This is a genomic window from Nonomuraea muscovyensis (assembly GCF_014207745.1).
In the GTDB taxonomy this organism is placed as follows: Bacteria; Actinomycetota; Actinomycetes; order Streptosporangiales; family Streptosporangiaceae; genus Nonomuraea; species Nonomuraea muscovyensis.
Genome location: NZ_JACHJB010000003.1, coordinates 1,130,570 through 1,187,669, shown reverse-complemented (window position 1 = coordinate 1,187,669; position 57,100 = coordinate 1,130,570). Strand labels below are relative to the sequence as shown.

48 protein-coding genes (2 of these 48 cut by a window edge) are annotated in these 57,100 nt (G+C 73.6%); 28 read left to right on the top strand and 20 right to left on the bottom strand.

What is annotated here, in order from left to right:
• Window positions 1–351 carry the start of a prolyl aminopeptidase gene (gene pip / locus FHU36_RS37190; protein ID WP_185088712.1) on the bottom strand. It extends 585 nt beyond the left edge of the window, so 351 of the gene's 936 nt are visible here — the first part of the coding sequence; it begins with the start codon at window positions 349–351; the stop codon falls past the left edge of the window.
• A gap of 720 nt (window positions 352–1,071) precedes the next feature.
• On the opposite strand from pip, the gene FHU36_RS37185 reads away from it, so the two are divergent.
• Entirely contained in the window at window positions 1,072–1,323 is a 252-nt protein-coding gene (locus FHU36_RS37185) for a hypothetical protein (protein WP_185088711.1), read from the top strand.
• A gap of 337 nt (window positions 1,324–1,660) precedes the next feature.
• On the opposite strand, the gene FHU36_RS37180 is transcribed toward FHU36_RS37185, so the two are convergent.
• Together FHU36_RS37180 and FHU36_RS37175 are read right to left on the bottom strand one after the other, a co-directional pair.
• Window positions 1,661–2,440, bottom strand: coding sequence for a maleylpyruvate isomerase N-terminal domain-containing protein (locus FHU36_RS37180; RefSeq protein WP_185088710.1), 780 nt, complete (start codon window positions 2,438–2,440; stop codon window positions 1,661–1,663).
• Between the two features lie 67 nt (window positions 2,441–2,507).
• A complete protein-coding gene (locus FHU36_RS37175) occupies window positions 2,508–2,750 on the bottom strand; it encodes an alpha/beta hydrolase (protein ID WP_221497114.1) in 243 nt (80 codons plus the stop codon).
• A 458-nt stretch (window positions 2,751–3,208) separates the two neighbouring features.
• On the opposite strand from FHU36_RS37175, the gene FHU36_RS37170 reads away from it, so the two are divergent.
• Window positions 3,209–3,646: a hypothetical protein gene (locus tag FHU36_RS37170; protein ID WP_185088709.1), complete on the top strand. Its 438-nt coding sequence runs from the start codon at window positions 3,209–3,211 to the stop codon at window positions 3,644–3,646.
• A gap of 97 nt (window positions 3,647–3,743) precedes the next feature.
• Here the strand turns inward: FHU36_RS37170 and FHU36_RS37165 are convergent, their stop codons facing one another.
• Window positions 3,744–6,587: a hypothetical protein gene (locus FHU36_RS37165; protein WP_185088708.1), complete on the bottom strand. Its 2,844-nt coding sequence runs from the start codon at window positions 6,585–6,587 to the stop codon at window positions 3,744–3,746.
• A gap of 104 nt (window positions 6,588–6,691) precedes the next feature.
• On the opposite strand from FHU36_RS37165, the gene FHU36_RS37160 reads away from it, so the two are divergent.
• Window positions 6,692–7,168 carry an SRPBCC family protein gene (locus tag FHU36_RS37160; RefSeq protein ID WP_221497113.1) on the top strand — a complete coding sequence of 159 codons (477 nt, stop codon included), beginning with the start codon at window positions 6,692–6,694 and terminating at the stop codon, window positions 7,166–7,168.
• 28 nt (window positions 7,169–7,196) lie between these two features.
• On the opposite strand, the gene FHU36_RS37155 is transcribed toward FHU36_RS37160, so the two are convergent.
• The gene (locus tag FHU36_RS37155; RefSeq protein ID WP_185088707.1) at window positions 7,197–10,412 is read right to left on the bottom strand and encodes an AfsR/SARP family transcriptional regulator; all 3,216 of its coding nucleotides are present in this window, start codon (window positions 10,410–10,412) and stop codon (window positions 7,197–7,199) included.
• A gap of 10 nt (window positions 10,413–10,422) precedes the next feature.
• Complete coding sequence (locus FHU36_RS37150; RefSeq protein WP_221497112.1) at window positions 10,423–11,013, bottom strand: TetR/AcrR family transcriptional regulator; 591 nt, start codon at window positions 11,011–11,013, stop codon at window positions 10,423–10,425.
• Window positions 11,014–11,100: 87 nt separating this feature from the next.
• Between FHU36_RS37150 and FHU36_RS37145 the strand changes: the two genes are divergently transcribed.
• On the top strand, window positions 11,101–11,568 hold the full coding sequence (locus FHU36_RS37145; RefSeq protein ID WP_185088705.1) for a hypothetical protein: 468 nt from the start codon (window positions 11,101–11,103) through the stop codon (window positions 11,566–11,568).
• Here FHU36_RS37145 and FHU36_RS37140 read toward each other — a convergent pair.
• From FHU36_RS37140 to FHU36_RS37130, 3 genes are read right to left on the bottom strand one after another with little or no spacing between them, the layout of a single operon-like run.
• On the bottom strand, window positions 11,526–11,882 hold the full coding sequence (locus FHU36_RS37140) for a nucleotide pyrophosphohydrolase (RefSeq protein WP_185088704.1): 357 nt from the start codon (window positions 11,880–11,882) through the stop codon (window positions 11,526–11,528). The two genes, FHU36_RS37145 and FHU36_RS37140, sit on opposite strands and share 43 nt — an antisense overlap.
• 41 nt (window positions 11,883–11,923) lie before the next feature.
• Window positions 11,924–12,568: a response regulator gene (locus tag FHU36_RS37135; RefSeq protein ID WP_185088703.1), complete on the bottom strand. Its 645-nt coding sequence runs from the start codon at window positions 12,566–12,568 to the stop codon at window positions 11,924–11,926.
• Complete coding sequence (locus tag FHU36_RS37130; RefSeq protein WP_312892092.1) at window positions 12,565–13,701, bottom strand: sensor histidine kinase; 1,137 nt, start codon at window positions 13,699–13,701, stop codon at window positions 12,565–12,567. Before FHU36_RS37130 ends, FHU36_RS37135 begins: the two co-directional genes overlap by 4 nt.
• A gap of 133 nt (window positions 13,702–13,834) precedes the next feature.
• Between FHU36_RS37130 and FHU36_RS37125 the strand changes: the two genes are divergently transcribed.
• On the top strand, window positions 13,835–14,959 hold the full coding sequence (locus FHU36_RS37125) for an alpha/beta hydrolase family protein (RefSeq protein WP_185088702.1): 1,125 nt from the start codon (window positions 13,835–13,837) through the stop codon (window positions 14,957–14,959).
• A gap of 3 nt (window positions 14,960–14,962) precedes the next feature.
• On the opposite strand, the gene FHU36_RS37120 is transcribed toward FHU36_RS37125, so the two are convergent.
• Both FHU36_RS37120 and FHU36_RS37115 read right to left on the bottom strand, forming a co-directional pair.
• Complete coding sequence (locus FHU36_RS37120; protein WP_185088701.1) at window positions 14,963–15,418, bottom strand: DUF6789 family protein; 456 nt, start codon at window positions 15,416–15,418, stop codon at window positions 14,963–14,965.
• Between the two features lie 73 nt (window positions 15,419–15,491).
• A complete protein-coding gene (locus FHU36_RS37115; RefSeq protein ID WP_185088700.1) occupies window positions 15,492–16,505 on the bottom strand; it encodes a LacI family DNA-binding transcriptional regulator in 1,014 nt (337 codons plus the stop codon).
• A gap of 141 nt (window positions 16,506–16,646) precedes the next feature.
• On the opposite strand from FHU36_RS37115, the gene FHU36_RS37110 reads away from it, so the two are divergent.
• The 4 genes from FHU36_RS37110 to FHU36_RS37095 are packed head-to-tail and all read left to right on the top strand — an operon-like array spanning window position 16,647 to window position 21,068.
• Entirely contained in the window at window positions 16,647–17,927 is a 1,281-nt protein-coding gene (locus tag FHU36_RS37110) for an extracellular solute-binding protein (RefSeq protein WP_185088699.1), read from the top strand.
• Complete coding sequence (locus FHU36_RS37105; protein WP_185088698.1) at window positions 17,924–18,886, top strand: carbohydrate ABC transporter permease; 963 nt, start codon at window positions 17,924–17,926, stop codon at window positions 18,884–18,886. Before FHU36_RS37110 ends, FHU36_RS37105 begins: the two co-directional genes overlap by 4 nt.
• Entirely contained in the window at window positions 18,883–19,698 is an 816-nt protein-coding gene (locus tag FHU36_RS37100) for a carbohydrate ABC transporter permease (protein ID WP_185088697.1), read from the top strand. Before FHU36_RS37105 ends, FHU36_RS37100 begins: the two co-directional genes overlap by 4 nt.
• On the top strand, window positions 19,695–21,068 hold the full coding sequence (locus tag FHU36_RS37095; RefSeq protein WP_185088696.1) for a glycoside hydrolase family 5 protein: 1,374 nt from the start codon (window positions 19,695–19,697) through the stop codon (window positions 21,066–21,068). Before FHU36_RS37100 ends, FHU36_RS37095 begins: the two co-directional genes overlap by 4 nt.
• Before the next feature lie 56 nt (window positions 21,069–21,124).
• Here FHU36_RS37095 and FHU36_RS37090 read toward each other — a convergent pair whose 3' ends face one another.
• Window positions 21,125–21,868 carry a GntR family transcriptional regulator gene (locus tag FHU36_RS37090; protein ID WP_312892091.1) on the bottom strand — a complete coding sequence of 248 codons (744 nt, stop codon included), beginning with the start codon at window positions 21,866–21,868 and terminating at the stop codon, window positions 21,125–21,127.
• Window positions 21,869–22,078: 210 nt separating this feature from the next.
• On the opposite strand from FHU36_RS37090, the gene FHU36_RS37085 reads away from it, so the two are divergent.
• The 7 genes from FHU36_RS37085 (at window position 22,079) to FHU36_RS37055 (ending at window position 30,981) form a co-directional block, all read left to right on the top strand.
• The gene (locus tag FHU36_RS37085; RefSeq protein WP_185088694.1) at window positions 22,079–23,188 is read left to right on the top strand and encodes an ABC transporter substrate-binding protein; all 1,110 of its coding nucleotides are present in this window, start codon (window positions 22,079–22,081) and stop codon (window positions 23,186–23,188) included.
• 54 nt (window positions 23,189–23,242) lie between these two features.
• Window positions 23,243–24,838 carry a sugar ABC transporter ATP-binding protein gene (locus FHU36_RS37080; protein WP_185088693.1) on the top strand — a complete coding sequence of 532 codons (1,596 nt, stop codon included), beginning with the start codon at window positions 23,243–23,245 and terminating at the stop codon, window positions 24,836–24,838.
• Window positions 24,831–25,790 (top strand): ABC transporter permease, encoded by a 960-nt coding sequence (locus FHU36_RS37075; RefSeq protein WP_185088692.1) that lies wholly within the window; start codon window positions 24,831–24,833, stop codon window positions 25,788–25,790. Before FHU36_RS37080 ends, FHU36_RS37075 begins: the two co-directional genes overlap by 8 nt.
• Complete coding sequence (locus FHU36_RS37070) at window positions 25,787–26,800, top strand: ABC transporter permease (RefSeq protein ID WP_185088691.1); 1,014 nt, start codon at window positions 25,787–25,789, stop codon at window positions 26,798–26,800. The genes FHU36_RS37075 and FHU36_RS37070 overlap by 4 nt, the downstream gene beginning before the upstream one ends.
• Window positions 26,793–27,701, top strand: coding sequence for a 3-hydroxy-5-phosphonooxypentane-2,4-dione thiolase (gene lsrF, locus FHU36_RS37065; protein ID WP_185088690.1), 909 nt, complete (start codon window positions 26,793–26,795; stop codon window positions 27,699–27,701). The genes FHU36_RS37070 and lsrF overlap by 8 nt, the downstream gene beginning before the upstream one ends.
• A 74-nt stretch (window positions 27,702–27,775) precedes the next feature.
• Window positions 27,776–29,425, top strand: coding sequence for a glycerol-3-phosphate dehydrogenase/oxidase (locus FHU36_RS37060; RefSeq protein WP_185088689.1), 1,650 nt, complete (start codon window positions 27,776–27,778; stop codon window positions 29,423–29,425).
• On the top strand, window positions 29,422–30,981 hold the full coding sequence (locus FHU36_RS37055) for an FGGY-family carbohydrate kinase (protein ID WP_185088688.1): 1,560 nt from the start codon (window positions 29,422–29,424) through the stop codon (window positions 30,979–30,981). Before FHU36_RS37060 ends, FHU36_RS37055 begins: the two co-directional genes overlap by 4 nt.
• A 5-nt stretch (window positions 30,982–30,986) precedes the next feature.
• Here the strand turns inward: FHU36_RS37055 and FHU36_RS46635 are convergent, their stop codons facing one another.
• From FHU36_RS46635 to FHU36_RS37040, 3 genes are all read right to left on the bottom strand, one after another.
• A complete protein-coding gene (locus FHU36_RS46635; RefSeq protein WP_185088687.1) occupies window positions 30,987–32,204 on the bottom strand; it encodes a tetratricopeptide repeat protein in 1,218 nt (405 codons plus the stop codon).
• Window positions 32,180–33,652, bottom strand: a complete 1,473-nt coding sequence (locus FHU36_RS46630; protein WP_185088686.1) for an AAA family ATPase — start codon at window positions 33,650–33,652, stop codon at window positions 32,180–32,182. The genes FHU36_RS46635 and FHU36_RS46630 overlap by 25 nt, the downstream gene beginning before the upstream one ends.
• An 88-nt stretch (window positions 33,653–33,740) precedes the next feature.
• The gene (locus FHU36_RS37040; protein WP_185088685.1) at window positions 33,741–36,077 is read right to left on the bottom strand and encodes a lantibiotic dehydratase; all 2,337 of its coding nucleotides are present in this window, start codon (window positions 36,075–36,077) and stop codon (window positions 33,741–33,743) included.
• Window positions 36,078–36,330: 253 nt separating this feature from the next.
• On the opposite strand from FHU36_RS37040, the gene efeU reads away from it, so the two are divergent.
• From efeU to efeB, 3 genes are read left to right on the top strand one after another with little or no spacing between them, the layout of a single operon-like run.
• Complete coding sequence (gene efeU / locus FHU36_RS37035) at window positions 36,331–37,182, top strand: iron uptake transporter permease EfeU (protein WP_185088684.1); 852 nt, start codon at window positions 36,331–36,333, stop codon at window positions 37,180–37,182.
• 50 nt (window positions 37,183–37,232) lie between these two features.
• A complete protein-coding gene (gene efeO / locus FHU36_RS37030) occupies window positions 37,233–38,381 on the top strand; it encodes an iron uptake system protein EfeO (RefSeq protein WP_185088683.1) in 1,149 nt (382 codons plus the stop codon).
• Window positions 38,382–38,394: 13 nt separating this feature from the next.
• Complete coding sequence (efeB, locus tag FHU36_RS37025) at window positions 38,395–39,687, top strand: iron uptake transporter deferrochelatase/peroxidase subunit (protein ID WP_312892090.1); 1,293 nt, start codon at window positions 38,395–38,397, stop codon at window positions 39,685–39,687.
• A 31-nt stretch (window positions 39,688–39,718) separates the two neighbouring features.
• On the opposite strand, the gene FHU36_RS37020 is transcribed toward efeB, so the two are convergent.
• Entirely contained in the window at window positions 39,719–40,258 is a 540-nt protein-coding gene (locus FHU36_RS37020) for a CGNR zinc finger domain-containing protein (protein WP_185088682.1), read from the bottom strand.
• Window positions 40,259–40,287: 29 nt separating this feature from the next.
• Between FHU36_RS37020 and FHU36_RS37015 the strand changes: the two genes are divergently transcribed.
• On the top strand, window positions 40,288–41,181 hold the full coding sequence (locus FHU36_RS37015) for an arginase family protein (RefSeq protein WP_185088681.1): 894 nt from the start codon (window positions 40,288–40,290) through the stop codon (window positions 41,179–41,181).
• A 96-nt stretch (window positions 41,182–41,277) separates the two neighbouring features.
• On the opposite strand, the gene FHU36_RS37010 is transcribed toward FHU36_RS37015, so the two are convergent.
• Window positions 41,278–42,462, bottom strand: coding sequence for an ROK family transcriptional regulator (locus FHU36_RS37010; protein WP_185088680.1), 1,185 nt, complete (start codon window positions 42,460–42,462; stop codon window positions 41,278–41,280).
• Between the two features lie 93 nt (window positions 42,463–42,555).
• Here FHU36_RS37010 and xylA point away from each other — a divergent pair, with 93 nt between their 5' ends.
• From xylA to FHU36_RS36995, 3 genes are read left to right on the top strand one after another with little or no spacing between them, the layout of a single operon-like run.
• Window positions 42,556–43,716, top strand: a complete 1,161-nt coding sequence (gene xylA / locus FHU36_RS37005) for a xylose isomerase (RefSeq protein WP_185088679.1) — start codon at window positions 42,556–42,558, stop codon at window positions 43,714–43,716.
• Window positions 43,716–44,459, top strand: coding sequence for a sugar phosphate isomerase/epimerase family protein (locus tag FHU36_RS37000; protein WP_185088678.1), 744 nt, complete (start codon window positions 43,716–43,718; stop codon window positions 44,457–44,459). Before xylA ends, FHU36_RS37000 begins: the two co-directional genes overlap by 1 nt.
• A complete protein-coding gene (locus FHU36_RS36995) occupies window positions 44,456–45,565 on the top strand; it encodes a Gfo/Idh/MocA family protein (protein ID WP_185088677.1) in 1,110 nt (369 codons plus the stop codon). The genes FHU36_RS37000 and FHU36_RS36995 overlap by 4 nt, the downstream gene beginning before the upstream one ends.
• A 95-nt stretch (window positions 45,566–45,660) precedes the next feature.
• Here the strand turns inward: FHU36_RS36995 and FHU36_RS36990 are convergent, their stop codons facing one another.
• A complete protein-coding gene (locus FHU36_RS36990; protein WP_185088676.1) occupies window positions 45,661–47,367 on the bottom strand; it encodes a hypothetical protein in 1,707 nt (568 codons plus the stop codon).
• A 169-nt stretch (window positions 47,368–47,536) separates the two neighbouring features.
• Here FHU36_RS36990 and FHU36_RS36985 point away from each other — a divergent pair, with 169 nt between their 5' ends.
• Together FHU36_RS36985 and FHU36_RS36980 are read left to right on the top strand one after the other, a co-directional pair.
• Entirely contained in the window at window positions 47,537–48,244 is a 708-nt protein-coding gene (locus tag FHU36_RS36985) for a carbonic anhydrase (protein WP_221497110.1), read from the top strand.
• 62 nt (window positions 48,245–48,306) lie between these two features.
• Entirely contained in the window at window positions 48,307–49,098 is a 792-nt protein-coding gene (locus FHU36_RS36980) for an alpha/beta hydrolase (protein WP_221497109.1), read from the top strand.
• Window positions 49,099–49,173: 75 nt separating this feature from the next.
• Here FHU36_RS36980 and FHU36_RS46025 read toward each other — a convergent pair whose 3' ends face one another.
• The gene (locus FHU36_RS46025; RefSeq protein WP_185088675.1) at window positions 49,174–51,177 is read right to left on the bottom strand and encodes a family 10 glycosylhydrolase; all 2,004 of its coding nucleotides are present in this window, start codon (window positions 51,175–51,177) and stop codon (window positions 49,174–49,176) included.
• A gap of 207 nt (window positions 51,178–51,384) precedes the next feature.
• On the opposite strand from FHU36_RS46025, the gene FHU36_RS36970 reads away from it, so the two are divergent.
• Both FHU36_RS36970 and recD2 read left to right on the top strand, forming a co-directional pair.
• Window positions 51,385–52,905, top strand: a complete 1,521-nt coding sequence (locus FHU36_RS36970) for a golvesin C-terminal-like domain-containing protein (RefSeq protein ID WP_185088674.1) — start codon at window positions 51,385–51,387, stop codon at window positions 52,903–52,905.
• A gap of 168 nt (window positions 52,906–53,073) precedes the next feature.
• Entirely contained in the window at window positions 53,074–55,200 is a 2,127-nt protein-coding gene (gene recD2, locus FHU36_RS36965; protein ID WP_246503062.1) for an SF1B family DNA helicase RecD2, read from the top strand.
• Between the two features lie 64 nt (window positions 55,201–55,264).
• Here the strand turns inward: recD2 and FHU36_RS36960 are convergent, their stop codons facing one another.
• Window positions 55,265–56,179, bottom strand: a complete 915-nt coding sequence (locus FHU36_RS36960; RefSeq protein ID WP_185088672.1) for an SDR family oxidoreductase — start codon at window positions 56,177–56,179, stop codon at window positions 55,265–55,267.
• 105 nt (window positions 56,180–56,284) lie between these two features.
• Between FHU36_RS36960 and FHU36_RS36955 the strand changes: the two genes are divergently transcribed.
• On the top strand, window positions 56,285–57,100 hold the 5' portion of the coding sequence (locus FHU36_RS36955; protein WP_185088671.1) for a hypothetical protein. It continues 84 nt past the right edge of the window; the window shows 816 of its 900 coding nt (coding positions 1–816); it begins with the start codon at window positions 56,285–56,287; the stop codon falls past the right edge of the window.

Sequence of the window (57,100 nt, the reverse complement as noted above, 5' to 3'; positions counted from 1 at the left end):
CAGGGTCGAGCCCCACGAGACCCCGAGCAACTGCCACTTCTCGATGCGCAGGTGCTCGCGCAGGAGCTCCATGTCGGCGACGAGGTGCTGGGTGGTGTTGGCCGACAGGTCGGTCTCCAACAGTCCGGCGTCCGGCGTGCTGCGACCGCATCCTCGCTGGTGGAACAGGACGATCCGGTACGCCTCAGGGTCGTGGTAGCGCCGCCAGTTCGCCGAGGCCGCGCCCCCCGGCCCGCCATGCACGATCACCGCCGGTTTGCCCGCCGGGTTGCCGCTGACCTCCCAGTACATCTGATTGCCGTCGCCCACGTCGAGCATGCCCTGGTCGTATGGCTCAATCGGGGAATACATAGGCGTAAGGTAACGTCCTGGCTGCCCAGCTGGATCTCTCGCAGGTCAGCTCTCTGGAGATGCGCGCCGACTTCCACCAGGCCATTCCCAGCCCGGCCCGCGCGCTCAGCTGCCGGCGGCACCTCATCTCATTGCGTCGGGACCTTCTGCTGCCCGCGAACGAACCGATCGTCAAGGCGATGTACGCGAGCTGGATCGGGCGAGCCTCTCAGAGGATGGTCATCGACCACAGCTCCCCGGCTTCGTGATGCTCGGACAACCGTTCGCAGTCGGCGGGATGGGGGCACGAACGCCCCAACCAGGGCAGGACACCACCGACCGGCGATCGGCGCCCGTCCCCGTCGTCATGGTCACGGCACGGCACATCACACACGCGCAGGTCGCAGAGGGGTGGGCGCGTCCGCCGGCGGGAGGTGGTGGCGACGGCCGCACGAAGAACGGTCGTCGCCACCGCGCTGCTCGCTCCGATAGCGGGCGGTCAGCTTCAATTCCACATTAGCCGGACACAGCCCCCGCCCTGGCATCCGGCGGTGGCCGATCACCGTGGCAGCGTCCCGCCCGTGACGGATCAGCGCAGGAAAACCGCCGGTGACGGGCTGGTAGAGGGCTCGCCGATCATCGTACGTGGATTGGGAAAACCTCGCGTGGCGCCTACCACTCCACTCCCAAAGGATACGTACAGTAACAAAGCAACATCACTTCGTGATATCAGGGGGAATCATGAGAAGCCTCATCGCAACCGGCGGCATGCTGCTCGCCACCGCGGCACTGACCGCGGTGGCGGCCGGCCCGGCCGGCGCGACCGACGTCTACTGCAGCGCCAACACCAGCTCGTCGTCGTCCTGGCAGAGCACCGAGAACGGGGAGACCAAGACCGGCTCGCACGGCCTCAACGAGTGCAAGGGCTCCCAGATCACCTTGCAGCCCGGCTGGTGGACCCAGGTCCTGAAGAGTATGAACGAGGACGACTGACATCACGGCGCCGGTCCGGGACCTTCACCGGCCCCGGACCGGCTCCCTTCCCCTCGCCCGGCTCGTCCGGCCGGCTCGGGATGTGCGGCAGGGCGCTGGCGGTGAAGCTGACGCGCGGAAAGCCCACGCTGACCTGCCGCAGCGCGGCGACCTCGGTGGGCCCCGAGCCGTACGTCCTGGTCACACTTTCGACGAGGACCGCGTGATCGTTCCTGATCTTCAGCCTGACGGCTCGGCGACCGCGCTGTATCCGGTACCGCCCCGATGCGCTTCTGTCCGCCACCTGAGCCCCTTACCGCCAGACCACGATCGCGGCGCCTGCGTCCAACTCCCGGGATCAGAGTTCCAGGCGCCTGCCGGCGCCCCAGCCGGGGTTCCGGCCGAGGAAGGCGAGCAGCCGGTCCTCGGCCAGCGACCGCGCCGGGACGTCCACCGGTACGGCGAACCGCGCGGGCCGGTCCTCGTTCGTGACGAGCGCGGGGACGACGTCCAGCAGGTCCGCCGCCAGCGCGGGCGGAATGGGGCGGGGCCGCCCGCAGGCACGGGCGAGGTCCCAGGCGTGTACGGCCACCTCGACGGCGCCGGCCTGCGCCACGGTCGCGGCGGGCAGCGAGCAGCGGCCGAAGCGCACCTGCTGCTCGCGTAACGTGCCGGCCCATGCGCCGAGCGTCGTGGCCGCCCGGTCCCGCAGCACCAGCACCGGGTCCCTGCCGCCACGACCGCCCGCACCACCGGCTCCCGTGCTCGGGCCCATGTCCGGGTGCTCGCGGATCCCCATGCCGGGGTGCGTGCCGATGCCCATGTTCCTGCCCGGGTTCCCACCTGTCCCCAGGTCCGTACCCGATTCCGTCCCCGTACCCGTCTCCGTCCTCATGCCCGGGCCCGGGCCCGGGCTCGGGGCGACGCAGCCGAGTTCGGCTGCCTCGTGGAGTGCCGTGACCGAGTCGTCCAGGTGTGCCAGCAGGTTGCCGACGTCCCACACGCCGCAGGGCGTGGCGCGGTACAGGTCCTCGCGGGTCACCGCCAGCAGGGTCCCCAGCGCGTACGCGATGGCCCGCTCCAGGAGGTCCATCCCTTGCGTTCCGGCTTTGTCCATGTCCATCTCGTCCATGTCCATCTCGTCCACCTCCACCCGTACAGACGGCCGTCCGGGGCGGGAATCATCGGTCCCGCCCCGGACGGGGTCAGCGGTTCAGCGCGCGGTCGACGAATGCCGCGACGTCGGCCAGCACCTCCTCCGCGTTGGTCTCGTTGAACACCTCGTGCCGGGCCTCCGGATAGATCCGTTCGGTGAAGTCGTCGCCGCCGATGGCCTCGACGCCGGCCCGGCTGCCGGATGCCGGCATCAGCCGGTCGTCGGCGCCATGCACCCAGTGCGTCGGCAGCCACCGGCTCCCATTCGCCGAGCACCGGTTCCGACAGGACAAGGGCCGCGAGGCCGTCGCCGTGGCGCTGGGCGAACCGGGCGGCGATCATCTGGGGAGCGTCGCCTTCGAACGGCGGGGAATCGGGGGGAGGGCCGACCAGGCCCGAACGTGCAGTGACCTGCCAGATGTGGGCATCAGCTCCGTTAGCCGCGTACGAGACAGGTGACGCTGTGATGATGATCGGGTGAGGCGTCAGGTGCGCACCTCACCAGCAGCGGCATTCGACCTCGGCTACCCGTCCGGTTAGCGGACGATCGAGCATGTCGTGGCGAACCCGTTCGTTGTGTCCAGTCGCATTGGCGGCGACCGGGTCGGGATCACGGTGTTCCCGGCGGCGACGAGCGGGCCGTGGTCTGTCATGGGTCCTGATGAGAGCGCCGAATACGGCCACCTCCGGCCCTTGATCAACCGTAGGATCGGTTCCGTCCCCGAACCGCGTTCGCCCCGACGGAGCCTCGATGATCCCTTACCGCCCGCGCAGAACGCGATCCCTCGGCGTGACGCGGCTCGGCGGCTGGAACGTCAAGGTCATCGGCATCACGGCCGGAGCCGAGCTGCCCGACGACTTCGAGGTGGAGGCGGCCCTGCAGGCGGCCGAGCGGGACCTGCCCGAGCAGGGCGGCATCGCGTTCGTGGTCGTGCACCGCGACACCGAGGCCCTGCGGGTGAACGTGTGCTGGTGGCGGGCCGACGTCCTCTACCAGCGGCTGTGGCGGGCCGAGCCAGGCGGCACCGGCCTGGGCCAGGTGCCGCCCGACGGGCCGGTCGCCTGCGTGTGGGCGTTGCTGGCGATCGACCGTGAGCGGCGGGCGTGGATCGAGCACGTGCTGGCCCGGCCGCACGACCCCGACTTCACCGGCTACCTCACCGCCGACCCCCTGACCGAGCCCGCCTGAGTGACGACGAGGCGGTCCGGTCTCGTGCCGTGCCGGTGCCGGCCCGCGGCAGCAGCCGGTTGACCTCGCCGGCGCCCGGTTCGGCGCGGCGGGGAAGTCAGGCTCTGGTGAGGTGGTGGTGAAGGCGGCGGGCCTCCTCGCCGGTGCGGCTGGCGCCCTTGCGCGCCGCCAGTGCGGCCAGGCCGGGGACGTCGCCGCGGGCACCGGACAGGACGGCGGAGCGCACCGCCGTGGCGAGCAGGTCGCCGAGCGCGGCCGTGGGCTTGGCGCCTGGCGCGGGCAGCAGCACCTCCAGTGCCGAGGCGAGCACCGGCCAGGTGCCGGCTCCCGACTCCGTGGCCTCGTTCAGGACCGTCATGACCCGGTTGAGCTTGACCAGCCCCTTCAGCACCGCCTCACCCACGACGCGACCGAGGAGCCGGCCGAAGCCGGCGCCGTCCGGCTCGTCGCGGGCCGCCAGCGTGACGAGGGCGTGCGTGGCGGCCGCCCGGCGCTCGGGCCGCCTGTATCCCATCACGGTCGTGAGCGCCGTCGCGGTCGCCACTCCCAGAGGGCCGTCGCCGTGGACGAGGTCCGCCAGCGCCTCGTCCAGGCCGCCTTCGCCGCCGTACGCGATCAGGGGCGCGAGCAGGTGCGCCGCGACGACCTCGCGATGGGACGGCATGGCCCAGGGCCACCAGACCGCGTCCTGCGGGTAGCTGGTGTGGCCACCTACGGCCAGCACGCCGGCGAGCCCTTCCGGCACGGCGGTGACCGGGCTGACACGCACCTGGGGGGAGCGGGTCTCGCCGTAGGAGAACGTGCGGGTGGTTTTGATCACGCACGTGACGTCGGGGTCCGGCAGCCCGCCGGCGCGTAGCCAGCCCGCCAGTCGCCGCCCCGCCTCGGTGCCGATCCCGTCGGCGCGTACGGCGAGCGCGGGGGTGGTCAAGCGGGGGAGGCGGAGGAGTGCCTGGTCGAGGTCGGCCGGAAGGGGTTCGGCTCCGTCCAGGAGCTCCAGGCGGGCCAGCAGCGTCTCGGGGTCCACGTGGCCGGTGGGCGAGGTCGGGGTGGCGAGCAGCACGGGAACCGTGCCTTCCCGCTCGAACAGGGCGATCACCTCGCGCAGCCGCCGCTGGAGGAGGTGGTGGAGCGGAGGGTCGTGCGGCGGGTGGGTGAGCGCGTAGGCGTCCAGACCGGCGGTCAGCTCGCGGCTGTCGCCGGGCGAGACGACGGCCAGCGCGCACCGGCGCAGCAGTGACCGGGCGTCCCGATCGAACCCGCTGACCCCGTACACCAGCGCGTGGGTGTCGAACGGCTGCCGCCACTCGCTCCGCCACCAGGGCCGCAACGCCTCCACCACGGCGTCGCGGTCGCGGTGGGTGAAGGTGACCAGCGCGGCGACGACCCGCTCGAACAGGGCCGGATCGTCGGGCCAGGGCAGCCGGGACAGCTCGTCGGCCAGTTCGCCGGGCGTCTCGATCGGCGGCAGGAGGGCGGGCAGCGGGCGGGCCACCGGCACCGGCGCCGGCACGGGCTCCTCGGTGAGCGCCTCCACCTCGCCGAACACGGTGGCCACCCGCGACCGCAGGTCGTCGGGCAGCGCCGCCGCGGCCTCGCGGACGGCGTCCCAGCCCTGGGTGAGGCAGTCCGCGGGCGCGATGCCGGCCGCCCGCGCGGCGTCGGCCTCCCGCGTGCGACCGGGCGCCCGCGCCGGATCGGCCGCCCGCTCGGGACCGGGACCGGTGGTCGGGGACGGGGTCGGGGTTGCGGTCGAGGTTGGGGTCGAGGTCGAGGTCGAGGTCGAGGTCGAGGTCGAGGTCGAGGTCGGGGTCGGGGTTGGGGTCGGGGTGTGGTGGGCGCCGAGTTTGAGCGCCAGGCGGACCGCGCGGTCCCGTACGGCGGGCGCATCGTGGGAGAACACCGTCGCCAGCGCCACCAGTGCGTTCCCGGCCCGAGCGCGGGAATCCCCAGGCCCCGGGACGGCGTCGGCGATCCACCTGAGGGCCGCCGTGACATGCTTGCGCTCGGGCCGGTACGCCAGCGCCCGCACCGCCTCCCCGAACAGCTCGTCGTCCAGCAGGCCCGCCTGGTCCGCGCGGCGCAGCTCGTCCAGGGCGAGTTGCGCGGGCAACGACGGCGCCGACGGCAGCAGCCGGGTGAACTCCAGCACCGGGATCTCCTCCACCGCGGCCGTCAACTGCCGCCACATCGCCACGAACGGCGCGAGTTCGTCGGCGGCGGCCCCGGACAGGAACCGGGTCAGGCACCCGTCGAGCAGGTCCTGCCGCTTGAGCCGGCCGTCGCCGGCCAGCTTCACCAGGGCGGTGACGATGTCGTGGCCGGAGGTCCAGGACTGGCTCCAGGCCAGCCCCGCGGCGGCCCCCGTGGCCTGGAACAGCCGGGCCACCATGAGGTCGAGCAGCGGGTCGTCGGCGCGCGGCACCTCACGCTCCGCGGCCATGCGCAGGACCCAGCCGGCCGTGAAGGCGTCGTTCGCGGGCGGCTCGACCCCGGTCTGGAGCACCAGCCCGGCTGCCAGGTGCCAGCCGGGCAGGCCGCCCGTCCACCGCCAGGCCGCCCGGCCGCGCGGCAGCCTGAGCCGCTCGACCAGGCGGACCGCGAGATCCCTGCGCCACTCCTCGGGCCGCTGCCTGAGCAGGCGGAGGATCCGCTCGGCGTCGGTACGGCCGGCGGCGTCGCGCAGCTCGCGCCGGTTGAGCCAGGCCGCGACCTGGCCCGCGCCGCTCAGGCAGGCGGCGCCGGCGATGCGGTAGCCGGCCGCCCGGTCGCGCGTCTCCCAGCGCGCCTCCCACCCTTCGGCGAGCCGTTCGGCCAGGTGGCCGGGCAACTGCACCGCGACCGCGCGGCGGCCCACGTCGCCGAGCGAGCCGACGAACTCCACCAACCCCGCGTTGTCCCCTGCCTCGATGTGGGCGAGAACCTCACGCCACGGGTTCATTTCATGATCTCCATGGCGGGGACCGTACTGATCAAGACCGACAGAACCCCGACCTGAAGATCACGAGAAGGAAACCGTAAGCGGCCCGCGCCATCGTGGAGCACATGGGAAGCCGGACGAAGGGCAGCACGATGACCGAGACCGCCGAGTACGAGATCACCCGGATCTTCGACGCCCCCCGCGAGCGGGTGTTCGCGGCGTGGACCGAACCGGAGCGCTTCGCCCGCTGGTTCGGGCCGCGCGAGCTGGCCGCCCCGGCGGACCGGATCGGCATGGACGTCCGGCCGGGCGGCGCCTGGGAGGTGACGTTCGTCGGCGAGGGCGGCTTCGAGGTGCCGCTCGGCGGGGTCTACCGTGAGGTGGCGGCGCCCGGCAGGCTCGTCTTCACCACGGGCGACCCCGACGACCCGGGTGACGGTCCGGCCTCCGTGGTGACCGTGTCGCTGGACGTGGACGGCGGCAGGACGCTGATGAGGTTCCACCAGTACGGCGTCAACACGCCCCAGGAGCACGCCGAGCAGGCGCAGGCGGGCTGGATCGAGTTCTTCGACCGGCTGGCCGAGCTGGTGTCACGGGCGTGAACCGGCCCCCGCTCGGTGGAGGCGTCGCCTACTCGGCGATGGCGTCGTCCGGTTTGAGGGTGCGGCCCCGCTCGTACGCGGCGGTGAACGCCTCCTCGCCGAGCGCCGCCCGCGCCGAAGCGGCGACGCGGTCCGCCTCGTCCCGCTCGGACGGGTTGGCAGGCGTCCGGCCGGTGTGGCGGATCTCGGCCGCCAGGCCGAGCAGCCGGGCCGCCCGCTCGTGGAGCCCGGCCGCCGCCGACGCGGAGGCCAGGCCCTCCACCGCCCACGCCACGGTGAGGGGGTCGCCGATCCGCTGGGCGGCCACCAGCGCCTCCAGATGCAGCTCCCTGGCGGCCGCCGGGTCGCCGCGCAGCTCGCGCAGGAAGCCCAGCTCGATGCAGGTGGTGGGCAGGTGGAGGGCGGGTTCGGCCTCCGGGTGGCGCGGGACCCCGTCGAGCAGGTGGAGGAGGTGCGTCTCGGCCAGGTCGAGCAGGCCCGCCCGGCGCGCGGCGAGGGCCAGCCCCATCTCGGCCATGATCCGGCCCTCCTGGTAGCCCTGGCCGGCGGCCAGCCGCATCGCCTGCCCGCACAGCTCCATGGCGCGGTCGTAGTGGCACGAGTTCAGGGCCATCCAGCCGAGCCAGGCGGTGCGCCGGGCGGCCTCCGGCCACAGCCCCAGCTCCTCGGCCATGCGCAGGCCGTCCTCGAACAGCCGCACGGCCCGCTCGGTGTCGCCTCTGACGTCGGCCAGCCCGGCGAGCCACTCCATGGCCTGGAGCCGTCCCCAGCGGTCGCCGAGCCGGCCGAACAGCCGGACGCTCTCCTCGCCGTCGCGTTCGAGGGCGACGAGGTCGCGCTGGGTGAAGTGGTCACGGCCGCGCCTGCTCAGGACCGCCGCGACGCCCCACTCGTCGCCGATCTCGCGGAACGTGGCCAGCGCGCCGTTCAGCAGCTCCTGCGCGACCGGCACGTCCCTGACGGCCATCGCCAGGAACAGCTCGGCCCTGGCCCGTTCGCCCGGATCGTCCACCGTGGCGGTGTCCCAGGCGGCGTCCTCGCCGAGCAACAGCACGAACCCGGCGTGCCAGGCAGCCGCTCTGGCCCGCCCCGGCGCCTCCTCCCGCCTGCGGGGCCCGCCATCCGGCGGGGCGGTGGCGGCCAGTGCGGTCTCCAGCGAGCGTCGCGCCTCGGCCAGCCTGCCGCGCAGGAACCAGTACCAGGTCAGCGCGTTGACCAGCCGCACAGCGGTCGCCGCCGCGCCTGCGCCGGCCGCCGTGTCAAGCGCCGTGTCGAGCGCCGCGCGCAGGTTGGCCGACTCGGCGTCGAGGCGGGCCAGCCACTCTGCCTGGTCCCGTCCGTACAGGGCGGGTTCGGCGCGTTCGGCCAAAGCCAGGTAGTGGCGGACGTGCGCCCCGCGGACCCGGTCCAGCTCCCCCGCATCGGCCAGCCGGTCGAGGCAGTAGGCGGCGACCGACTCCAGCAACCGGTAGCGCGTGCCCGCCGGGGTCTCCACCACGTCCACCAGCGACCGGTCCACGAGCCTGGCCAGCACGTCCAGCACGTCGAGGCCCGGGTCCGCGCCCGGGGCGGCGCAGACCTCCTCGGCGGCCTCCAGCGTGCAGCCGCCCGCGTGGACGGCCAGGCGGCGCAGCACGGCGCGTTCGGGCTCGCCGAGCAGGTCCCAGCTCCAGTCGATCACCGCGCCCAGCGTCCGCTGTCGTTCCGGGACGCCGCGCGGGCCTGAGCCGAGCAGGCGGAAGCGGTCGTCCAGCCTCGCCACCACGCCGTGCACGCCGAGCGCCCGCACCCGGGTCGCCGCCAGCTCCAGCGCCAGCGGGATGCCGTCGAGGGCGCGGCACAGCCGGGCGACGGCCTCGGCGTTGCCCGCGTCGAGCACGAACCCCCTGGTCGAGGCGGCGGCGCGGGCGGCGAACAGCCGGACCGCGCCGGACCGCCGCATCGCGTCGAGCCCGTCGTCGGCGGGCAGGTCGAGCGGCGGCACGCTCCACAGCACCTCGCCGGGCAGAGCCAGCGGCTCGCGGCTGGTGGCGAGCACCCGCAGGCCCGGTGCGGCGCGCAGCAGCGGCTCCACCAGCTCGGCGACCTGCTCGACCAGGTGCTCGCAGTTGTCGAGCACCAGCAGGGTGCGGCGGTCGCGCAGCGCCTGCGCCAGCCGTTCGGCGGGCGTGCGGGATTCGGCGCTCTCCCGGATGTCGAGCGCCGCCAGCACCGCCTCCGCCACCGGCCCGCCCCCCGGTTCGGCCGCCGCGGCCGTTCGGCGGTCGAGGGCGGCCAGTTCGACCAGCCACACGCCGTCGGCGTACGCCTCCGCGGCCCGGGCGGCGATCTCCAGCGCCAGCCGGGTCTTGCCGACGCCGCCGCTGCCGGTGAGCGTGACGAGGCGGGCGTTCTCCAGCAGCGCGCGTGTCTCGGCCAGCTCGTCGTCGCGGCCGATGAGGCCGCTCATGGGGGCGGGCAGGTTGGTACGGGGGCGCTCGGGCGGCGGGGCGGAGCTGAGCGCGGGGTCCTGGACGAGGATGGCCCGGTGCAGCTCGGCCAGCTCGGGGCCGGGGTCCAGGCCCAGCTCGTCGGCGAGCCGTTCGCGCAGGTCGGCGTAGGTGGCCAGGGCCTCGCTCTGCCGTCCGGCGCGGTAGAGGGCCAGCATGTGGGCGGCCCGGAGCCGTTCCCTGAGCGGGTGGCGGGCCGCCAGGTCGCCCAGCTCGGCCGCGAGCGCGCCGTGCTCGCCGAGCTCCAGCCGTGTCTCGGCGTGCTGTTCGAGGGCGGCGAGGCGCTGCTCCTCCAAACGGGTGATCGCCGGCCTGGCGAACTCCTCGTCGGCGAAGTCGGCCAGCACCGGCCCGCGCCACAGGCCGAGCGCCTCCGCCAGCAGCGTGGCCCGCTCACGGGGTCCGCCCGCCGTTCCGGCCCGCGTCACCAGCTCGGCGAACGCGGTGGCGTCGAGCGCGCCGGGCGCGGCGGCCAGGAGGTAACCGGGCGGGCGGGAGACGACGAGGTTCTTGCCGCCGGGCTCGGCGTCCTCCAGGGCGCGACGTAGCTGCGAGACCCGCACCTGGAGCGCGCCGGCCGGGTTGGCCGGCGGCTCGCCACGCCACAGGTCGTCGACGAGCCGGTCGGCCGAGACGACCTGACCCGCGTTGACCAGCAGGTCGGCGAGGAGGGCGCGCACCTTCAGGCCGGGGACCGTGACGCTCTGCCCGGCGTCGGTCCAGACGGCCAGCGAGCCGAGCACCCCGAAACGCATGCCCGTCACCCTAGCCGGGGGCGACGTCGCTCAGGGCGGCGGCGGCCGCCTCGGCGAGGGCGGCGGTCACCGTGCCGAGCCTGGCCGGGTCTTCCTGGAGCAGGAACAGCCAGGCGAAGACCGGGCCGAGCAGCAGGGCGTGGACGACGGCCGGATCGGGGCGGCGCGGCAGCTCGCCGCGGGCGACGGCGCGGTCGAGGACCTCCTCGACGCAGCCCCTTTCGGCGGCGACGAACGTGCTCACGAACGTGGCCGCCAGCGCGGGGTCGCCGTGGACGTCGGCCAGCAGGCCGGGGACGACGCCCGCGGGTGGTGTCGTGAGGTTGACGGCGATGTCGCGCAGCAACGCGGTGAGGTCGCCCCGCATGGAGCCGGAGTCGGGAGGCGGCGCGATCTCCAGGTCGTGCAGCACCGCCGCGAAGATCATCTGCTGCTTGGTGGTGTGACGCCGGTAGATGGCGGCCTTGCCCACGCCGGCCCGTGCGGCCACGGCGTCCACCGTGAGCTGCGCGTAGCCGGACTCGGCGAGGACCGCGCGGGTCGCGGTCGCGATGGCCCGGTCCACGCGGTCGTCGCGCGGGCGTCCGAGTGGCTGTTTCACACCTGCCAGCATACGAGACTCCCAGTTCTGGAAATGTGACGCAGCCGACCTTGCAGCGACCTGGGATGAGGGCCAAGATAAGGAACCATGAGTTCCGAAACTAATCGTTCCGTAAAAAGCGTCGTGTGGGCCGGCGGGATCCTCGTGTTCCTGGCCTGCGTGCACCTCACCATCACCGGGCTGGCCAGTGCGGCGCACATCCCCGGCTGGTTCCGCGGCGAGGCGTGGCTGCCGGGCACGGGCGGGCTCGCCGAACTCGGCTCCCCGGCTCCGAACGTCGGCGCGTTCTGGCTGGTCTGGGGCAGCTTCGCCGTGCCTCTCGGGCTGCTCGGCGCGCTCGTCGCGAGGATGGGGCGCGGCGGACAGGTGCCGCCGCCGTACGTGGCGGGCGGCATCGCGGTCTGGGCCCTCGTCGGCGCGGTCTGCTTCGAGCCGTCGCCGTTCGTCACCGTGCTCGTCCCGTGCGCCATGCTGCTGGCCGCCCGGCGCGGGCGGCGCCGCGCGGGGGCGCATCAGGGGGCGAGCGGCGGCGCCTTCCTGGCCGACCCCCGGTAGAGGTCCGGGTCGTAGCGGCGCTCGCTCTCGTCTAGCTTGGCGTGTGCCGCCTCCACCAGGTCCACCCCGAGCACGTCGGCGAGCCGCACCAGATAGCCGGCCACGTCGCCCAGCTCGGCCCGCACCCTGGCCAGGGTCGCGGGGTCGAGGTCGCGGGACTCCTCCGGGGTGAGCCACTGCAGCTCGGCCACCAGCTCGCCGACCTCACCGGCGAGGGCCATCGCCAGGTTCTTCGGCGTGTGGAACTGCTCCCAGTCTCTGACCCGGACGAACTCGCGCAGCCGTACGGCCAGCCGCTCCCACTCGGTGCTCACGTGAGCCGAGCCTATCCCCCGGTCACAGGTCTGCCCCCCGGTCACAGGTCGGCGTCGTGGACCAGGATCGCGGCCTGGACCCGGTTGGCCAGGCCCAGCTTGGCCAGCACGCGGCTGAGGTGCGCCTTCACGGTCGCCTCCGACAGGCGCAGCTCGCGGGCGATCTCGGCGTTGGACAGGCCGCGGGCCACGGCCCTGATCACGTCCTCCTCCCGGCCGGTCAGCGCGGCCAGCCGGGCGCGGGCCTGGTCCGCGCGCGACGGCGCCCGGTCCACGAACGCGCTGATCAGCCTCTTGGTGACGGACGGCGAGAGCATCGCCTGGCCCGCCGCCACCGTCCGCACGGCGGCGATGAGGTCGCGTGGCGGGGTGTCCTTCAGCAGGAAGCCGACGGCGCCCAGCCGCAGCGCCTCGTGCACGTACTCGTCCAGGTCGAACGTCGTCAGCATGACGAGCCGGGGCGCGTCCGGGGCGGCGAGGACACGGGCGGCGGCGGTCAGGCCGTCGACTCCGGGCATGCGGACGTCCATCAGCACGACGTGCGGCGCGAGCCGGGCCACCGCGCCGACGGCCTCCGCGCCGTCGCGCGCCTCGCCCGCCACCACGATGTCGCCGGCGGTCTCCAGGATCATCCGCAGCCCCGAGCGGACCAGGGCCTCGTCGTCCACCACGAGCACCCGGATCACGCCGCCTCCACAGGGATGGCGGCGACCACGCCGAAGCCGCCGTCCCGCGGACCGGTGCGCAGGGTGCCACCCAGCAGTTCCACCCGCTCCCGCAGCCCCGCGAGCCCCCAGCCTGAGCCGGGCAGCGCCACCGGGCCGGTCGCGGCCGGGCGGTTGCAGACCTCCACCCGCAGCTCGCCGGCCAGGAAGCGCACGTGCACGTCGGTGGGCGCGCCCGCCGCGTGCTTGTGCACGTTGGTGAGCGCCTCCTGCACCACCCGGTACGCCGTCCGCTCCACCGTGGAGCCGAGCGGGCGCGGCTCGCCGTGGTCGTGCCGCGTCACCGGGATGCCGAGCGCGCGGGACTGGTCGAGCAGGCGGTCGAGGTCGGCCAGCGTGGGCTGAGGCGCGAGCGGGACGGGCTGCTCGGGCGAGCGCAGCACCCCGAGCAGCCCGCGCAGGTCGGCCAGCGCCTCCCGGCCGATGCCGCCGATCACGGCCGCCGTCCCGGCGCTGCGCTCGTCGGTCGCCCCCAGCTCCAGCGCCCCGGCGTGCAGCACCATGAGCGAGACCCGGTGGGCGACGACGTCGTGCATCTCCCGGGCGATCCGGGCCCGCTCCTGGGTGCGCGCCTGCTCGGCGCGCAGCACCTGCTCGCGTTCCAGCCGGTCGGCCCGTTCCCTCGCCGCCGCCAGCACGTCGCGCCTGGACCTGATCCACAGCCCGTACACCAGCGGCAGGACCATCGCCGCGACGATCATCAGCAGCGCGTTGGCCGGGGTGGCCGTCGCCAGCTCGCGGGTGCCGCCGGCGAGCCGGCCCGCCGCCACCGACGCGGCCAGCACGACGCCGGCCACGCCCAGGTAGAGGGCGATGTCGCGGGTCCGGCGCAGCCGTGTGCCCGCGAAGTAGGAGGCGACCACGAGGGGCGGCCACATCGCCAGCGCCACGTAGGCGGCGGCACCGACCACGGCGAGCGGCCACCATGACCGCCCCACCCGCCAGGCCGCCGTTCCCGCTGCCGCCGCCGCGGCCAGCGGCAGCGGGAACGGCAGGCCCGACACGACGCCCAGCCCGCCGCTCGCCGAGCCCAGGGACACCGTGAAGACGGCCACGCCGAGCAGCACCGGCGCCATCTGCCTGTTCACCCGCACCCGGACAGGCTACGGGGCGGCGCGGGGCGGGCCGGAAGCGCCGATCGGACGGCCGGCATGCGACGAAAGGAGGGGGTGCCGGTCGACGTCCGGGTCGGGACGCGGCCGGGCCGGCGCCCGCAGGGTGATGACCATGAAACGACATCTCATCGTGGCCCTCGGCGTCGCGTGCTCGCTGCTCGCCGCTCCGGCCGCCCACGCCGAAGGCTCTTCCCTCGTCGGGACCGGCGCCGTCGAGACCGCGCTGCCCGCGCCCACCACCGGGCGGCCCGTCGGGTCCGACACGCTGCACCTGGTGGACCCCGGCCGTCCGGACCCGTGGGTGCCGGACTTCGGGGACCGGCAGCTCGTGGTGTCGGTGTGGTACCCGGCGGCCGAGGCGTCCGGCTCCCCCGCGCCCTACATGACGGCGGCCGAGTCGGCGGCCGTGCTCGCGCCGTTCACGAACGTCCCGCCGGACGCCCTGGCGAAGACGCGGACCCACGCGCGGACGGGCGCCCCGCCGGCCGCGGCGAAGCGCGGGCTGCCCCTCGTGCTGGTGTCGCCCGGCCACGCGTTCCCCCGGGCGACGATGACCTCGCTGGGCGAGGAGCTGGCCGGCCGCGGCTACCTGGTCGCCGCGGTCGGGCACACTCACGAGTCGGTGGCGACGACGCTGCCGGACGGCCGGACCGTCGGCTGCGTGACCTGCCAGAAGAAGATGACCCCGGAGTGGGGTGCGACGATCACCGCCAGCCGGGTGAAGGACATGCGGTTCGTGCTGGACGAGCTGCTGGAGGGCCGCTGGGGGCGGCTGGTCGACCGGTCGCGGATCGGCATGGCCGGGTTCTCGCTGGGCGGCAACACCGTCTCGCAGGTGATGGCCGCCGACCGCCGGGTGCGGGCCGGGATCAACCTGGACGGCAGCCTCATGCCCAGGACGCCCGCCGAGCCGGTGCGCCGGCCGTACCTGATGCTCGGCACCGAGGCCAACCACACGCCGGTCGGTGACGCGTCGTGGCCGGAGTTCTGGCCGCACGTGCGGGGCTGGAAGCGGTGGCTGACGGTGTCCGGCACGAACCACGCGTCGTTCACCGACTACGCCGTGCTGCAGGCGCAGGTCGGGCTGCCCGCACAGGAGCTCGACGGCGAGCGGGCGATCGCCGTCACCCGGACGTACGTCCGGTCGTTCTTCGACCGGCACCTCCTGCGCGAGCGGCGGCCGCTGCTGGACGGCCCGTCGCGCGCCTACCCGGAGGTGAGGTTCTGGCGCGGGTGAGCGTCAGCGGCGCCTGTCCCAGCGGTTGAGCGCGCAGGCCAGCGCCGTTCCGTACACGACGTGGCCCGCGGCCATCACGGCCGGGCGGCCCGGCCGGTCGCGGTGGATCGGCGGCAGCGCGGCCACCTTCGGCACCCACCCGGCATAGCTGACCAGCCAGATCGCGAGCCCGTAGGCGATCCCGAGCGGCACCCTGGCGCGGCGGCGCCGGGCCAGCGCGCCGAACAGCGCGCCCGAGGCGATGCCGAAGCCGAAGTGGGCGACGGTGGCGAGCAGGCCCTCGCCCGGTTTGGGCTGGTGCCGGTGCCCCGGCAGCAGGGAACGGACGATGCGCTTGGGCGGCTGGTCGGGCATCAGCCCGGCCCGGTCACCGGCCACCATGACCGTGCTCATCGCCGCCGTGGCGAGGGCGCCGCCCGCGGCGCCCCTGGCCGCCTCGCTGAGGAGAGTTCGCGTCATGACGTCCGGCTGCCCGCGCGGGCAGCCGGGAAACGCCTGGTGGTGACGCAGGGGGGCAGGCCGGGCCCGGTGGTCACGCGGCGGGCGGAGCGGTGCTCTCGCGGACGATCAGTTCGGTGGCCAGTTCCACCCGCCGCGTCTCGGGCACCTCGCCGCGGCCCATGCCGAGCACCGTGCGGGTGGCCAGGGCCGCCATCTCCTGCAGCGGCTGGCGGACCGTGGTCAGCGGCGGCCAGGCCGACCGGGCCAGCGGCAGGTCGTCGAAGCCGACCACGCTGAGGTCGGCGGGGACCCGCAGGCCGCGCTGGCGCGCCGCCTCGAACACGCCGAACGCCTGCAGGTCGCTGCCCGCGAAGATCGCGGTGGGCGGGTCGTCGAGCGACAGCAGCGCGTGACCGTGGTCGTGGCCCGAGTCGACCAGGAACGTGCCACGCCGGATCAGCTCCGGCTCGACCGGGATCCCGGCGGTCTCCAGAGCCGCCCGGTAGCCGTCGATCCTGGCCTGGCTGCACAGCATGTCGGCCGGGCCGCTGATCATGGCGATGCGCCGGTGGCCCAGCTCGATGAGGTGGCGGGTGGCGGCGAGCCCGCCGTTCCAGTTGGTGGCGCCCACCGACACGACGCCGGGGGCCGGCTCGCCCTCCGGGTCGACCACGACGAACGGCAGCGAGCGGGCGCTGAGCTGGTCCTGGACGCCCGCCGACAGCTTGGAGGCCACGATGACCACGCCGTCGGTGCGCCGGCCGGCCAGGCGCTCCATCCAGTCGCGGCCGGGACCGGCGTGGGTGTGCAGGACGGAGATGACGAGGCTGGCCCCGGCCTCGTGGGCGGCGCCCTCGGCGCCGCGCACGATCTCCATCGCCCACGGCGACTCGATCTCGGCGAACACCAGGTCGACGAGGCCCGCCGGGGTTTCGCCGTGGCTGGCGCGCCGCTGGTAGCCGCGCTCGCGCAGCAGCCGCTCGACCCGGTGCCGGGTCTCCGGAGCGACCTCGGGACGACCGTTGATGACCTTGGAGACCGTGGGGATGGACACCCCGGCCTCCTCGGCTATCAGGGCTATCGTCACCCGCCTCTTCGCTGACATGGCCCGCAGTCTACCGAAACTTTCGGCCCCAACATGCTGTCGTTCCTGCTATTGACGCGTAACACGGCGTTTACCTATGCTCCGGGCAACGAAATTATCGGGGGGTTTCACGAAATTTTCGGCGGCCTGAGGAGAGCCCCTATGAAACGGAGTTTCGCGCTGATCGCGACGGCGGCACTCGTCGCCGGGTGCGGTGGCGGCGGCGGGACCACGGCGTCCGAACCGAGCAAGGACGGCTCGCCGGCGAAGGTCACGCTCGAGATGTGGCACCTGTCGACCAGCGACCCGATGAAGACGATCATGGCCAACTGGGCGAAGGAGTTCGAGGCCCGGCATCCCCACGTCACCATCAAGGCCACCGTCCTGGAGAACGAGGCGTACAAGGCCAAGCTCACCACGCTGACGCAGTCCGGCAAGGCCCCGGACGTCTTCGCCACCTGGGGCGGCGGCGTGCTCAAGCAGCAGATCGACGCCGAGCTGGTCAAGGACCTCTCCGCCGACGTGGCCCCCGTCCTCGGCACGTTCACCAAGGCGTCGCTGTCGGCCTACCAGTTCGACGGCAAGACCTACGGGCTGCCGTACGACATCGGCATGGTGGGCTTCTGGTACAACAAGAAGCTCTTCGAGCAGGCCGGCATCACCCAGCCGCCCGCGACCTGGGCCGCGTTCCTCGACGCGGTCGGGAAGCTCAAGGCGGCCGGCACCACGCCGATCGCGCTCGCGGGCAAGGAGAAGTGGCCCGGCCACTACTACTGGACCTACCTGGCCATGCGGATCGCCGGCCTGCCCGCGCTCCAGCAGGCGGCGGTGGACAAGAACTTCGACACCCCCGACTTCGTGACCGCCGGCCGGCAGCTCAAGGCGCTGGTGGACCTGCAGCCGTTCCAGAAGGGCTTCCTCGGCGCCGGCTACTCCACCCCCGACGGCCAGGCGGCGAGCGTCGCCAACGGCAAGGCCGCCATGGAGCTGATGGGCCAGTGGGCCCCGTCGGTGCAGAACGACGCGGGCAAGGGCCTCGGCGATGACCTCGCCTTCTTCCCCTTCCCGGCGGTCGACGGCGGCAAGGGCGTGGCGACCGAGGCGCTCGGCGGAGGCGGCGGCCTGGCCGTCGGCGCGGACGCGCCCGCCGAGGCGGTGGAGTTCCTCAAGTTCGTCACCCAGATGGACGTCCACAGCAAGAGCACCGCGGCGGGCGGCACGCTGCCGGTGCTGCAGGGCGAGGAGAGCGCGGTCAAGGACCCCAACCTCAAGGTCGTCTCCGAGTCGCTGTCGGGCGCCACGGGCTTCCAGCTCTACCTCGACCAGGCGTACCCGCCGGCCGTCGGCGCCGAGGTCAACGACAGCGTGGCCCAGCTGATCGCCGGCACGAAGACACCCGAGCAGGTCGTGCGGTCGATCACGGAAGTGGCCCAGAGCGAATGACCACGCTGACCCGAGGGCCGGAGGCGCCCGCGCGTCCGGCCCACCGGCGGCCCGACCCCCGCAGGCGGCGCATCCGGGTGACTGTCACCCTGTTCGTGCTGCCCGCGCTGGTGCTCTTCCTGCTGCTGGTGGTGGCGCCCATCGTGGTCGCCTTCTACGCCAGCGCCTTCAAGTGGAACGGCTTCGGGGGCCTGCCCACGAACTTCGTCGGCCTGGACAACTTCACCCGGTTGCTCGGCAGCGACCTGTTCCACCAGGACCTGCGCAACCTGGTGCTGCTCATCGCGTTCTCGCTGGTGGTCCAGCTTCCCTTCTCGCTGGCCGTCGCGATGCTGCTGAACCAGCGCATCCGCGGGCGGGCGGTCTACCGGCTGGTGTTCTTCGCGCCGTACGTGCTCTCCGAGGTCATCACGGGCGTGCTGTTCTCGCTCATCCTGTCGCCGGGGAGCGGCCTGGCCAACCACCTGCTGGGCTTCGTCGGCCTGGAGTCGTCGTGGCTGTCCGACCCGGACACCGTGATGTACTCGCTGTTCCTGGTCATGACGTGGAAGTACTTCGGCTTCCACATGATGATCTACCTCGCGGGGCGGCAGGGCATCCCGAACGAGCTGATCGAGGCCGCGCAGATCGACGGCGGCACGTCGTGGAAGGTCTTCCGGCACGTCACGCTGCCGCTGCTCGGCCCGACGATCCGGATCAGCGTCTTCCTGTCGGTCATCTACACGATCCAGCTCTTCGACCTGGTGTGGATCCTCACCGAAGGCGGCCCGTCGCACGCCTCGGAGACCATGGCCGTCACGATGATGGAGTTCGGCTTCGGCCGCAACCAGGTGGGCTACGCGAGCGCCATCAGCGTGGTGATGTTCGTGCTCAGCTTCATCTTCGCGCTGTTCTACCAGCGGTTCGTGATGCGCCGCGATCTGGAGGGCGCCAGCACCCGGATGGGAGACCACCGTTGAGACGCACCCTTCCGCTGCACGCGATCGCCTGGATCGTCGGCGCGTTCATCCTCGTCCCGATCCTGTACGCCGTCCTCGGCGGCTTCAAGAGCACGGGCCAGCTGTCCACCAACCCGTTCGGCCTGCCGGACCCGTGGCAGAGCGGCAACTACACCGAGGTGCTCGGCGCGGGCTCGTTCTGGCGCCAGCTCTGGAACAGCACGTTCATCGCCGTGACCACGACCGTGATCGTCGTGCTGCTGTCGGCGATGGCGGCGTTCGTCTTCGCCCGGTTCGCCTTCCGCGGCAGGGAGGTGCTGTTCACGGTCTTCACGATGGGGCTGATGTTCCCGTTCGCGGTGGCCATCCTGCCGATCTTCGTGCTGCTGCGCACGCTCGGGCTGCTCGACAACCCGCTCGGCGTGATCCTCACCCAGGCGGCCTTCGGGCTGCCGCTGACCATCATCATTCTGCGCGGCTTCTTCCGCGGCATCCCGGGCGAGGTGGAGGAGGCCGCCATCATCGACGGCTGCAGCCCGTTCGGCTTCTTCTGGCGCATCCTGCTGCCGATGGCCCGCCCGGCGCTGGCCACCGTCTCGGTGCTCGCCATCGTCGGGAGCTGGAACAACTACATGCTGCCCGTGGTGGTCTTCAGCGACGAGCTGTCCTGGACGCTGCCGCTCGGCGTCCAGCAGTTCCAGGGCCAGTACGCCTCCGACACGGCCCGGATCCTCGCCTACCTCGTCCTCGCCATGCTGCCGGCGCTGGGCTTCTACGCCCTGGCCGAGCGGCACCTCGTCGGGGGCCTCACCGCTGGAGCCACGAAAGGATGACCATGCTGCACGTGTCCGGATCGCAGCTCCGCGCGCCCGACGGCACGCCGGTACGACTGCGCGGAGTCGGCCTCGGGGGCTGGCTCAACATGGAGAACTTCATCACCGGCTACCCCGCCAACGAGAGCTCGATGCGCGCCGCCGTGCGCGACGTGCTCGGCGAGGACCGCGCGGAGCTGTTCTTCGACCGGCTGCTGACCTCCTTCTTCACCGAGAGCGACGCCGCCCTGCTCGCCGGGCTGGGCATGAACTGCGTGCGCATCCCGGTCAACTACCGCCACCTCGAGTCCGACGAGCGCCCGTTCGAGATCATCGAGCACGGCTTCCGCCACCTCGACCGCGTCATCGACCTGCTCGGCGCGCACGGGATCTACAGCGTCATCGACCTGCACGCCCTGCCCGGCGCGCAGAACCAGCACTGGCACTCCGACAACCCCACCCACGTGGCCGCCTTCTGGCAGCATCGTCACTTCCAGGACCGGGTCGTGAACCTGTGGGAGGCCATCGCCGACCGCTACCGCGACCATCCGTGGGTGGCCGGCTACAACCCGGTCAACGAGCCGGGCGACCCCTCCGGAAAGGTGGTGGGCCCGTTCTACGACCGGCTGGTGAAGGCGGTGCGCGCCGCCGACCCGCGGCACGTGCTGTTCCTCGACGGCAACACCTACGCCACGGACTTCACCGTCTTCCGCGAGATGTACGAGAACACGGTGTTCGTCTGCCACGACTACGCCCTGGCCGGGTTCGCCCACGGCGGGCCGTACCCGGGCTACACCCGGGGCGAGTGGTGTGACCGGACCCAGCTGGAAGAGGCCTTCGCCAGGCGCTCGCGGTTCCAGCGGGAGACGGGCACGCCGCTGTGGGTGGGCGAGTTCGGGCCCGTCTACACCGGCGACCAGGCCGTGGACGAGCAGCGCCACCAGATCCTGCGCGACCAGCTCGACATCTACGACGCCCACGACGCCGGATGGTCGCTGTGGACCTACAAGGACGTCGGCCTGCAGGGGTTGGTGTGCGCGGCGGGGCCGTACCTGGACAGGTTCGGGTCGTTCATCGCCAAGAAGCGACGGCTCGGCGTGGACCGGTGGGGCTCGACGATGGAGGAGACGGCCGAGGAACTGGCCCCGCTGCACCGGCTGCTGGAGGACGAGGCGCCCGGCTGGGATCCGTACCCGTGGGGCGCCCGCTACCAGACCGACGACCTGGTCAGGCACATCCTGCTCGCGCAGGCCCTGCTGCCGGAGTACGCCGCGCTGTTCGGGGGCCTCGGCGACGACGAACTGGTCGCGCTGGCCGACTCGTTCCTGCTGGAGCGGTGCGTACGCCGCGAGCCGCTGCTCGACCTGCTGGCCGCCAACCTGCGCGGGTAGCGCCGGCGGACCGCCTCCTCCCGGGCGGCCCGCCCTGGGCGGCCCGTCCGGGCCGGTCAGCGGATGCCCACGTAGAACCGGGTCTGGTCGCTGCGGTGCAGCGCGTAGTAGGCCTCGAACCTGGTGTCGTCCTTCGTCCATGCGACCGACTCGATGCCGAGCAGCGGCGTCGAGGTCGACACCTCCAGCAGCGCCGCCTCCTCGGCGTCGGGGAAGACCGCCTCGATCCAGCGGTCCGCCGCCGCGGGTTCGAGGCCGTAGCGCCGCCGCAGCACGTCGTACAGCGACTGGTTCTCCAGGATCACGCGTTCGAGCCCCGGGACCAGTCGCGCGGGCAGCGCGGTGACGACGAGCAGCCATGGCTGGCCGTCGACGCGGCGCAGCCTGCGCAGGCGCACGACCTGCTCGCCGGCCGGGATCCGGAGCAGAGCCGCCTCGCGCTCGTCCGCCTCACCCAGCGACTGGCTGATCGCCTGGGTGGTCACCCGGCGGCCCGACTCGCGCAGGTCGTCGGCGGAGCCGGACATCGAGCCGATGAACCGCAGCTCCGTCTTGCGGGGTGCGACGAAGGCGCCCCGCCCCTTGACCTTGTAGATGAGCCGCTCCTGCACCAGCTCGCGCAGCGCCTCCCTGACGACCGTGCGGGACACCCCGAACAGGTCGCTCAGCTCGGCCTCCGACGGCAGCGGCTGGTCCGGCAACCGGACGCCACTCTCGATCTCCGCGCGCAGCGCCCGCATGAGCTGCATCCACAGCGGCTCCGCCCCCTCGCGGTCGAGGGGCGGGTAGGTCAACGTCACTAGCCCTCCTTGTCGGCACGCACAGCATGCCATGACCATCCTCTGTCATGACAAGTCTTCCAGAGAACTCGCAAGTTCCCCCTATTGACATGGCCGTAATGCCAGCTTAGTTTCCTTGTCACTACAGACCTGTAATGACAGGTCCTCGCATTGAGGCGTTCGCTCACGCCACCACCCCCGACTCGCGACCCTGCCCTCACGGGAGACACCATGCACATGCGCCCATCACGCCGTTCCTGGCGTACCGCCCCGGCGGCGCTCGCCGCCCTGGCCGTCCTGACCGCCGGGTGCGGGTCCACCGGCGCCGGCGACTCCGCCGCCGGGACGGCGGCCACCGGCGCCGGCAAGCCGTTCATCGCGCTGAGCAACGGCTTCATCGGCAACGGCTGGCGGCAGACGATGATCGCCAAGTTCGAGGCCGCCGCCGAGCAGGCGCAGAAGGACGGGCTCATCGGCAAGTACAAGGTCGTCAACGCGCCGGGCGAGAACTCGGCCACCGAGCAGGTCGCCCAGATCAAGAGCCTGCTGCTGCAGAAGCCGGACGCCCTGCTCATCGACCCCTCGTCGCCCACCGCGCTCAAGCCGGTGATCCAGCAGGCGTGCACCGCCGGCGTCAAGGTCGTCGTCTTCGACTCCGCCATCGACGCGCCGTGCGCCCACGTGCTGCAGAACAGCTTCGCCGACTGGGCCACGCAGGCCGCCAAGCCGCTGCTGGACGGCATCGGCGGCAAGGGTTCCGTCATCGTCAGCCGCGGCGTCGTCGGCTCCCAGCCCGAGGCCGAGATGTACGAGACCACCAAGAAGATCCTCGCCGAGCACCCCGGCGTGAAGACCGTCGCCACCGTGACGGGCATGTGCGACGGCGCCACCGCGCAGAAGGCGGTGCTCGGCGTGCTGTCCAGCGTGCCGAAGGTGGACGGCGTCATCGGCTGCGGAGACGGCTACGGCGTCGCCCAGGCGTTCGCCACCGCGGGCAAGCCGGTGCCCGCGGTCACGTTCGAGACCAACGGCCGCGCGCTGAACTACTGGAAGGACAACAAGATCGACAACGGCTCGGTCGCGGTCATGTCCGACCCGGGCCAGTCGGTCGCCGCCCTCTGGGAGGCGTTGGACCTGCTCGACGGCCGGGACGTGCCCAAGCAGCTGACCTTCCCGATCGTCCTGGTGGAGCAGAAGGACCTCGACGCCTGGGCCGGTGCGCTCAAGCCCGACGAGTACGCCGCCTGGCCCTGGACCCGCGAGCTGTTCCGGCAGCAGGTGGAGGCCGTCAAGAGTGGCGGCGAGCCCGTCCGGCCGCCGATCCCGTCCGCGGCCGGCTGACCGGCCCGCCGAACCCGCACCCACAAGCGAGCACAGCACGGAGGAGACCGGGGCATGCACGTGGACAACCTCCCCGCGCCGCCGGGGACCGAACGAGACCAGGCCGGCCGGCCGCCCGTCGTCACCGCCAGCGGGGTGACCAAGGCGTACGGGCGCACCCGGGCACTGGCGGGCGTGGACCTGCAGGTCCGCGGGGGCGAGGTGCTCGGGCTGGTGGGCCACAACGGCGCCGGCAAGAGCACGCTGATGCGGATGCTCGCCGGACTGGAGTCCTGCGACGACGGCACGGTCCTGGTGCACGGCGAGGAGGCGCCGGCCGGTTCCGCGGCGGCCTTCCGGACGGTGCGCATGGCCTACCAGGAGACGTCGCTGTGCCCGGACCTCACCGTGGCGGAGAACATGTGGATCTCCTCCCGGCACTGCCTGCCCCGGCTGGGGTGGCGGCGGGCGGCGAGCGCGTCGGCGCGCCGCCGCCTCGACGAGGTGTTCCCCGGGCACGGCGTGACGCCGCGCGACCGGGTCGAGGACCTGTCGCTGGCGCAGCGCCAGATGGTGGAGATCGTCCGGGCCTGCCTGGTCGACCGGCTCGATCTGCTGATCCTGGACGAGCCGACCGAGTCGCTCGGCCCGGACGCGGCCCGGACGCTGTACTCGTACGTGCGCCGGCTGGCCGAGGCCGGCACCGCCGTGCTGCTCATCTCCCACCGCATCCGCGAGGTGCTCTCGGCGGCCGACCGCGTCGTGGTGCTGCGCGACGGCGCGATCACCGCGGACCGGCCCGCCGCCGGGCTGACCGAGTCCGGTGTGCTCACCCTGATGGGCGCGCACGTCGCCGTCCCGTCCGAGCGCGCCGGAACGGCGCGCCGCGGGACCGGCGGCGGGACGGGCGCCCGGGTGGTGGCCGAACTGCGCGACGCCCGCGGCGGCGGCCTGCACGGGGTGTCCCTGCGAGTCAGGGCCGGCGAGGTGGTGGGCCTGGCCGGACTGGCCGGCCAGGGCCAGCAGGAGGTGCTGGAACGCCTGTGGCGGCCCACCCGGCGCGACACCGAGGTGAGCGTCGCCCGGGCGTACGTGCCCGGGGACCGCCAGCGATCCGGGGTGCTGCCCCTGTGGAACGTGGGCGACAACCTCGTCGTCACCGCGATGCGCGAGATCGCCCGGCGCGGGCTGCGCCGGATCCCCGACGAGCGGGACGTCGTCCGCCACTGGGTCGAGCGCCTGGCCGTCAAGGGCGGCGCCGATGCCGGCATCACCGAGCTGAGCGGCGGCAACCAGCAGAAGGTCGTCGTCGCCCGCGCGTTCGCCTCCACGGCCGGGCTGGTGCTGCTCGACGACCCCTTCCGCGGGGTGGACGTGCACACCAAGACCGAGCTGTACCGGCTCATCCGGGAGGAGGCGGCCAAGGGCCGCAGCATCGTCTGGTACTCCAGCGAGAACGCCGAGATGGCGCACTGCGACCGCGTCCACGTCTTCCGCGCCGGCCGGACGGTGGCCGAGCTTTCGGGCGAGGAGATCTCCGAGGAACAGATCATCGCCGTCTCCTTCGACGAGCCCGACCAGCCGGACGAGTCCGACAAGCCGCACGAGCGGGACGAGCCGGGCGAGTCGGGCGCCCCCGACCGGGCCGCGCGCGGGAGGACCCATGGCTGAGCTGCTCGCACCCGCCCTGCCGGGACGCGCGCGGATGCGCCACTCGGCACCCGCGGCCGTCAGCGCGCTGGCCCTGATCGCCATGATCGGCGTCTGCTCGTCGCTGCAGCCCGGCGTGCTCAGCGTGCAGGGCCTCACCCTGGTCCTGTCGGCGACCGTGCCCCTCGTCATCGCCGCGCAGGCCCAGATGACGCTGATGGCCGTGGGCGACATCGACCTCGGGATCGGCGCCTTCGTCGGCCTGGTCACCGTCGTCACGGCGACCAAGCTGTCGTCGTCGCCGCTCGTCGGCGGCCTGGTCCTGCTCGGGCTGGTGGCCGCGTACGCGCTGCTCGGCCTGCTCATCCACCTGCGCGGCGTGCCGTCGCTGATCGCCACCCTGGGCGCGTCGTTCGTCTGGCTCGGGCTGGGCCTGTTCCTGCTGCCGACGCCCGGCGGCAGCACCCCCGAGTGGCTGGCGGCCTTCGGCGCCTGGCAGCCCGCCGGGTTCCCCGCGCCGCTGCTGCCCATCCTGCTCGTCACCGCGCTGGTCCACCTGCTCGCCTCGCGCGGCTCGTCCGGCGTGCGGATGCGCGCCCTGGGCAGCAACCCGGTCGCGCTGGGCCGCGCCGGGCTGCGCCCGCTGACCTCCCGCGTCATCGCCTATGCCATGGCGGGTGCGCTCGGCGTCGCCTCGGGCCTCGTCCTGGCCTCCCAGACCGGCGGCGGCGACGTGTCGTCGGCCTCCAGCTACACGCTCATGACGGTGGCGGCCGTGATCCTCGGCGGCGGCTCGTTCTCCGGCGGCGTCGCCGTCCCGTGGGGCGCGGCGATCGGCGGCGTGACGCTGGGCCTGGTCAGCGTCGTGCTGAGCCTGCTCGACGTGCGGTCCGACCTGCAGTCGGCGGTGCAGGGCGGCATCGTGCTGGCCGTGCTCGCCGGCCGCGTGCTCGTGGGGAAGGTGCTGCGATGAACCTCCGTGTGACCCGTTCGCGCCCCTGGATCTGGGGCTTCGCCGCGGCGGCGCTGATCTGGCTGGTCATCCTGGCCATCTCCGGCCAGGGCGGCGGCCAGACGCTGTCCCTCGCCCTGTCCCTCGCGCCGTACCTCGTCATCGTCGGCCTCGGGCAGATGCTCGTCATCACCGCCGGGCCCGGCAACATCGACGTGTCGGTGGCTCCGGTCATCTCGCTGGCCGGGTTCGCCTCGGTCGCGGTGTCCGCCGGCACCGGCTCGGCGCTCGCCGGGGTGCTGGCGGGGATCGGCATCGGCCTGGTGGTCGCGGCCGTCAGCACGGTGGCGATCCTCGGCCTGGCCATCCCGCCGATCATCGCCACGCTGGCCGCCGGGCTCGTCGCCTCGTCGGTCACGCTGCACCTGGCCGGCGGCTTCACCGCCGTGCCCGATCCCGGCCTGCGTGAGCTGCTCAACCTGCGCCCGCTCGGCGTGCCCGCGCTCGCCGTGGCGATCGCCGCGCTGACGTGGCTGACCGTCGTCCTGCTGCGCCGCACCGTCTACGGCCGATCCCTGATCGCGGTGGGGCAGAACCGCCGCGCCGCCGAACGGGCCGGCGTCCCGGTCTCCCGGGTGATCGCGACGGCGTACCTGCTGAGCGGGGCGCTGGCCGGGCTGACCGGCGCGCTGCTCGCCACCTACATCGCGCCCTCCGCCGATCTCGGCACCCGCTACCTGCTCGACTCCGTGGCCGTCGTCGTCATCGGCGGCACGCTCATCTCCGGCGGCCGCGCCGTCCCGGTGGGCGTGTGGGGGGCGGCGCTGTTCTTCATCCTGCTCGACGGCCTGGTGAACCTCGTGGGCTGGAGCACCGCGGCGCAGAACCTGCTCAAGGGCGGCCTGGTGCTCTTCGTCCTCTTCCTCGCCGGCGGGGGTGACCGTGCCGGGAGCACGGCCTCCCGGCTCAGACGGCGGCCGCGTCCCGCGGTCGCCACGACCACTACCACAGGAGAAAACTCTGATGGCTGACACCGACGGCCTCATCGACGCCCGCGACTTCGGGACGCCCGCGCCCGCGGCGAGCGGCCTCCCCGGAGGGTTCCACGTGAAGGGCGCCCACGGTCAGGACTGGGGCCTGCGCAACCGGCTGTCGCGCATCTTCCGGCCGGACACCGGGCGCACGGTCATGTTGGCGTTCGACCACGGCTACTTCGTCGGCCCGATGGCCGGACTGGAGCGTCTCGACACCGGCATCGCCCCGCTCGTGCCCGCCGCCGATGCGATCATGATGACCCGGGGCGCGCTGCGCACCAGCATCCCGCCGACCACGGACGCCGGGATCGTCCTGCGCGCCAGCGGCGGCCCGAGCGTCCTGCGCGAGCTGTCGGACGAGCACATCGCCCTCGACATCGAGGACGCGCTGCGGCTCAACGCCGCGGCGCTGGCCATCCAGGTGTTCATCGGCGGCGAGCACGAGTCGCGGTCGGTGGCGAACCTGGCCACGCTCGTGGACGCCGGCCAGCGGCACGGCGTCGCCGTGCTCGGCGTCACGGCCGTCGGCAAGGACATGGTCCGCGACGCCCGCTACTTCCGGCTGGCCACGCGGATCAGCGCCGAGATGGGCGCGCACGTCGTCAAGACCTACTACGTCGAGGACGGCTTCGAGACCGTCACCGCGAGCTGCCCGGTGCCGATCATCGTCGCCGGCGGCAAGAAGCTGCCCGAGCTCGACGCCCTGACCATGGCGTACCGGTCGATCCAGGAGGGGGCGGCGGGCGTCGACATGGGCCGCAACATCTTCCAGAGCGAGTCCCCCGCCGCCATGCTCGCCGCGGTGCGCGGGATCGTGCACGACGGTCTCAAGCCCGCCGAGGCGCACGAGCTGTTCAAGGAGACGGCGGCCGGCGCCGCGGGCAACGCCGAGTCCTGACCCTCGTGGGCGCGGGTCCGCGAGCGCGTTCGGACCGCCGCGGACCCGCGCCCGTCACCTCCGGGAGCCTCCCCATGTCTCACCACCCCGCCGGAACCGGCGGCGAGGTCGATCTCGCCGTCATCGGGGCCGGTATCAACGGGCTCGCCATCGCCCGGGACGCCGCCGCCCGCGGCCTGCGCGTCGCCGTCGTGGACCGCGCCGACGTCGGCTCCGGCACGTCCAGCACGTCCAGCCGGCTGATCCACGGCGGCCTGAAGTACCTCGAACGCTACGACTTCTCCCTCGTGCACGAGTCCATCCGGGAGCGGCACCTGCTCTTTCGCACCGCTCCGCATCTCGTGCGCGACTACCCCATGCTCATCCCCTTCTACCGGGGCAACAGCCGGCCGGGCCCGCTGATCCGGCTGGGGCTGCTGGCCTTCGACATGCTGGCGCTGGGCCGCGGACGCGGCCTGAGCCGTCGCGTACCGCTGCGCGAGGTGGCCCGCCGGTGGCCCGGCCTGTCGCGCGAGGGCCTGCTCGGGGCGGCGCTGTTCCACGACGCGCAGGTGCCGTGGGCGGAACGGCTCTGCGTCGAGCTGCTCCTCGACGCGCGGCGGCTGGGCGCCCGGGTGCTCACCCACACCACGGTCACCGGCCTCATCGTCGACAACGGTCACGTCCGCGGGCTGCGCACCCAGGACCGCCGCACCGGCGGGCGCGAGGAGATCCGCGCCGCCGTCACCGTGAACGCGGCCGGCCCGTGGATCGACCGCGTCCTCGACGGGCAGGTGGAGAGCCGGCGGCTGAACGGCGGCACCAAGGGCAGCCACGTCGTCGTCGACCCGTTCCCCGGCGCGCCGGACACCTGCATCTTCTTCGAGGCGGCCGCCGACCGGCGGCCCATCTTCGTCCTGCCCTGGCAGGGCAGGTACGTGCTCGGCAGCACCGATCTCAGCTACGAGGGCGACCTGGACGACGTCACGGCCGGCGACGACGAGATCGGCTACCTGCTCGCCGAGACCAACCGCATCTTCCCGGACGCCCGGCTCACCCCCGGCGACGTGCTCTACAGCATCGCCGGGATCCGGCCCCTGCCGCACACCACCGGCGTGGCGGACAACGCCAAGATCAGCCGGGGGCACACCGTGCTCGACCACGCGCCCGCGTACCGGGGCCTGCTGACCGTCATCGGTGGCAAGCTCACCACGCACCGCGCGCTGGCCGAGGACGTCACCGACGCGGTGCTGCGCGAGCTCGGGCGCCGGCCGCGAAGGTGCGTGACGCGGGGACGGCCGCTGCCCGGCGCGGAGACCTCGGACTGGCCGGAGTTCGCCCGGGACTTCCTCCGCCACTCGCCGCTCGACCGGGCCAGGTCGGCCAGGCTGCTCACCCTGTACGGGGTGCGCGCCCGCCGCGTGCTCGACCTGGCCGCCGAGGACCCCGCCCTGGCCGAGACCGTCGACAAGGAGAGCGGCGCGCTGGCCGCCGAGGTCGTCATGGCCGTGCGGGAGGAAGGCGCCGTGACCCTGGGTGACATCATGCTCAGACGTACCCTCATCGGGCTCGGCGCCGACATGGGCCTGTCCGCCGCGCCCGCCTGCGCCGCCGTGGCCGTACGCCACCTCGGCTGGGACGAGGAGCGGGCCCGGGCCGAGGTGATCGGCTACGAGAAGGAGCTGGAGCGCTATCGGCCGCGGGCCCTGGCGACCCCGGCGGCCGGCGACAGGAGGACATCGTGACGGACCTGGCGACCTGCTACATCGGCGTCGACGTCGGCCTGACCGCGTCGAAGGCCGCGGCGTTCGACGCGGAGGGCCGCGAGGTCGGCGTGGTGCACGCCCGCACGCCGCGCACCACCACGACCGCGCACCGGCACGACGTCGACATGCCGGGGCTGGCCGGCACGGTCATCACGCTGCTCGGACGGCTGGCGGCCGAGCTGGCGGCCGGCGGTTACGTCCCCGCCGGGATCGGGGTGGCCGCGCACGGCAACGGCCTGTACCCCGTCGACGCGGACCTGCGACCGGTCGGCCCGGCCATCGCCTCCTCCGACAGCCGGGCCCGGCACATCGTCGACGCGATCCCCCCCGAGGCCGCCCGCGCCCTGGCGGCCGAGACCGGGTCCATCCCGTGGGCGGCGCAGCCGGCCGTGCTCCTGCGCTGGCTGCACGACCACGATCCCGGGGCGTACGCGGCGACCAGGTGGGCGCTGTCCTGCAAGGACTGGGTGACCTCGCAGCTCACCGGCAGGCCGAGCGCCGATTTCAGCGACGCCAGCGCGTTCGGCATGGTGGCCCTGGACACCCGGCGCTACACCCCGACGGCGCTGGAGCTGGTGGGGTTGCCGGCGGGCGACCTCGACCGGTTCCCGGCACTGCGGGAGTCGGGAGAGGTCGTGGCCGGGCTGAGCGCGCGGGTGGCGGAGCTGACCGGGCTCCCCGAGGGGCTGCCGGTGATCGCCGGGTGCATGGACTGCGTGGCGGCGACGCTCGGCGCGGGCGGCCGCGAGCCGGGCGACGTGACGATCATCGTCGGCACCTGGGCCATCAACGGCGTCGTCGTGCCGGCGCGGGTGCCGGCTCCCGGCGTCACGCTCAGCGCGCTGATGCCCGACTCCCGGACGATGCTGGCCATGGAGGTCGCGCCAACGTCGGCGGCCAACCTGGAGTGGCTGGCCTCGGCGTGCGCGCCGCACGGCCAGGTGGGCGGCGTTCCCGCGGCCGAGCTGCTGCGGGAGGCGGCAGAGGTGGGCCCGGGGGCGGACGGGCTGCTGTTCCTGCCGTTCGTCAACGGCGCGCCCGAGCACCCGGCGGCCTCCGGCACCTTCCTCGGCCTCTCCGGGCTGCACCGGCGCGGCCACCTCACCCGCGCGGTCATCGAGGGGGTCGCCCAGTACCACCGCGTCCAACTCGACCGGGTGCTGGCCAGCGGGGCCGCCGTCGGCGACCGTCCCTGGCGACTGGCCGGAGGAGGCGCGCGGTCGGAGGTGTGGGCACAGGTCTTCGCCGACGTCCTCGGCCGGCCGGTGCGCCGGCAGCTCACCAGCGAGCTGGGGGCGCGCGGGGTCGCCTCGCTGCTGCCCGCCGCACTCGGCCACGCGGACGCGCCATGGTCGATCAGCGACAGCGACGACCTGTGCGTACGGCCCGGCCCCGGCCGTGAGGCGTACGTGCGTCAGGGGCAGGCGTTCGACCGGTGCCTGGCCGGCATGTCGGCGGCGTGGTCGGAGGTCGAACGGTACCGCAGCACCGAGTTCGAGCCGGCCCCGGTCCAGCCCGCGACCGCCGGCGCCTGACGTGGCTAGACCGGATCAGGAGCCGGGGCGAGCAGGCGGCGCACCCCGGCCGCGATCCAGATCGTCGCCAGCGCGGCGTAGCAGCTCAGCAGCGCTCCGGCCACCGCACCGAGCGCCGCCGACACGATCGCGGCCACGGCCAGCAGGCCCACCCAGCCGAACAGGATCCTGCGGCCGAGCGGCGAGCCGGTGTGGGCGGCCTCCTGCACCGGGGTGACCAGCGCCATGACGGCCACCCCGGCCGTGCCGACGGGCTCGCCCGCGAGCGCGATGCCGAGCGCGAGCAGCGCCGCGCCCGCCGCCAGAAGGCCGCAGCACAGCACGGCCACCCGGCTCTCACCGGCCTCGAACAGCAGGCTGGTCGCCCTGGCCCGGGTCAGGCGCAGCGTGGTGAACGCCTCGGCCACCCACGCCGCCCAGTGCAGCAGCGCGATGAGGACGAACACGGCGATGAGCGGCGGCGCGACGGGCAGCAGGAGCACCAGCCGCCACCCGCCGAAGAACCTGCCGCGCAGCCGCTCCAGCCACCGGTAGAGCGGGTTGCGCTGCTTCAGCGCCGCGACCAGCAGGTCCCTGGCCTGCCCGAAGCTCGGGTCCAGGCGGAGCACCTCGCGGAAGGCCTCGGCCGCCTCACCCGCCCGGCCCCGGGCCAGCGCCGCCCGCCCGTACACCAGGTGCGCCAGCGCGCTCTCCGGGCTCAGCCGTACGGCCTGGGCGGCGGCGTCGCCGGCGGCGGCGGTCTGACCGAGCCCGGACAGGCCCAGCGCCAGCAGGCTGACCAGGTCGGACTCCTCCGGGTCGATCTCCAGCCCGCGCCGCGCCGCGTCCACGGTCAGGGACCACTCGCCGCGGTGCAGGTGGATGCGGGCGAGCACCTCCCAGATGGGCGCGTACGACAGGTTGAGGTTCAGCGCCGTGCGCAGGGCCGCGATCGCCTCGTCGTACCGGCCGGCCCGGAAGAGCGCCTGGCCGGCCACGTAGTGGCCGAACCAGAAGTCGGGGACGAGCCGCACCGCCTCGCCCGCCGTGGCCACCGCCTCCTGACCGCGGCGCTGCTCGGTCAGGGCGACGGCGAGGAAGGCGTGCGCCATCGCGTTCTGCGGCTCCTGGACGAGCACACCGCGCAGCTCGCGTTCGGCGTCGGCGGGCCGGCGCAGTTGCAGCAGCGTCCGCGCCCGCTCGATCGGCGCCGCCGCTGTCACCGTGGGCCGCCCTTGATCCACGGCATCAGCTCGTCCCACGCGCCCGACTCGTTGGCGTGCATCACGTAGTTGCGCGCGGTCGCCAGCCACTCCCGCACCGACGTCGGCCGGACCGACTGGGCCGCCGCCAGCAGGTCGGGCGTGGACATGGGGATCGGCCGCCCGGCGCTGATCGACTGGTGCAGCTTGGCCTCCACCGCGCGGTCCACCACGCCCTTCAGGTCCGCGCCGACGAACTGGTCGGTCACCCGGGCCACCGCGTCGAAGTCCATCTCGGCCAGCGGCTTGTCACGGCACAGGATGCGCAGGATCGCGGCGCGGGCCGCGGCGTCGGGCGGCGGCACGAAGACGAGCTGGTCGAAGCGGCCGGGGCGGCGGAAGGCCACGTCGATGTACCAGGGGGCGTTGGTGGCCGCCAGGACCAGGACGCCCTCGTTGGCGTGCTCGTCCACGCCGTCCAGCTCGGCCAGGAACTGGTTGACGAGCTGGCGGGTGTGCGCCTGGCGCATGTCGGAGCGGCGCGCGGCCAGCGCGTCCACCTCGTCGAAGAACAGCACGCACGGCCGGTTGCGCCTGGCCATGTCGAACGTGGCCCGCAGGTTGCGCTCGCTGGAGCCGACGTACATGTCGAGGATGTCGGCCAGGCCCACGTTGACGAACGACGCGCCCAGTTCGCCGGCGGCGGCCCTGGCCAGGTGGGTCTTGCCGGCTCCGGGCGGGCCGTACAGCAGCACGCCGCCGCCGGAGCGCTTGCCGTACGCGGCGAACAGCTCGGGCTGCTGGACGGGCAGCAGCAGCTTGACCCGCAGCGCCTCCTTGACCGCCTCCATGCCGGCCACGTCGGCGAAGGTGACCGGCGGGCGCTCCACCTCGGCGGTGCTCTGGCCTGGCCCCGGCGGCACGTGCGCGGGCTGCGGCGGGGCGTAGCCCTGGTGCGGCTGCGCGTACGGCTGTTGTGGCTGCCCGTAGCCCTGGTGCGGCTGGCCGTACGGCTGGTGTGGCTGGTGCGGCTGGCCGTACGGCTGTTGCGGCTGCGCGTACGGCTGGTGCGGCTGGGCGGGAGCCGGGTACGCCGGCAGGCGGGCGTCCAGGTCGGGGTCGGCGAGGGACGCGTCCCGGGAGACCGCGTCGCGGTAGCGGTACGCCGCCCCGGCTCCGTCGCCCTCCCCGAGCAGCGCCCGCGCGGCGATCACGCCCATCCGGGGTGGGTAGCCCGGCGCGGCGAGGAACGGCTCCAGCGCGGTCAGGGCGGCCCCGAAGGAGCTCTGGCGCACGAACGCCTCCGCCAGCCCGGCGCTGATGTCCGGATCCTTCGGCGCGAGCAGCAGCGCGGCGCGGTACTCGGCCTCGGCCTCGGCGAGGTACCCCTTGGCCAGGAGCTGATCGGCGAGGTGCCGACGCAGAGGGAGGTTGTCCGGAGAGAAGCGCGCCGCCTCACGGAGCGCCTGGAGGCCGGCATCGTCGGGCACGGGCCGTCCCTTCTGTCGCGATAATCCTTACAAATCACGTAAGGCTACCGAAAGGCCGGCCCGCCCCAGGCGTCGTCCGCGTAAGCCCCTACCAGGTTTCCGGGGAGTGCGAGACCTCCAGGACGTACTCGGTGACGCGCCTGCCGTGAGAGCCGTAGGCGGGGGCGTCGGCCGGGTCGGGCAGGGCCTCCTCCAGCACCACGTGCCCCTCCCTGCGGGCGGCGGCGCGGGCCAGCGACAGCAGCAGGAAGTGGTTCTCCACGTCCACGTACATCGGCCGGCGCTCCCCGCCCGGCCCGGCCGTGCCGAAGCGGGCGAAGAAGCGCCTCGGGATGCCGTGCCGCCGCAGCCAGCGGGCCGTGCGCAGCACGAAGTCCGCGTCCCTCTCCCCGTCGGCCGGGATGGGCAGCTCGGCGGCCACCGTCCGCCAGCCGGCGCGGGCCAGCACCACCGAGCCGACCCGCAGCCTCGGCCGCGCCAGCACCACCTCGGCGGCGGTCCCGCCGAGACCCCAAGGGGACGGCATGGCGGTGGGCGGCTCGCCGAACACCCGCACCAGGAACGACCAGGCAGGCGGGAGTACCCGCTCGCCGGTCATGCCGAGATGGGCGGGCAGGACCGGCGAGCCGTCCGCGTCGGTCAGGGTCAGGCGCTGGGTGGCGGCGTCATAGGAGACGCGCAGCTCGGTCAGCGCGGGACCCGGCTCGCCGGTGACGGTGAACGGGTACTCGACGGGGGTGGCGGCGGCGGGGCGCAGGTTCAGGTGGTCGCCGAAGCTGCCCAGGCACTCGGCCACCGGCCACCGCGCCGCGGTGTCGCCGGTGGTGAGGCCGGCGCGGGCGAGCAGGTAGCGGGTCCGGCCGGTGCCGCGGCCGTAGCCGGTGGTCACGGCGTTGAGCACGAACTCCGGCCCCGGCATCAGGTGCCCGTAGCAGGTGATGGAGCCGGGCGGGCGGACGAAGGCCGGCCAGGAGGCGGCGAGCTTGTCCACCACGTCCGGGTCGGCGGTGACCACGCCCCGGCCGTCCACCGGCCCGCCGTACAGGGCGTCCCAGGTCTCGCGCCGCAGCCCGGCGAGGCGGCGCGCCGCCGGTCCGTCCGGCGTGCCGGCGCGGTCGAGCAGCGCCCGCAGTTCCGGCGAGGAGGCGGGCGCGTCGCGGTAGAAGCGGAGGAACGGCACGGCCGCTCCGGCCCCGTATTGCTCCAGGAAGTGCTCGGCGGCGGCCAGCTTGACCAGCAGGTCGGGGTCGAACACGGCGACCAGGCGGCGCACGGTGTCGAGGTCGCGCAGCACCGGGCGCCACGCGTCGCGTCCGCAGACGACGGGCGGCTCGGGCGACACCGCGGTCTCCAGGCGCACGCTCGCGTCCGCCAGCCGCGCCCTGCCACCGCCCAGGCCCCCGGCACCGCCCAGGCCCCCGGCACCGCCCAGACCGCCGGCACCGCCCAGGCCGCCGGCACTGCCCAGGCCGGCTTTGTCGCCGCTCACGCCGGCCTGGTCGCCGAGGCGGGCCAGCAGCCAGCCGGCCACGTGCCTGATGCGCTCGCCGTACGTCGCCTGCACGGCCTCGCGCAGCGCGGTGGGGAGCCAGGGCCGGTCGGGTGAGTCGCCCGGCAGCACCTCCTCGACCCAGGCGGCGAGGTCGGCCAGCGGGTCCAGCGCCTGGTCGGCGAACGGCCGGCGCCGCTCCAGCACCCCGACCTCCAGCAGCCGCTCCACCAGGCCGGGCACGGCGACGGCCCGTTCGAGCGCGCCGACGGTCGGGGCGGTCGTGCCGCGCAGCCAGGCGAACACCCCGGTCAGCGTGGGCTCGGCGGGCAGCCGGGTCAGCGTCTCCGGCTCCCCCGCGCCCAGGAACCACAGCCACCCGTCGTCCTGCCACAGGCTCGGGTTCGCGCGGACCTCGACCGCCTCGCGCAGTCCCGGCCGCCTGGACAGCGCCTCCCAGACGCGCCAGACGGTGCCCAGCTCGATCTCGGCCACGGCCTTCCAGCGCAGCCGCCCCGCGGGCGTCTCGGCGGGGCCGTCGTCGCTCCAGCGGCCCAGACCGCTGATCATGAACGCGGCGTGCGGGCTGGTGGTGGCGGCGGCGCGGGCCACGTGCCGGGCGAGGCGGGCGAGCGCCGGCAGTTTCGGCACCGCGTCGGGCGCGGCGAGCCAGCTCTCCAGCCGCGCCGAGAGGGCGGGCCGGAAACAGGCCAGCCCGCGCAGGAACGCGTCGTCGCCGGCCAGCCTGCGCAGCGTCTCCACCTTGCCCGCCAGCTCGGCGGCCAGCAGGTCTGCCAGGCCGTCCTCGGGCTCGCCCTCCATCTCGATGAGCTCGTCCACGAGCTCCCAGGTGCGCGCGAAGCGCAACTCTTCCAGCCCGCCGGCCGGCAGTCCCGCCACCCGTACGCCGAAGGTCCCATCCTGCCGACAGTCCATCGCGCTCCCCCTGTACGGACTCCTGGCGCAACCTTCCTTCGCCTCCCCCTCCTCAGGGAACGCCGGACACCACACCTTTACCTGTTATGCGCGGTGAAATAGGTCGCCATAGACGTGCGGCGGGCGGGCCCCGCGGCGCCGGTGTGGTGATGTGGCCTGCTGTGACATCTGTCTCCATCCTTGCGCCGAACGGCCTGCAAAGTCCTTAATAGGTGAGCCTTACCTAATACAGATCGTCCCATCCGGAGTGGCCGTGTTCGCCAGCTACCTCATCGGCCTGCGGGAGGGACTGGAGGCGACGCTCGTCGTCTCGGTCCTGATCGCGTTCCTCGTCAAGAGCGACCGGCGCGACCGGCTCCCGCACGTGTGGGGCGGCGTCGCCGCCGCCGCCGCGCTGTCCGTCGGGTTCGGCGCGCTGCTCACCTTCACCGCCGCGCGCCTCGACTACACCAGCCAGGAGCTGTTCGAGGCGATCGTCTCGCTGCTGGCGGTGGCGTTCGTCACCTGGATGATCTTCTGGATGCGCGGCGCCGCCCGGTCGCTCTCCGGCGAGCTGCGCGGCAAACTGGGCGACGCGCTGCGGATGGGCGCGTTCGCGGTCGTCGGGATGGCCTTCCTCGCCGTGGTCCGCGAGGGCCTGGAGACGGCGCTGCTGTTCTTCGCCTCCGTGCAGGGGGCGGCCTCCTCGCCCGTGCCGCTGGCCGGCATCACGCTCGGCCTGCTCACCTCCGTCGCCATCGGCTGGGGCCTGTACCGCAGCGCTCTGCGGATCAACCTGACCACCTTCTTCACCTGGACCGGCCTGCTGCTGATACTCGTGGCCGCCGGCATCTTCAAGTACGGCGTGCACGACCTGCAGGAGGCGGGGGTCCTGCCCGGGCTGAGCACGCATGCCTTCGACCTCAGCGTGATCCTGCCGGCCGACTCCTGGTACGGGGCGCTGCTCGCCGGGACGATCAACTTCACACCGCAGCCGAGCGTGCTGGAGATCACCGCCTGGCTGCTCTACCTCGTGCCGACCCTGCTTCTCTTCCTCCGGCCGCGGCGCCGGAAGGCCGAGCCCGCCACGGTCCCCGCCGGGCCCGCGGCCGGCCCCGCTGCATGACAACGCGTTCCATCCCATCGGCGCCGCATCCGCGCCACGACAGGAGCATCATGTCCCGTCCCGCCTCTCGCGGCCCCGGCCTGGCGATCGCCGCGCTCGCTCTGACCGGCCTGGCCGCCTGCGGATCAGGAGAGCCGGCCGCCACCGGCGCGTCCGCCCCGGCCGAGCCAGGCAAGATCACCGTGGCCTCGTCCGACACGGAGTGCAAGGTGGCCGCCACCGAGGTGCCCGCCGGCACCACCACATTCGCCATCACGAACGGCGGCAGCAAGGTCACCGAGTTCTACGTGTACGCCCCCGGCGACCGCGTCATGGCCGAGGTGGAGAACATCGTGCCCGGCCTGACCCGCGACCTCATCGCCGAACTGCCCGCGGGCACGTACGAGACGGCCTGCAAGCCCGGCATGGTGGGCAAGGGCATTCGTGGCCCGCTGAAGGTGACGGGCGAGCACAAGCCGCTCACCGCGGACGCCAAGCTGGCGCAGGCCACGGCCGACTACAAGCGGTACGTCAAATCGCAGACCGGCACGTTGCTGGTCAAGACGGAAGAGTTCGTCAACGCGGTGAAGGCAGGCGACATCGCGCAGGCCAAGGCGCTCTACCCGGTGTCGCGCACGTACTGGGAGCGCATCGAGCCCGTGGCGGAGATCTTCGGCGACCTCGACCCGGCCATCGACGCGCGCGAGGCCGACCTCGCCGAAGGCGAGGAGTGGACCGGGTTCCACCGGATCGAGAAGGACCTGTGGATCACCAAGGACGTCGGCGGGGACGGCCCGATCGCCGACAAGCTGCTCGCCGACGTCAAGACCATCGTGGCCAAGGCGAACGCCACCGAGCTCACCCCCCTGAACCTGGCCAACGGCGCCAAGGAGCTGCTCGACGAGGTCGCCACCGGCAAGATCACCGGCGAGGAGGACATCTGGTCGCACACCGACCTGTGGGACTTCGACGCCAACCTGGAGGGGTCCAAGGCGGCCGTGCAGGCGCTGCGTCCGGCGCTGGAGGAGCGTGCCCCCGACCTGGTGAAGACCCTGGACGAGAAGTTCGCGGCGGCCGAGGCGGCGCTGGCCGTGCACCAGAAGGGCGACGGCTGGCGCCCGCACGACGAGCTGTCCAAGGCCGAGCTGAAGAAGCTGTCCGACGCGATCAACGCGCTGGGCGAGCCGATCAGCCGGATCGCCCCGATCGTGACGAAGTAGGAGGGAGGATCAGGTGCGCGGGAACGGGAACCGGCCGCCGGCGGAGGAGCGCGACCCGTCCGAAGGCCGCATGAGCCGCCGGAAGCTGTTCGGGCTCGGCGCGGCCGGGGTCGCCGCGGCGGGCGCCGGGGCGCTGGCCACGCGCTCGCTCGTCGAGGAGCCGCCCGCCGCCCTGGCGGTGGACCACGTCTCCGCGCCCGTCCCCTTCTACGGCGAGCACCAGGCGGGCATCGTCACGCCCGCGCAGGACCGGCTGCACTTCGTCGCCTTCGACGTCGTCACCGACAAGCGCGCGGAGCTGGTGGAGTTGCTGCAGGAGTGGACGGCCGCGGCGGCCAGACTCACCCAGGGCAGGGAGGCGGGCGCGTACGGCGCGGCCGGCGGCCCGCCGGAGGCCGCGCCGGACGACACCGGCGAGGCGCTCGACCTGCCCGCCTCGGCGCTGACGCTGACGGTGGGGTTCGGGCCGTCGCTGTTCGACGACCGGTTCGGGCTGACGGGCCGGCGGCCGGCCGCCCTGGCGGACCTGCCGAGGTTCCCCGGCGAGCAGCTGGTGCCGGAGATATCCGGCGGCGACATCTGCGTGCAGGCGTGCGCGCACGACCCGCAGGTGGCGGTGCACGCCGTGCGTAACCTGGCCAGGATCGGCTTCGGCAGGGTGTCGGTGCGCTGGTCGCAGCTGGGCTTCGGGCGCACGTCGTCCACCTCTCGCGCGCAGGCCACGCCGCGCAACCTGATGGGCTTCAAGGACGGCACGAACAACCTCAAGCTGGAGGACGACCGGCTGCTCCGCGAGCACCTGTGGGCGCGGGGCGACGACTGGATGGCCGGCGGCACGTACCTGGTGACCAGGAAGATCCGCATGACGATCGAGACCTGGGACCGCACGTCGCTGGCCGAGCAGGAGGCCATCTTCGGCCGCGACAAGCGCGCCGGGGCGCCGCTGGGCGGGAAGGCGGAGTTCGACCCGCCCGACTTCGCCGCCAAGGGGCCGGACGGGCAGCCGCACATCGCGCCGGACGCCCACATCCGCCTGGCCCATCCGTCGAACAACGGCAACGCCCACCTGCTGCGCCGCGGCTACAACTACGTGGACGGCTCCGACGGGCTCGGGCGGCTGGACGCCGGGCTGTTCTTCATGGCCTACCAGCGCGACCCGCGCACCCAGTTCGTGCCCGTGCAGACGGCGCTGGCGAAGCGCGATCCGCTGAACGAGTACATCAAGCATGTCTCCAGCGGCCTGTTCGCCTGCCCGCCCGGGGTACGCGACGCGGGCGACTACTGGGGTCGCGCCCTGTTCGCCTGATCCGGCGCCCGCCGCTCCCCTCGCGGCGGGGTCAGGCCCGGTGGCGGGCGCGGGAGGCGGCGGCGTGCGCGCGGTTGGCGCACCGGGTCGAGCAGAACTGCCGTCGCCCCGGTCTGCTGCGGTCGACGAAGGCGTCCCGGCAGGGGGAGGCGGCGCACAGCCGCAGTCGCTCCCAGTCGCCCGAGCCGGCGATGTCCAGCAGCTCGCGGACCGCCCGCACGGCCAGCCGGTCGGCCGGCGACGCGTGCTCGGCGGCGGTGAGCCGCAGTTCCGGCAGGCCATCGGCAGCCACGATCTGCGCCCGCACCGGCAGTTCCGCCGCCCACCGGGCGAGGGCCGGCGCCCGCTCGCGAGGCTCGGCCGCGAGGACGGCCCGCAGCCGCGACCGGACGGCCCGGACGGCGACCAGGTCGTCCTCCCCCACCTGCGCCGCGGCCTCGGCCTCCTCCAGTTCGTCACAGAAGCGCCGCAGCGCCGCCACGTCCGGCAGTCGCTCCGGGTCGTCCAGGTACTCGTCCCAGGTGTTGGCCAGATCCAGCGCCACGAGACCGAATTGCGCGAAGTGCCCCATGCCCTCCCCCTCGTGCTACCGTCAGGACTATGACCACTATAACCACTGACGTCAAGCTCGCCGTCCTGGACGCCCCGTCCAACCTCGGCCTGCGCCCGCCCGCGCCCGGCACCGTGCCCGGCTGCTACAAGGCGCCCTGGGCGCTGCGCGACGCCGGGCTGCTCGGGCGGCTCGGCGCCGAGGACGCGGGCGCGGTGGTGCCGCCCCGCTACGTGGCCACCTGGCAGCCGGGCGACGGGGTGCGCAACGGCCCGGCCATCGCCGCGTACGCCGGCAGGCTGGCGGAGCGGATCACCGGGCTGCGCGACTCCGGCCGTTTCCCGGTCGTGCTCGGCGGCGACTGCTCGATCCTGCTGGGCGCGGCCGTGGCGCTGCGCCGGGCCGGCCGCTACGGCGTGGCCTACCTCGACGCCCACTCCGACTTCCGCCACCTGGGCAACTCGCCGCACGTCGGCGCGGCGGCCGGCGAGGACCTGGCCCTGGCCACCGGTCGCGGTGACGACTACCTGACCGACATCGACGGCCTGCGCCCGTACGTGTGCGAGGAGGACGTCATCGTGCTCGGCCTCCGCGACGAGGAGGACCTCGGCGATTTCGCCGGCACGGGCATCAGGTCCGTGCGCGCCGACGAGATCGGCGACGACACGGTGGACGAGGCCCGGAAGGTGCTGGTGCGCGACGAACTGGACGGGTTCTGGATCCATGTCGACGCCGACGTGCTCGACCCGTCGGTGCTGCGGGCGGTCGACTCGCCCACCCCGGGCGGGCTCGACGCCGACCGGCTGGCGCGGCTGCTGCGCGGCCTGCTGCGGCTGCCCGGGGCCGCCGGTCTGCAGCTCACGGTCTTCGATCCCGACCTCGACGAGGACGGCTCGCAGGCGGCCGTGCTCGTGGACATCCTGGCCGCGGCCCTGACCCGCTGAACGGGCGCGCCCAGGCCGGCACAGGCCAGGGCGGGCCGGCACAGGTCAGAGCGGGTCAGCACAGGTCAGAGCGGGTCAGCGCAGGTCAGGGGCGGGTCAGAGGCCCAGCGTGCCGGCCGGGTCGGCGACGACCTGCTGGATGATCAGGCCGGCGGCGCCCAGCACGGCGGCGTCGGCGCCCGCCTGCGAGGCCACCAGGCGCGGCGGCTTCCCCCGCATGTGGCGCAGCCGCGCCGACAGCACGTCACCGACGGGCCGTTCGAGCCAGGGGAACAGCAGCGCGAACGAGCCGCCCAGCACGATCATGCCGGGGTCCAGCAGGTGGACGGCCGAGGTGAGGGCGGTGCCGAGCGCCCGCCCGGCCTCCTCGCAGGCCGCCCGCGCCACCGGGTCGCCCGCCTCCAGCAGCCCGGCCAGCCCTTCGAGGGAGGCCGCCGGGGCCGGCATCCCGGCCGCCGCCCCCGGCAGCGCCGCGACCCTGCCGCTCAGCGGGGCGACCGCGCCGAGCAGCGCGTCCTGGCCGGCGTACACCTCCAGGCAGCCCCGCCCGCCGCACCGGCACGCCGGCCCGTCGGGCAGGACGACGACGTGTCCCAGCTCGCCCGCCTGGCCGTTCGTGCCGCGGAACAGCGCGCCGCCCACCACCAGGCCCGCCCCGATGCCGATCTCTCCCGACACGTAGAGGAAGTCCGTCGCCCCCGAGCCGAACCACAGCTCGCCGAGCGCCGCCAGGTTGGCCTCGTTGTCCACCTCGAACGGCAGGTCGAGCAGGTCCAGCAGCCCCGTCACCCGCACGTCGCGCCAGCCGAGGTGCGGGGCGTTGTGCAGCAGCCCGCCCTCGACCGGCCCGGGCACGGCGAGCGCCGCGCCGGTGACGCGCAGCCCCTGCGCCTCGGCCTCCGACACCGCCCAGCGGGCCAGGTCGCGCAGCTCGCGGAGGATCGTCTCGGGGCGGGAGTTTCGATTGTCGGCCGGCCGCGTGCGGCGCACCCGTACCGCGAGGGTGAGGTCCACGACGGAGGCGGCGAGGTAGTCGACGTTGATCTCCAGCCCGAGCGTGGCCACGCGGTGCCCGCTGAGCGCGATCGCGACGCCCGGCCGGCCGCGTTCGCCGTCGCGCACCGCACCGGTCTCCACCACGGCGCCCGCCTCCAGCAGGTCGGACACCAGCTTGGACACGGTCGTCTTGGTCAGCCCGGTCAGGTCGGCGAGCGCGGCCCGGGTGAGCGGTCCGGACCTGCGGATCTCCCCGAGTACGACGGCGAGGTTACGGGCACGCATGGAATCGTGCCGCACGCCTCTTGACGTGTTCACACCCGCCTCCCAGGATTATGTACAGATTGTGGACTAATAGTAGAACCCGCTGGAGGGCCCATGGCCGCATTCACTCCGACTCCCGACGACCGCTTCACGTTCGGCCTGTGGACGGTCGGCTGGCAGGCGCGCGACCCTTTCGGCGACGCGACGCGGCCGCCGCTCGACCCGGTGGAGAGCGTCCACCGCCTGGCCGAACTGGGCGCGTACGGGGTCACCTTCCACGACGACGACCTGCTCGCCGTCGAGCCGGACCGTGACCGGGCCGTGGCCGCGTTCCGCAAGGCGCTCGACGAGACCGGGATGAAGGTCCCGATGGCGACCACCAACCTGTTCACCCATCCGGTGTTCAAGGACGGCGCGTTCACCAGCAACGACCGCGACGTGCGGCGCCACGCGATCCGCAAGGTCATGCGCAACCTGGACCTGGCCGCCTCGCTCGGCGCGCGGACGTACGTGTGCTGGGGCGGGCGCGAGGGCGCCGAGTCGGACGCGGCCAAGGACGTGCGCGCCGCGCTCGCCCGCTACAAGGAAGCGATCGATCTGCTCAGCCAGTACGTCCTGGAGCAGGGCTACGACATCAGGTTCGCCCTGGAGCCGAAGCCGAACGAGCCGCGCGGTGACATCCTGCTGCCGACGATCGGGCACGCCCTGGCGTTCATCAACGAGCTGGAGCACCCGGACATGGTAGGGCTCAACCCCGAGGTGGGCCACGAGCAGATGGCCGGGCTGAACTTCGTGCACGGCATCGCCCAGGCGCTCTGGCACGGCAAGCTCTTCCACATCGACCTCAACGGCCAGCACGGACCGAAGTACGACCAGGACCTGATCTTCGGCCACGGCGACGTGAAGAGCGCGTTCTTCCTGGTGGACCTGCTGGAGAACGGCGGCTACGACGGGCCGAGGCACTTCGACTACAAGCCGCTGCGCACCGAGGACCCCGCCGATGTGTGGGTGTCAGCGGCGGCCAACATGCGCACCTACCTGATCCTGAAGGACAGGGCGCGCTCCTTCCGGGCCGACCCCGAGGTGCAGGACGCGCTGCGCGCCTCGCGGGTGGGCGAGCTGGCCGTACCGACGCTCGCGCCGGGCGAGAGCCTGGCCGACCTCGCCGCCGACGACTTCGACCCGGATGTGGCCGCCGAGCGCGGCTTCCACTTCAGCCGGCTCAACCAGCTCGCCATCGAGCACCTGCTCGGCGTGCGGACCCAGGAGGCCTGATGGTGCAACCGCTCAGCGTCCAGCTCTACACCGTGCGGGACGCGTTGGCCGCGGACCGGGACGGGGTGCTGCGCCGCATCGCCGAGCTCGGCTACGGCGCCGTCGAACCGTACGACCCGATGACCGACCCCAAGGGCTTCCGCCAGGTGGCCGACGACCTGGGGCTGACCGTCTCCAGCACCCACGCCTACGCCCTGCTGAGCCGGGAGCCGGCGGAGGTGTTCGAGGCGATCGCCACGGTCGGCACCGACCTGGTGATCATCCCGGGCGGCATCGCGGAGGAGGAGTTCACCACCCGCGACGGCCTGGCGCGGGTGGCCGACCGGCTGAACGGACTCGCCGTCCATGCCGCCGCCCACGGCATGCGGCTGGGCTACCACAACCACTGGTGGGAGATCGAGCCGCGGATCGACGGCCGGCACGCCCTGGAGGTGCTGGCCGACCTGCTGGAGCCGGAGGTGTTCCTGGAGGTCGACACCTACTGGGCGGCCGTGGGCGGGGCCGACGTGCCCGCCCTGCTGCGCGGCCTCGCCGACCGGGTGCTCGCCCTGCACGTCAAGGACGGTCCCGGGGTCAGGGGCGAGCCGCACACGGCCGTGGGCGACGGCGTCATGCCCGTGCCCGCCATCCTCGCCGCGGCGCCCGGCGCGTGGCGGATCGTCGAGCTCGACACCTGCGCGGGCGACGTCTTCGAGGCGCTCGCGGGCAGCCGCTCCTACCTGTCCTCGCTGGGGGTCTCATGACGTCCGGAACCGGTCCGGTGGGTGTGGCGCTCGTCGGCGCCGGGGTGATCAGCGGCCAGTACCTGCAGCACCTCACGGCGTTCCCCGACGTGCGGGTGCTGGCCGTCGCCGACCTCGACGAGGCGCGCGCCGCCGCGGTGGCCGAGGAGTACGGCGTCCCCGTCTCGGGCGGTCTCGACACCGTGCTCGGCCTGCCCGAGGTGGAGATCGTCGTCAACCTCACCGTCCCGTCGGCGCACGCCGCGGTCGCGCTGGCCGCCTTACGGGCGGGCAAGCACGTGTACGGCGAGAAGCCGCTGGCCCTGGACATGGACGAGGCCGCCAAGGTACTGGCGGAGGCGGAGAACCGGGGATTGCGCGTCGGCAACGCCCCCGACACCTTCCTCGGCGCCGGCATCCAGTCCACGATCCGGGCTGTGCGGTCGGGCCTGATCGGCGCCCCGGTGGCGGTCACGGCCGCCACCCAGGGCATGGGCCCGGAGTCGTGGCACCCCAGCCCCGAGTTCTTCTACCAGCGGGGCGCCGGACCGCTGTTCGACCTCGGCCCGTACTACCTGACCGCGCTCGTCGCGCTGCTCGGCCCGGCCGCCCGGGTCTCGGCGAGCACCCGGCGGGCCCGCGAGCACCGCGTGGTCGGGTCGGGGCCGAAGGCGGGCACGGCCTTCCCCGTGGATGTGCCGACGCACGTCAACGCGCTGATCGACTTCGCGGACGGTCCGACGGCCGGGGCCACCTTCAGCTTCGACTCACCGATCGGCAAGAGGCTGATCGAGGTCATCGGCACCGAAGGGGCCCTGTCGTTGCCCGATCCCAACACCTTCGACGGCCCGCTGCTGGCCCGTGGCACGCACGACCCCGACTGGAGGGAGCTGCCGCTGGAGGGCACGACGGCGGGGCGCGGCATCGGCGTGCTCGACATGGCCCGCGCGATCCGGGCCGGGGTTCCGCACCGGGCGTCGGGCGAACTGGCGCTGCACGTCCTGGAGATCATGGCGGCGGTGACGGAGTCGGGCGAGCGGGGTGAGTTCCGCGGGCTCGGCTCGCGGACACCGGTGCCCGATCCGCTGCCAGTGGACTGGGACCCGTACGCGGCCACGCTCACCTGAGCGAGCCATGGGCCGGCCGTGGGCATGGGGTGGTCGCCTCCCGTGCCCACGGCGAACTCCCCGCGTCCCGCTCGGCCTGCGCGTGACCGAGCGGGTCAACCGCGGAAGACGTGACCGTTCGTGCTGCTGCGTCCGGCACCGTTGGTGGCGGTGACGGTGATCCACGGGCGGGCCGGATCGAGGCCGGCGGGGGTGAACGGCGCCCACGCCGTCTCCAGCCCGCCCGGCCGGGCGGCGGGGGTGTGCCTCTCCTGCACGACCGTGACGACGGTGTCGACCGCGGCTCCTGCGGCCGCCGTGGCCGCGCCGCCGGGCTGCCGGTAGGAGATCCGCAGCGTGCCGCCGGCCAGGTTGTGGCCCTCGACCTGGATGCCCTCGCGCCCGGCCACGCCACGGCGGGTGGCGCGCACGATGAGCGGATCGTTCCACGCCGCCGCGATGCTCTCGCCCAGCGAGGGGCTGTCCCAGTCGTCGCGGCAGATGACGAACGGCTCCCAGCGATAGGCGATGATCTTGGCGGCGTGCCCGCCCACGGCCATCACCTGGCCGTCGACGCGGGCCTTGGAGGCGCGGCCGCGCAGCGGCAGCGGGTCGGTCCTGGAGCACTCGCCGGCCACCGGGGTGGGCTCGAAGAGCTCGACGTTCACCCACAGCTCCACTCCGGGCACCGGCCGGCTCGCCGCCGCCTCGACGTAGTCGCGGGTCGAGCCCAGGTACGCCTGCCGGTTGGTCACCGCGCCCACGACCGGCTCCAGGCGGGGGTCCACCGGGGCTTCGGCCTGGTCGGGACCGTACACGGGCACCTTGCCTGCGCCCCGCCCGTCCTGGATGGCGATGGCCATGGGGGCGCCCGCCCGGGTGGCGGCGATCTCGGCGAACCCCTCGCCCGCCTCGGCGGGCGGAAAGCCGCGCCCCCGGCGGGCGTCCCAGTAGGGGCTGACGACGATCGTCCGGCCCGGCAGCGCGGCGGCGGCCACCGCGTGCTGCGCCCGGTACAGGGCCAGCACCTCGTCGTCGTCGGCCCGATCCCGCATGGCCAGCTCGAACGACTGGTACACCCCGGCGAGCGCGGACGAGGCCCCGTGCCGGTGCCGGTAGTCGTCCAGCACCCGGCGGGTGAAGGTGTTCACCACGTCGAGATGGGCCAGATGGGGCAGCCACGGCTTGGCGGGGTCCTGCGGCGCGGCCGGCAGCCCGGGGTAGACCTTCATGCCGTGGCCGGCCGCCTCGGCCAGCAGGTTGCCGATGCCGTCGCCGTCCGAGACGGCGAGGACCAGGTCGAACGGCCCGGCGGTGCAGGAGGCGCCCAGCAGGATCCGGTAGTAGGAGCGTCCGCCGCTCTCGATGCGCCGGTCGAGGCCGGGACAGCGCAGCAGGCCCGGCCCGAAGTGCTCGGGGGCGACGTAGGTGAAGGCGCGGCGGATCTCCTTGCCCGGCACGGCGTCACGGGCGGCCAGGTAGCACGGCCTGCCCCCGTCGAGGCAGCCCGCGAGAGCGGGGTCGGCCTGCCCGGTGCGGGCGTCGAGCAGCCGGCCTGCGGCGTCGGCCCGGACCGCGGTGAGCCGCGAGCCGAACGTGATGACCGTGTCGGCGCCGACGCGGCGCATCTCCGACAGCACCAGGCGGGTCTCGCACCGGTCGGGCCGGGGGTTCATCCAGTAGCCGGTGATCGGGTAACCGGCGGCGCCCCGGGTGTCGCGCGGCGGACAGCCGGCGGCGTCGACCCGCACCCCCTCCGGAGCTGCGGCCACGGTCAGCATCACCAGGAGCGCGAGGGCGGCCACTACCCTCGCGATCACCACAGCGCCCACTCTAGCCGTTGAGGGACCCGCCTGTGCCGGCCGCGGAGCCGCGTCGTGGGTTCGACCGTGACGATCAGCGACCCTGGGCGTAGTCGTTCCAGGCGCCGACGGAGGTGATGGGTATCACATTCTCTGGTGCGCGAAGATCTTGCGGCGCATACTCCAGCCCATGCGAAATGACATGTTCGACCGGCGTGGCCTGCTGCGTGCCGGTCTCGTCGCCGGCGGTCTGGCCGCGGGCACCGCCGCGGGCGGCGCCCTGTTCGCGCAGGCGGCGGCCGGCGTCGCGCCCGACGAGCGCCCCGGCACCCCCGACGCGGCGTGGGCGGCCCTGCGCGAAGGCAACCGCCGCTGGGCCAGCGGCGCCGCCACCCATCCCCACCAGGACGCCGCCCGGCGCGCGGCGCTCGCGCGGAAGCAGGACCCCTTCGCGGTCGTCTTCTCGTGCATCGACTCCCGCGTGCCGCCCGAGCTGGTCTTCGACACCGGGCTGGGCGACCTGTTCGTGCTGCGGACCGCCGGGCACACCATCGACCCGCTGGTCACGGGCTCCGCGGAGTACGGCCCTGCCGAGCTGGGGACCCCGCTCGTCGTCGTGCTCGGCCACCAGCGCTGCGGCGCGGTCACGGCCGCCGCCGAGTCGCTGCAGGAGCACAGGAAGCTGCCGGGCGAGCTGAACAGGATCGCCACCTCCCTGCAGTCGGCCTACAAGCGCTCGGGCGGCGACGTCGACAAGATGATCCGCCTCAACACCCTCGACGTGGTGAACCAGCTCAAGAAGGACAAGCTGTTCGCCCCCCGCATCGCCAAGGGCAAGCTCAAGGTGATCGGCGGCTACTACTCGATCGACACCTACGAGGTCACCCGCCTCGTGTGACCGGGGCGCCCGTCCGGGAGGCCGCTCCATGGCGGGCTGTGGCGAACACGGCACTCGGCGACGTGAGGGGCATCTTGAGCGACCACCCGTTGTGGCCCGACGGCCGGCGGCACGGCTGGGACGAGGCGCTGATCAGCGCGTTCCCCGTCCCCTCCGCCCGGCCGGGCCCGGCCATCCTGATCTTCCCCGGCGGCGGGTATGGCCACCTCGCCGAGCACGAGGGGGCGCCGGTGGCGCGGTGGCTGAACTCGCTGGGCGTCGCCGCCTTCGTGGTGCGCTACCGGGTCGCGCCGCACCGCCACCCGCTGCCGCTGCTGGACGCCGCCAGGGCCGTGCGCTGGGTCAGGCACCACGCGGCCCGGCACGGCGTGGACCCGCTGCGGGTCGGCGTGCTCGGGTTCTCCGCCGGCGGGCACCTGGCGGGGCTGCTCGCCACCGGCACGGGGCCCATGCTGCCGGAGGGCCCGCACGACGAGATCGACGCGGGCGACCCCCGCCCCGGCCTGGCGGTGCTGTGCTATCCCGTCGTCACGCTCACCAGCCCGGCCGCACACCAGGGCTGCGTCGCCAACCTCCTCGGTCCGGGCGGGGACGATCCCGCGGCCCTGTCGATCGAGCGCAGGGTCGGCCCGGCCACCCCGCCGATGTTCCTCTGGCACACGGCCGACGACGCCTCCGTGCCGGTGGACAACACGCTCATGCTGGCGAGCGCACTGGCTCGCCACCGCGTGCCCGTGGAGGCGCACGTGTACCCGAGCGGCGTCCACGGTCTCGGGCTGGCCGAGGCCGACCCCGTGGCCGGCGACTGGACCCGGCGGTGCGCCGCCTTCCTCCGGGCGCGCGGCTGGAGCTGACGGGCGCGCGGCCGCACAGACCGACCGCCCTGACCGGCGCCGCCCACCGGGCGGCTCCGGTCGGCGCCGCCCGGGTCAGACCTTGGTGATGCGGACCGCGTCGGCGATGACGTAGCCGGCCGCCGACGTCCAGCGGCTCACGCCGACCACGTTGTAGGTCCCCGCGTCGAGGGTGAACGTCCCGAGGGCCCGCCAGGCGCCGCCGCCCGTCCGCTGGTCCACGGTGACCGTACGGTTCCCCCCGCTCGCCGCGACCATGTACGGCGTGGCGCTGTTGTAACCGGCGTTGGCCGGATACCAGACCTCGACCCGGTAGCTGCCCGCGCTGGGGATCGCGGCCCGGAACCAGGCCGGGTCGCTGGCCGCGACGGGCTCGGCGAAGCGGTAGTCGGTGCCGTGGAGCTGGCTGGAGTAGGTGGAGGTGCCCCAGGACGGCCCCGCGGTGAAGGCGGCCGCGGCGTTGTCCACGACCACGCTGAAGGCGCCGCCGCCGGAGCCCGGCACGGCCTTGCCCGCGCTGGGTCCGCTCTCCTGGTGGGTACGGCCGAGCGCCGTCACGTAGTAGGTGTAGGCGGCCGTGGCGGCGGCCGTGGTGTCGGTGAACGTGGTCTTCCTGGTCGTGGCGAGGAGGTTGCGGGCGTCGGCGAAGGCGCACGGGTCGGCTGCGGAGGGCGTGCCGTCCACTCGGTAGACGGCGTACGCCGTCGCCTGGCCCTGCCAGGTCAGCGCGACGCCGCCGGACCCGCGGGTGGCGGAGCCGAGCACGGGGGCGGCCGGGGCGGCGGCGGTGCCGCGGGCCGGCAGGAGCGCCGGCCGGGTGTAGTGGGCGGCTGCGAGCGTGCCGAAGGCGTTGATGCGGTTGGCCTTGACGTCCTTGGCGCTGAAGTGGATGTCGCCGGACACCTCGGGATGACGCCGGTTGACGTGCAGGTGGTCGCTCAGTTCGGCCGGGTCCTGCCAGGCCGCGTCCTGGCCCGAGGCGCCCGCCCGGTAGGCGGCCTGGCCGATGACGAGCTGCACGCCGGTGCCTCGTACGGTCTGCGCCCACCAGGCGGTGAGCACGGCGTAGTCGGCCGCGGCGTGCCCGATGTGCCAGTAGATCTGCGGGGCCACGTAGTCGACCCAGCCCTCCTTCACCCACCGCCTGCTGTCGGCGTAGATCGCGTCGTAGGACTGCAGCCCCGAGGTGGCCGAGCCGAGCGGGTCGGTCGCGGCGTTGCGCCAGATGCCGAACGGGCTGACGCCGAAGGAGACGTGCGGCTTGGCCTGGTGGATGCGCTGGTCGAGCTCCCGGATGAGGAGGTTGACGTTCTCGCGCCGCCAGTCGTGGACGTTGGCGAAGCCGCCGCCGTACTCGTTGTAGGCGGCGCTGTCGGGGATGGTCTGGCCGCTGACCGGATAGGGGTAGAAGTAGTCGTCGAGGTGCACGCCGTCGAGGTCGTAGCGGGTGACGGCGTCCATGATGGCGTCCTGGATGAAGGCGCGGACGGCCGGGAGGCCGGGGTTGTAGTAGAGCTTGCCGCCGTAGGCGAAGCGCCAGGAGGGGTTCCTACGTGCCGGGTGGCTCGCCACCAGCGTGTTCACGTCGTCGTGGTTGGCCACCCGGTACGGGTTGAACCAGGCGTGCAGCTCCAGGTTGCGGGCGTGGGCCTCGGCGACCATGAAGGCGAGCGGGTCGTAGCCGGGGTCGCCGCCCTGCGTACCTGTCAGCCACTGCGACCACGGCTCGTGCGGCGACGGCCAGAACGCGTCGGCCGTCGGCCTGACCTGCACGACGACGGCGTTCATGCGCCGGGCCACGGCCAGGTCGAGCCAGGCGCGGAACTCCGCCTGCTGGGCGGACGCGGTGAGCCCGGTGCGGCTCGGCCAGTCGATGTTGGCCACGGAGGAGATCCACATCGCGCGGAGCTGTCGCTTGGGCGTCGCGGGATCGGTGGCGCAGGCCACCGTGGAGGCGGCCGTGGAGGCGCCCGTGGAGGAGGCCACCGTGGAGGAGGCTGCGGGGAGAGGCGAGACGGGGGCGACGGCGCCGACCAGCGCGAGGGTGAGGACCACCAGGAGGGTCCGCAGGGGGGTCACGAAGAGAAGTTTCAGCGACCTTACAGAGGACGTCAATAGTCTTCACGTATGCGTCCTGGAGCCCCAGGCTGGCGCCTGACCCCGGCCCCTGACTTCTCTCCGGTGCAGGCGAAAAGTTTCAACTAACTCCCCGGTAATGTCAATTATCGACATTTGTCATTAATGTCCCTTACTGTGCACCCGTTGCCCCCCAACGAGGAGCCCCCCATGAGGTTCGCCCGCACGCGATTAGTCGCTCTCGTCACCTCCGCCCTCACCTCCCTCCTCCTCATCGCCGGCCAGCCCGCCACCGCCCAGCCCCTGCAGCGGGCCGCCGACCTGCCGGCCGCGTTCGACCGCGCGGCGGCCGAGCACGACGTGCCCCGCGACCTGCTCGTCGCCCTCGCCTACGCCGAGACCCACCTCGACGGCCACGGCGGCGAGCCCAGCGCCAGCGGCGGCTACGGCGTCATGCACCTGGTCAGCAACCCGACCACGAAGGCCCTGGAGAAGGCCGCCGAACTCACCAGGACACCCGTTGACAAGCTCAAGGCCGACGACGCCGCCAACATCCTCGGCGGCGCGGCCGTCCTGCGCGCCCACGCCGACGAGCTGGGCCTCGACGAGGCCGCCCGCAAGGACGCCGGCCGCTGGTACCAGGCCGTGGCCAGGTACGGCAACGCCTCCTCACCCGAGCTCGCCCGCCTGTACGCCGACGCCGTCTACGAGTTGCTCGGCCTCGGCCTCGACGCGCGCGGCGTGACGGTCAAGCCGCAGGAGATCACCGCGGACCGCGGCGCCCTCGCGGGCGCCCGCGACCTGAACGCCGAGGCCGCCGTGGCCAGCCCCGACTACCCGGACGCCGCCTGGGTGGCGGCCAACTCCGGCAACTACACCGTCTCCAGCCGCGAGTCCAGCTACGCCATCGACCGGGTGATCATCCACGTCACCCAGGGCTCGTACGCGGGCACCATCTCGTGGTTCCAGAACCCCAGCGCCAACGTCTCCGCGCACTACGTCGTCAAGTCGTCCAACGGCGCCATCACCCAGATGGTGCGCGACAAGGACATCGCCTGGCACGCGGGCAACTGGACCTACAACACCCGCTCCATCGGCATCGAGCACGAGGGCTGGGTCAGCGACGCCTCCTGGTTCACCGACGCCATGTACCGCGCCTCGGCCGCCCTGACCCGCGCCATCTGCAACAAGTACGGCATCCCCAAGGACCGCACCCACATCATCGGCCACAACCAGGTGCCCGGCGCCACGCACACCGACCCCGGCCCGCACTGGAACTGGACCACGTACATGAACTACGTGACCGGCGACACGGGCACCCCGTCGTGGACCACCACCGTGGACAACGCCTCCGGCCAGTTCACGGCCGGCGCCAACTGGGGCACCTCCGCCTACTCCAGTGACCGGCACGGCGCCGACTACCGGTTCGCGAGCCCGGTCGAGGCCAGCGACCCGGCCTGGTTCTCCGCGGCCATCCCCAGCGCGGGCAACTACCGGGTGGACGTCTGGTACCCGGCCGACCCGGGCTACAACAGCTCGGCCCCGTACATCGTGGCGACGTCGAGCGGCAACCAGACCGTCTACGTCGACCAGCGCTCGGGCGGCGGCGCCTGGCGCACGATCGGGACGTTCTCGCTCAGCGCGGGAACCAAGAACGTGGTGGGCGTCAGCCGGTGGACTTCGGGCACCGGCTACGTCATCGCGGACGCGGTGCGCATCAGCCGCGTGTGAGACTCGCCCGGCCCGTGCCCGTTTGCCTACCTCCTGGACGGGCGCGGGCCGTGCGGTCCCTCCCTTCAAGAACCGTGCTGTCCCTCTCCGGCGCCGGCCGTGCGGTCCGTCCCCGCGCGGTCTGTCGGTCCCATCTCCTAAGCTGCGATGCAGTACCCGGATGATGGGATGTCTGCGGTGGACGCCTCGGTCGAGCAGCTGGTCTACGTCCGCGACGACGGCTACACCGTCGCCCGGATGAGCGCCGACAGCGGTCCCGGGTTCGTCGCGTCCGGGCGGGCGCTGGCCGGGATCCAGCCCGGCGAGACGCTCAGGCTGGCCGGCGCGTGGGGCGAGCACCCCCGCCACGGCAGCAGGTTCCAGGTCACGGCGTGCGAGCGGATCGTCCCGTCGACCGTGCGCGCGATCCAGCTCTACCTCGGCTCCGGCCTGATCCGCGGCATCGGGCCGCGCCTCGCCCACGCCATCGTCAGCCACTTCGGCGAGCGGACGCTGACCGTCATCGACACCCGGCCCGAACGGCTCACCGAGGTCGTCAACATCGGCCCGGCCCGGCAGGCCCAGATCGTCGAGGCGTGGAAGGAGCAGAAGGAGATCGCCGCGCTGATGGTGGTCCTGCAGGGCTACGGCATCAGCCCGCTGCTCGCCGCCAAGATCTACCAGGTGTACGGCCCCGACTCGGCCGGCGTCCTGGCCGCCGACCCCTACCAGCTCATCGGGCGGGTGCGCGGCGTCGCCTTCCCCACGGCCGACCGGATCGCGCTCCGGTCCGGGGTGTCCGAGCGCAGCCCGCAGCGGATCAAGGCGGCCGTCCTCGACCGGCTGGAGAGCGCGGCGGTGCGCGGCGGCCACTGCCACCTGTCGATGACCGCGCTGCTCACGCAGACCGCCGAGCTGGTCGAGCTCGACCAGGAGCTGGTGCGGCCGATGGTCGACGCGCTCACGGCCGAGCGCCGGGTGGTCGTCGAGGCCGGCCCCGAGCAGATCGTCGTCTACTCCAAGGAGCTGCACGCCCGCGAGGTCAAGCTGGCCGACGAGCTGGCCAGGCTGTGGCGGGCCCGTTCGACGCTGCCGCTGCGCCCGTTCCAGGAGGACCCCGGGCTGCACGACGACCAGCGGGCCGCGGTGACCATGGCGCTGACCAGCACCGTCTCGATCCTCACCGGCGGGCCGGGCTGCGGCAAGAGCCACACCGTGCGGGTGATCGCGGCGACGGCGCGAGCCATGGGCGGCACCGTCACGCTGGCCGCGCCCACCGGCAAGGCCGCCAAGCGCCTGTCGGAGCTGACCGGGCTGCCCGCGATGACCGTGCACCGGATGCTGGCCCACCAGCCCGACCCCGACGCCCTGTTCGACCAGGCGCCCGCGCAGGCCGACCTGATCGTGGTGGACGAGGTGTCCATGCTCGACCTGCACCTGGCCACGCGGCTGTGCTCGGCGGTCCCGTCCGGCAGCCACCTGCTGTTCGTCGGCGACAGTGACCAGCTCCCGAGCATCGGCCCCGGCAGCGTGCTGGCCGACCTGCTGCGCGTCGAGGACCTCCCGCGCGTCCGGCTCACCCACGTCTTCCGGCAGGCCGAGGGCAGCGGCATCGTCTCGACCGCCCATCGCATCCGCGCCGGCGAGCTGCCCCGGCTGCCCGGCGGCGGCGGGTTCTGGTTCGAGGAGCTCGACGACCCGGCCGCCGTGGCCGAGCGCGTCGCCCACCTGGCCACCGAGGCCATCCCGCGCAAGCAGGGCGTGGACCCGGGCCAGGTGCAGGTGCTCTGCCCGATGCGCAAGGGCGCGGCCGGCACCGCGGAGGTCGGCCGCATGATCCAGGAACGTCTCAACCCCGCCCGCGACGGCGTCCCCGAGCACTGGTCGGGCTCCTCGGTCTTCCGCGTCGGCGACCGGGTGATGCCGATCCGCAACAACTACGACAAGGGCGTCTTCAACGGCGAGACCGGCACCGTGACCCGCGTCCTGCCGGAGGACCGCCTCGTGGAGGTCCGCATCGACGACGGCGACACGGTCGGCTACGGCTTCGACGAGCTCGACGACCTGACCCACGCCTACGCCATCAGCGTGCACCGCTCGCAGGGCAGCGAATACCCGTTCGTGGTGGCCCCGATCGTGGCCGAGTCGGGTGGCGTCATGCTGCGCCGCCGCCTCCTCTACACCCTGGTCACCCGGGCCCGCTCGTGGGTGGTGCTGGTGGGCGCGCGCGAGGCCCTCGAACTCGCCGTCCACCGCCTCGGCGGCCGCCGCAACACCGGCCTCACCCGCCGTCTCGTCCAGACCCTCCAGGGCTGACCCGGCGTTCGGCGACACGCCCGCACCACCGCTGCGCGCCCACGGCATCACCCCGGGCCGGGGATCAGCGGTAGCCGGTGGTGTCGGCCGGCTTGCCCGCGTCCTGGACCTCGACGATGTAGCGCCAGGCGTCGGGCCGCGAGCCGTCCACGTCGGTGAACCCGTACACCTGCGCGAGCTGCCCCGACGACAGCGACTGCCCGTTCCACCGCATGACATCGGGGTCGGCCGCCAGAGCCGCCACCGCCCGCCCGGTGAACCGGGGCGACTCGGAGATCGCGAAGTGCGGCTCGGCCGCGGTGGCGTCGCGCCAGTTGTCCTCCCGCACCTTGTAGATGTCCAGCATCATCTCCGAGCGCAGCCAGCCCGGCGTCAGCGCCACCGCCGCGCAGCCGCGCTCCTTCAGCTCGTGGGCCTGGGCGAACGCGAGCCTGATCACGGCGGTCTTGGCCAGGTCGTAGAAGAAGGAGACCCGGTAGTTCGTGTCGTTGTACTCCTTGGTTCCGTCGGTCATCTCCACCACCAGCCCGCCGGGGTTCCGCATCAGCAGCGGCAGCGCGTGGTGGCTGGTGATGATGTGCGTGTCGATGGCGAGCCGGAGCAGCCGCATGCCCTTGTCGAGGTCCTGCTCCCACAGCGGCCTATCCCACTCGGCGAGGGGGTCGCCGCCCCACACGTCGTTGACGAGGAGGTCCAGCCGGCCGTGGTCGCGGTCGATCCGCTCGACGAGGGCGCGCACCTGGTCGCCATCCAGATGGTCGACCCGTATCGGAATGCCGTGCCCGCCGGCCTGGTCCACCAGCTCGGCGGTCTCCTCGATCGTCTCCGGCCGCCCGTACTCGGAGCGCTCCTGCCGGGTCGTCCGGCCGGTGACGTAGACGGTCGCCCCGGCCGCCCCCAGCTCCACTGCGATCCCGCGTCCCGCGCCTCGCGTCCCGCCCGCGACCAGTGCCACCTTGCCCTTAAGCGTGTCGTTCATGGGGCGAGCCTGACACGAATACCCGACAAGGGCTGTCATCTTTTCCGGGTGCCGTGGCCGATTTCTACAAGAGCGCGGCGCGGCCGTGGCGCGACGATGGAAGGCATGAGCATCGACCTTTCCGCGGCGGCCGCCTTCATGGCCACCCACGCGCGTCCGCTGGACCGCCGCCGCTTCGACCTGATGACCGAGACGGCCCGCGGCGACGGCGCCGTGCCGGGTGCGCTGGCCGCGCTCGACGGCTACCGCAACCCCGACGGGGGCTACGGCTGGGGGCTCGAACCCGACCTGCGCTCCCCCGAGAGCCAGCCGGGGGCGGCGGCGCACGCCTTCGAGGTGTTCGAGGACATCGCCCCGGCCACCTCCGCGCGGGCGGTGGAGCTGTGCGACTGGCTCGACTCGGTCACCCTGCCCGACGGCGGCCTGCCGTTCGCCCTGCCCGTCACCGCCGCCGCCGGGTGCGCCCCCTGGTGGCTCGGCGCCGACCCGTCGGTGTCGTCGCTGCAGATCACCGCCGTCACGGCCGCCGCGGCCCACCGGGTCGCCGCGCACGACCCGGCCGTGGCCGCCCACCCCTGGCTCGACCGGGCCACCCGCTACTGCCTGACCACCGTCGAGGCCATCGAGGAGACGCCGCACGCGTACGTGCTGGCGTTCGCGCTGAGGTTCCTGGACGCCGTGCACGACACCCGGCCCGAGGCCGCCGGCCTCGTCGCCCGCCTGGGCACGTACCTGCCGTCCGACGGCCGGATGCACGTCGAGGGCGGCACCGAGGACGAGACGCTGCACCCGCTCGACTTCGTCCCCACCCCGGACGGCCCGGCCGCATCGCTGCTGTCGCCGGAGGCGGTGGCGGCCGACCTGGACCGGCTGGCCGGCATGCAGGAGCCCGACGGCGGATGGACCGTCGACTACGCCACC

Bases quoted from the DNA above. Each gene is read 5' to 3' on its own strand.
- FHU36_RS37075 (WP_185088692.1), top strand. From the start codon at position 24,831: ATGGCTGAGCTGCTCGCACCCGCCCTGCCGGGACGCGCGCGGATGCGC.
- FHU36_RS37165 (WP_185088708.1), bottom strand. From the start codon at position 6,587: ATGAACCCGTGGCGTGAGGTTCTCGCCCACATCGAGGCAGGGGACAAC.
- FHU36_RS37085 (WP_185088694.1), top strand. From the start codon at position 22,079: ATGCACATGCGCCCATCACGCCGTTCCTGGCGTACCGCCCCGGCGGCG.
- FHU36_RS37145 (WP_185088705.1), top strand. From the start codon at position 11,101: ATGAGTTCCGAAACTAATCGTTCCGTAAAAAGCGTCGTGTGGGCCGGC.
- FHU36_RS37105 (WP_185088698.1), top strand. From the start codon at position 17,924: ATGACCACGCTGACCCGAGGGCCGGAGGCGCCCGCGCGTCCGGCCCAC.
- FHU36_RS37040 (WP_185088685.1), bottom strand. From the start codon at position 36,077: ATGGACTGTCGGCAGGATGGGACCTTCGGCGTACGGGTGGCGGGACTG.
- FHU36_RS37070 (WP_185088691.1), top strand. From the start codon at position 25,787: ATGAACCTCCGTGTGACCCGTTCGCGCCCCTGGATCTGGGGCTTCGCC.
- FHU36_RS37060 (WP_185088689.1), top strand. From the start codon at position 27,776: ATGTCTCACCACCCCGCCGGAACCGGCGGCGAGGTCGATCTCGCCGTC.
- efeO (WP_185088683.1), top strand. From the start codon at position 37,233: ATGTCCCGTCCCGCCTCTCGCGGCCCCGGCCTGGCGATCGCCGCGCTC.
- FHU36_RS37185 (WP_185088711.1), top strand. From the start codon at position 1,072: ATGAGAAGCCTCATCGCAACCGGCGGCATGCTGCTCGCCACCGCGGCA.
- FHU36_RS37080 (WP_185088693.1), top strand. From the start codon at position 23,243: ATGCACGTGGACAACCTCCCCGCGCCGCCGGGGACCGAACGAGACCAG.
- FHU36_RS37020 (WP_185088682.1), bottom strand. From the start codon at position 40,258: ATGGGGCACTTCGCGCAATTCGGTCTCGTGGCGCTGGATCTGGCCAAC.
- FHU36_RS37180 (WP_185088710.1), bottom strand. From the start codon at position 2,440: ATGGACATGGACGAGATGGACATGGACAAAGCCGGAACGCAAGGGATG.
- FHU36_RS36960 (WP_185088672.1), bottom strand. From the start codon at position 56,179: ATGAACGACACGCTTAAGGGCAAGGTGGCACTGGTCGCGGGCGGGACG.
- FHU36_RS37155 (WP_185088707.1), bottom strand. From the start codon at position 10,412: ATGCGTTTCGGGGTGCTCGGCTCGCTGGCCGTCTGGACCGACGCCGGG.
- FHU36_RS37115 (WP_185088700.1), bottom strand. From the start codon at position 16,505: ATGTCAGCGAAGAGGCGGGTGACGATAGCCCTGATAGCCGAGGAGGCC.
- lsrF (WP_185088690.1), top strand. From the start codon at position 26,793: ATGGCTGACACCGACGGCCTCATCGACGCCCGCGACTTCGGGACGCCC.
- xylA (WP_185088679.1), top strand. From the start codon at position 42,556: ATGGCCGCATTCACTCCGACTCCCGACGACCGCTTCACGTTCGGCCTG.
- FHU36_RS37125 (WP_185088702.1), top strand. From the start codon at position 13,835: ATGAAACGACATCTCATCGTGGCCCTCGGCGTCGCGTGCTCGCTGCTC.
- FHU36_RS37000 (WP_185088678.1), top strand. From the start codon at position 43,716: ATGGTGCAACCGCTCAGCGTCCAGCTCTACACCGTGCGGGACGCGTTG.
- FHU36_RS37120 (WP_185088701.1), bottom strand. From the start codon at position 15,418: ATGACGCGAACTCTCCTCAGCGAGGCGGCCAGGGGCGCCGCGGGCGGC.
- FHU36_RS36995 (WP_185088677.1), top strand. From the start codon at position 44,456: ATGACGTCCGGAACCGGTCCGGTGGGTGTGGCGCTCGTCGGCGCCGGG.
- recD2 (WP_246503062.1), top strand. From the start codon at position 53,074: ATGTCTGCGGTGGACGCCTCGGTCGAGCAGCTGGTCTACGTCCGCGAC.
- FHU36_RS37160 (WP_221497113.1), top strand. From the start codon at position 6,692: ATGGGAAGCCGGACGAAGGGCAGCACGATGACCGAGACCGCCGAGTAC.
- FHU36_RS36985 (WP_221497110.1), top strand. From the start codon at position 47,537: ATGCGAAATGACATGTTCGACCGGCGTGGCCTGCTGCGTGCCGGTCTC.
- FHU36_RS37170 (WP_185088709.1), top strand. From the start codon at position 3,209: ATGATCCCTTACCGCCCGCGCAGAACGCGATCCCTCGGCGTGACGCGG.
- FHU36_RS37015 (WP_185088681.1), top strand. From the start codon at position 40,288: ATGACCACTATAACCACTGACGTCAAGCTCGCCGTCCTGGACGCCCCG.
- FHU36_RS37110 (WP_185088699.1), top strand. From the start codon at position 16,647: ATGAAACGGAGTTTCGCGCTGATCGCGACGGCGGCACTCGTCGCCGGG.
- FHU36_RS37010 (WP_185088680.1), bottom strand. From the start codon at position 42,462: ATGCGTGCCCGTAACCTCGCCGTCGTACTCGGGGAGATCCGCAGGTCC.
- FHU36_RS36970 (WP_185088674.1), top strand. From the start codon at position 51,385: ATGAGGTTCGCCCGCACGCGATTAGTCGCTCTCGTCACCTCCGCCCTC.
- FHU36_RS37095 (WP_185088696.1), top strand. From the start codon at position 19,695: ATGACCATGCTGCACGTGTCCGGATCGCAGCTCCGCGCGCCCGACGGC.